Below are 57671 nucleotides of genomic sequence, written 5' to 3'. Positions count from 1 at the left end.
GGCTGCGGTCGCTAAGGTCCACAACATACCCGAGATCAATGAATCAAAATAGGTGCCGCCGCCATCTGGCGCTGCCTCCCAAAAGATATTCCAGTTCCAGTTATAGTTCATTTCTGTCCCTTCCAAAATGGCTAACCATTTAATGTTGTTAGGACTTACGCAAAATTGTCCTGAAAGGCGACATCAACGAAAGCTGTACAAAGTGTACGGCAAGGTGGCGCAACGGAGTCTAGGCAATTTTGCGTAAGTCTTAACTAAAACATGACGGTAGGCTTGATGCCTCCCGTCATGCAATGGCTCATTTCATATTTTTATAAAATTACTTTTTCTTTTTCAATACCGCTTGCTGCGCTTCAGGAACAGCAGCATAGGCTGATGGCTCGCCAGAATCCGTTGGCTTTGCAATTACTGCCTTGAATTGATCAGACATTGGCCAGTTCAAAGAAATACCTTTAGGCGGAATTGGCTGTAAGAACCATTTGTGATAAATGCGGTTGATGTCGCCGGAGGTCAAAATATTAGCAACCGCTTTATCAACGATAGCCTTGAATGGCGCGTCATCTTTGCGCATCATGATGCCGTACGGCTCGACTGACAGCGCTTCTTTGCTGATTTCATAATCGGCAGGTGCTTTGGAATTCGCTGCTAAAGACGCCAACAAAATATCATCCATGACAAAAGCGACAGCGCGACCAGTTTCTACCATCAGGAACGCTTCAGCATGATCTTTGGCTGGCAAAATGTTGATGCCCAGATTTTGATCTGCATTAAGTTGGGTCAATTGCTTGAGGTTAGACGTACCTGATGTTGACACAACAGATTTGCCACGTAAATCTGCCAAGGTTTTGATACCAGATGATTTTTTAGACAAAATACGATTTGCAGTAACGAAAGTCGTCGGTGCAAAGGCAACTTGCTTTTGACGTTCTACATTGTTAGTAGTGGAACCGCACTCCAGATCGACCGTGCCGTTTGCCATCAAAGGAATCCGTGTGGCAGAAGTTACTGGATTGAGTTTTACATTGAGTGCCGTCAAACCTAATTGTTTTTGAATTGCTGTGACCACTTTGAGGCACAGATCAACCGAATAACCTTGATATGACTGTTTGTCATCGAGGTAAGAAAAAGGAATGGAAGAGTCACGCACACCGAGGGTAATCGTGCCTGTTTCTTTAATTTTTTTCAGTGTTCCAGTTTCTTGCGCTTGTGCTACGCCCACAGATCCTACGATTACACCAGCAGTTACCAGAACAGAAAATAATGTCGATAATTTCATACAGTCTCCAAAAGTTACATCGAAAATATTGCACAACGAGTTTACCAAAACCACCTATACATAAAACGTTTTTCTACTCTAAAACGGTACGTAATATTACTCATCAGTTGCATGTAAAAGACAGGTCGCTGAACGAATTTTTTGATCTATTTCAGCAACACATCTTTTCTCATTTTTTATAACTTCACACTAATTTATAAGCTTAAATTATCAGCTCAATCTGGATGTCTAATCCGGCACTTTGTCGGATGGGAAACGAATGGTATCGCGCAATAACAGACCCATTGGCATGTTCAAATTTATCGACTTAGGTGGCACCGGTTGTTGAAACCACTTTGAATACAGTTTTGTAATTTCGCCGTCAGACATCAGATTACTAATTTGGCGGTCAACAAAAGCCTTAAATGCAGGATCATCTTTACGCAACATAATGCCATACGGCTCAGTGGAAAGTCCGTCGCCAACAATCACAAACATACTGGGATCTTTGGCATTCGCTCTTAAGCCATACAACAAGACGTCGTCCATAGGGAACGCTGCCACTTGTCCCGATTCAAGCATCGCAAAAGAGTTGTTATGGTCATTCGCCTCAAGCAACTTCAATCCTAGCGAACGAACTTTATCACGGTCGTTTAACAATTTAACTGAAGTAGTACCTTTGGTAGTCACAACCATTTTGTCTTTAAGATCAGTCCAGTTAGTTATTCCAGAATCTGCCCTGACCAACATACGGGAGGTAGCAAAAAAATGAGGAATGGAGAAGGCTACTTGCTTGCGACGCTCAGTATTATTGGTAGTAGAACCACATTCCAGATCAGCTTTACCTTCCACGATACTTGGAATACGTGTGCTACCTGTGACCAGCAAATAATTGACTTTTAATTGAGGAAGCTTAAGTTCTTTTTTTAGTGCATCGACAATCTTCAAACAGATATCAATCGAGTAGCCTATCGGTTTTTTATTTTCAGATAAATACGAAAAAGGCAAAGACGCCTCACGGTTTGCAATCGTAATTGTCTGCGACTCTTTAATATTAGAAAGTGTATCGGCAACACTTGAAAACGTAACGCCCCAACTTAAGAGACTAAAAACAATTATTTTGCTCATACTACAGTTGACTTTCATCTTGGCTCCCTTGGTGAGAAAGAAATTACTTCTGTGTAAAGCTCAGGATATGAGGATGTACTGACCTAACTGCGAAGATACTTTTAAACAGATAAAAAAAGCAAACCTCGCAAAACATTATTCCTGTCGCGATGCGGAACCAGTGAGAATTATCCACACAGCAAAAACAACAGCAAAATACGTGCCACAAACACGAGACGATCTAAAAAAATTAACTGCGCCATATATGAAAATACACCCATCAACGAATAAACGATTGATGGATGTTACTTTTCCACTATCGCTATTTTTTTAGCTGATAGTGGATTGATACTAACGAATTAATACGGACGACTTAATTCAAACAATTTACTAATGTTATGGATATAAACCACGTACTTCGCGTGCTTGCAAAACTCGAGAACAACCAATAATAAACGCTGCTGTGCGCAGAGAGACATCTTTTTCTTCAGTAATTTGCCATACTGCGTTAAAGGCTTCTTTCATGATCCTTGTCAGGCGTTGATTAATCTCATCTTCTTGCCAGAAATAGCTAGAGAAATCCTGTACCCATTCAAAATAACTTACCGTCACACCACCGGCATTAGCAATTACGTCAGGCACGACCAATACGCCTTTATCACGCAAAATATCATCGGCGACGGGCGTAGTTGGGCCATTTGCACCCTCCAGAATAATTTTGGCGCGAATCTTGTTGGCATTGGCTTCCGTGATTTGCTGTTCTAAGGCAGCCGGGATCAGGATGTCGCAATCAACGCCCCAGAAATCTTCATTCGGCAAAACTGCTTCTGCACCTTCAAAGCCCGCAACGCTGCCGACGGCTGCCACATGATCGAGCAATTTATGCACATCCAAGCCAAACGAGTGGAATACGGTGCCGCCGTGATCTTGTACAGCAACGATTTTTGCGCCAGCTTCTGCAAATAAACGACCGGCGATACCGCCAACGTTACCAAAACCTTGGACTGCGATTTTCGCACCGGCGATATTTAGATTACGTTTTGCCGCAGCTTCGCAACCGACTACGAATACACCACGTCCGGTTGCTTCACGGCGACCTAAACTACCACCGAGTGAAATTGGCTTGCCCGTTACTACACCGGTAGCTGTGCGACCTTCATTCATGGAATAGGTGTCCATCATCCACGCCATCGTTTGTTCGTTGGTATTGACGTCTGGCGCAGGAATATCTTTATCCGGTCCGATGATGATGCCGATCTCTGAGGTGTAACGACGCGTCATACGCATCAGTTCGCCACGCGAGAGTGTTTTTGGATCGACACGGATACCACCTTTAGCACCGCCGTATGGTACGTTGACAGCAGAATTCTTAATCGTCATCCAAGCAGACAACGCCATCACTTCTGACAGGGTCACATCTTGGTGAAAACGCACGCCACCTTTACCTGGGCCGCGGGACGTGTTGTGTTGTACGCGATAGCCCTCAAAGTGAGAAATACTACCGTCATCGCGTTCGATAGGCACATCGACGATGAGAATACGCTTAGGACGCTTGAGGGTTTCTACCCAACGCGATAAGTGTCCGAGATAAGGGGTGACGCGATCAATTTGCTCTAAATAAACGGACCAAGGACCTGTCTCATGAGGGGTAAGATAAGATGGTATTTGGTGTTGGCTGGACATGGTATGTCTCCTGACTTGTTTGACTGACTTGTTTAATTAAATGAGTTAACGATATTCGACGTTCAATACTAACGACCAGAACTTGTTGATCTCTAAAACACGAACTTAATGTGACAAATTGCGACCCATTGCGACCCATCATTTGTACTTTAAAACGTTTTTTAAAAGCGGCATTCCGATAACGTGATGCAGTGTAGGACAACTGATCTCGCTGTCGCCAATGCTTTGTTTGCATGTATGTATGCAGAAAATGCATAGATATATTTAAGCCAGTTTTTTTACCAAATAGTAGTGCTAAAACCTGACAAAAATCTTGCCAGACACATCGCAGGTCCGGCAATTATTTTTCATATTGACGCATTACAGTTCTTTTGATTCAGCTTATTTTTTGACTATTTTCTTAGCGAATTTCAGCTCCGCTCCGCTATGAGCGCCGTGCAATTGCGCCAGATAATCCCAAAGCCGTCCAACGATTAATTTACCGGGGCGCTGGGTAGAAGGTTTCTCGCGGTAGAGACGGATTTCCATCTCCACTTCCCACGCATTAGACCCACCATCAGCACGCGCTAATTGTTTTTGCTTTAGCTCACGACTGACTGCGGACTCGGGCAAAAAAGCCACACCTCGTCCTTCCAAAGCCATCATTTTTAAACCTTCGGCCATATCAGTTTCGTAGCATTTTTCAAAATGTAAAGGAATACGGGCGTCGTTTAAAATTAAGTCCACCATGCGTCCCAAATAAGCATTATTGGCGTACGCCAAAAAGGGTAAAGGCGAACGTTCTGTGCCGGGCAAGCTAAATTCTGGCAGACCAGCTTTAGTGCAACGAGCATAGGCGCGCAGTGCTTCAGAACCCATGCTAATCATCTCGTACTGACCAGAGTCCAGCAATAAAGGTTGGCGCGGATGGTGATAACACAGCAGCAAATCACAGCCACCCTCCACTAGACTCATCACGGCATCATGCACATTCAGTGCAAGCAAGCGACTATTGATTTCACCAAAAGCAGATTCCAGTCCGGTCAGCCATTTTGGTACATAGGTCAGGGATAAAGTGTGAGGTACAGCAAAATCAACTGTGGTCTGCGTAGTAGTACGCTTACCTCGCAATAGCGCGCGCGCATTGTTGATCTGCCCCAGCATAGCGATGGCTTGCTCATAAAAAATCTCACCCGCATGGGTTAATCTGGTGGGGTAAGAAGTGCGATCAATCAGATCGCTGCCCAGCCAGGCCTCCAGCGATTGTATGCGACGTGAAAAAGCCGGTTGCGTGACGTGTCGCAACTCGGCGGAGCGGCTGAAACTATTGGTTTCAGCCAAAGAGACGAAGTCTTCCAGCCATTTGGTTTCCATAGCAGTATCTTATGCTGATTGACGATCATCTGGCAAAAAAAACGCCACACGATGAGATTCAACTCAATGATGTGGCATCCTTATTTGTGCAACTTATTTCCTGCTATTTTAATGGTGTAGCTGATCAAGCTTATTAAAAGATGCTGCTCACTTCAGTGAGCTTGCCACCGACAGATTCATAAATGACGACCGTACCGTCTTTAATATCGCCCTTTGCATCAAACTCGATAGTGCCTTGGATTTTGCCGTCAAAAGAATCTTTCTTGAGCTCGGGGACAAATACCGCAGGATCAATCGAACCTGCTTTTTGCATAGCTTGTGCAAATACGTGGATACCATCATAAGAAATCGGCGACATGGCACCTGGCTCGCCATACTTGGCACGATATTTTTGAATGAAAGCAGCCCCGCCGGACAACCAAGACGGCGGCACACCCGCTACCGTGCAGAAGAAATTACGATCTGCGTTGCCAGCAGCAGCTTTGATTGTGGAACCTTCACATAAACCATCACCTACCAAAAATTTGGCGTTAGAGCCGTTGGTACGCAGTTCTTTCAACAAACCAAGACCCACCGGTTCGTCACCGCCATAAATAATTACCTCTGGATTCAGATCGGTAATTTTTTTCATTAAGCTACTGTAGTTGACTGTGGTTGGTGTAACAGACTCTTTGCCAGAATTGATTTTTTTTGCATCGAGCATCTTCAGCACCTCGGCCACCAAGCCGACGCCAAAGAGAGAACCATCGTCGACCACGAATACGGTTTTGGCTTTTAGCTTCTCGGTCGCAATACGCCCCAATGTCGCGCCTTGCTCGATATCATCTGCACCAATACGGAACACTGTAGACAATCCCATGCGGGTGAACTGGGGATTAGTCGATGCCGACATTTGTGGAATACCCGCCTTGGCATAAATCGGCGCGGCCGGAATCGTGACGCCCGAATTAAAATGTCCATACACTGCGACCACACCCGCATCAACTAGCCTTTGGGCCGCAGCTTTGCCTTCGTCGGCGGAAGCTTTATCGTCCTCAATCACCAGACTGAAGTGCGCTCGTTTGCCTTTAATAAAAACACCATCCTCGTTTAGCTCTTCCACCGCGATTTGCGCGCCATGGGCAATGTCCTGGCCGTTGTGCGCCAAGGAGCCTGTCATAGGTGCCACGACACCGATCTTGACTTCTACCTGGCGACTGCAGGCGCTTACGAGTAAGGCCAGCAGTAATGCGGGAAACATCAGCTTTTGTGTTGGTACTTTCATTATTTCTCCTGAGCCTGGGATAATTCCACCCCATAGTAGGGGGATTATTTACAAATTAAATCTTGAATTTGAGACGATTTAAAAACTTTTAGAACGGACCAGATAAGCTGTTGCGCTGCGCAATTTTGCCTCTGTGCCAGAATACCTTTAAGCCATGACCATTGTTTATTGCATCTGCCGACGCGAGCTGAGTCAGTTCTAAGCTACCTGTAGCAAACTCTGTGCCGACAATGCTTTGCGACAACTAGTTGATATCGGAACGGCAATAGCTTAGCTTAATATGACCTGAAGATGCAGTGATTTTAATATACTCCCTATTATTTTTATTAAAAACATCTTATAAAGCAGCAAAGTCATGGACAACTAAAATATACCCACTACGAGTATTATTTTTAAGCCAAGATTAAGTTAATCTAAGCAACATTAGCAATTTCATTTCTCAGCTCTCAGTTCGCAGGTACAGTTAAAAGTCTATCTAAAAAGTGCTGCTTTAAAGAGTGTTACTGTGCGCTTATCCAGATTTCCGTAGTGAGTTGCTTGCTTGGCTTAGCGACATCTTAAAAATAGGCGCCGGATCATGCTGGCGTGGTCTCGTTGCGGGTATTGAGACCCCTATTCAGCTGCTCGTTATTCAATCCATCACTTAGCTGATCATCAAGTTCGTCATCCTCGGACTCGTCCGGGCGATTTTGTTGTCTTTCCCACATTTGAGAATAAGCGCCGGCTTGCGCCAATAATTGCTGGTGAGTGCCGCGCTCGATGATGCGACCTTTGTCCATGACCAAAATTTGCTCTGCGTCGATGATGGTAGAGAGGCGATGTGCAATGACTAAACTGGTGCGTGTCTTGGCAATTTCTTTGAGCTGCATTTGTATCATTTGCTCCGATTTAGAATCTAATGCCGAGGTTGCTTCATCAAAAATCATGATGGAAGGATTTTTGAGTAGCGTGCGGGCGATGGCTACGCGTTGTTTTTCACCGCCAGATAATTTCAATCCACGCTCTCCGACTGGAGTGGCATAGCCGTCCGGCAGGCTTTCAATAAAATCATGAATATATGCGGCGCGTGCAACGGCAATCACCTCTTCACGACTAGCGCTTGGTTTACCATAGGCGATGTTGTATTCAATACTGTCATTAAATAAAACGGTATCTTGCGGCACGATGCCAATAGCGTTACGCAAAGAACTTTGGGTGATGCTGCGAATTTCTTGTCCATAGATGTGAATGCTGCCGCTCTGGATATCGTAAAAGCGGAACAACAAACGAGACAGCGTTGATTTGCCAGAGCCGCTATGACCCACTACCGCCGTAGTGGTGCCTGCGACAATTGTAAAATCGATATCAAACAAGATCTGGCGATTAGTCTCATAACTAAAATTGACCTGAGAAAATTGGATCGCACCGCCCTTGCCATGATCAATGTGGAGTGCCTTGGCATCATCCTGATCTGCCACTTCACGGTGTTGATCGAGTAGCGAAAATAGCTTTTCCATGTCGGCCAGACTTTGCTTGATTTCTCTGTATAAAACACCTAAAAAATTTAACGGTATATACAACTGAATCATAAAAGTATTCACCAGCACTAAGTCACCAAGACTCATTTTCCCGTCGATCACGCCTTGGGTTGCACGCCACAAAATCAGCGTTACGGCGCTGGCAATTATCAGCGATTGACCGGTGTTCAGTAAGGACAGGGTAGTCTGTGATTTGACGGCAGCAACTTCATAACTTTGCAAGCCCTCATCGTAGCGACGGGCTTCGTAATTCTCGTTACCGAAGTATTTAACGGTCTCATAATTGAGTAAAGAATCAATCGCTTTGGTGCTGGCTTTGGAATCAAGTTCATTCATGGTCCGACGGAAATGCGTGCGCCATTCAGTGACCAAAATCGTGAACGTAATGTAGCTGGCCAAGGCGTTGGCAGTAATCAGTGAGAACCAGATATCGTAATGGGTCGACAGGTAAATCAAGACCAGACTGATTTCTAACAAAGTCGGAAAAATGCTAAACAAAGCATACGACACCAGAGAAGAAATGCCGCGTGTGCCACGCTCTATATCTCGCGTCATACCGCCGGTTTGGCGATTCAAATGGAAGCGTAAAGACAAGGCATGCAGGTGCCTGAAAACTTTTAACGCGATCGTGCGCACGGCGCGCTGTGTGACTTTTGCAAAGACAAACTCACGTAACTCCGTAAATAAAGTTGTGGATAAACGCAATGCACCATACCCAACCAATAAACCTAGAGGCAAGACCAACATCGCCGCAGGATGTGCTGGTGTAATCGTCAGCCGATCAATCAGTTGTTTCAAAATTAATGGCACACCGACATTGGCAAGTTTGGCACCGACCAAAAAAATTAATGCCAATAAAACACGCCATTTATACGCCCACAGATAAGGCAATAATGTTTTAACAGTCGTCCAATCGCTGCGAGTGACTTTGGGCACATCCGCACTTGAACGATTAGCAGAAGATATTGGGGGAGAAGAATTGTTACGGCGCATTTTTTGCTTACGGATTGGTTTATTATCTGGACAATTGTATCGTTGAAAGGAAATAGCATGTCTGAATCAAATAAAACTACTCTCCCGCCTGGTATGCCGCAATTACGCGTCATGCCAATGCCTGCCGATGCCAATGTGCACGGTGACGTATTTGGTGGCTGGATAATGGCGCAGGTCGATATCGCTGGTGCCATCCCTGCCGCACGTCGCGCAAATGGCCGCGTGGCTACGATTGCGGTAAATTCTTTTCTATTTAAGCAACCGGTATTTGTCGGTGATCTGCTGTCAATTTATGCTGAAGTCGTTAAGGTGGGCAAGACCTCCATCACGATATCGGTTGAAGTATTTGCTGAACGCAATCGTCTGCAAGCTACGACGGTTAAGGTGACTGAGGCTCTTCTGACCTACGTAGCTACCGGTGAAGATAGAAAACCTCGCACGATTCCTCCGTTAGAATACATCGACGCACTGAGCCAATCTGCGCGCTAAATTAAATACAAATCTAACCATAAATCGGACAGCAAATTGAACGCGACATTAGATCTGAAACGTCGCAGATTCTTACATCAGACTGCAAGACTGAGCGCGTTTGCTGCGCTGTCGTCCAGCACATTAAGCAGTTTTGCTGCGGATAAAATTAGCGGATACCCGTTCAACCTTGGCGTTGCATCTGGCTCACCGCGCTCAGATAGCGTGGTGCTATGGACACGCCTGTTGCCAGATCCGCTCAATGCAGTCGCCTTGGCCCCTATCGCCTATAAAGTACGCTGGGAAATATCTGAAGATGAGAGCTTTCATCATGTCATTGGCAGAGGTGAGCACACCGCTTTGCCAGAGTTAGCGCATAGTGTACATGTTGATATTGTCGGCCTGCAGCCAGAACGTAATTATTGGTACCGGTTTATGCTGGGGGATGCGGTTAGCCCAGTCGGCCGCACCCGGACGGCACCGATTGCCGAGGCGATGCCATCGAGTTTGCGACTAGCAGTAGCGTCATGCCAGCATTGGGAATTTGGTGAGTACGCCGGGCATAAACATATCGCGGCAGCCTACCCTGACCTTGTGATTTTTTTAGGCGATTACATTTATGAATGGGGTCCTTACGATTTAACTCATCCACTTAAACCACGTCGGCGGGATATTGAGAGTATGACGCTGAGCGGTTATCGCAATAGGTATGCGCAGTACAAAACTGATCCCCATTTACAAGCTGCTCATCAGGTCGCACCGTGGATTGTGACTTGGGACGACCATGAGGTTAGTAACGATTATGGCAATGACAGAGACGAGCGTTTGTCGCCCGATTTTTTACTGCGACGCGCGGCTGCCTATCAAGCTTTTTATGAACACATGCCGGTCCGCCTGCCGAATTTAAACAGTCTGTTAAGTGAGGCTGGTCGCTTTGCTGCGATGCGCATTTATGAGCGCTACGATTGGGGAAAATTGGCACGCTTTCATGTACTGGATGATCGCCAATATCGCTCGCATCATGCTTGCCCCAAACCTGGCATGGGCGGCTCTAACGTCGTAAGCAATGCGGAATGTAAAGAATTGCTGGACCCGAATCGCAGCTTACTCGGGGCAGATCAAGAGAAATGGCTGGCGCAAGGTTTTGCTACTTCTGCCGTAAAATGGAACGTTCTGACACAACAAACTTTAATGGCGCAATCAAGCCAGATACCGGTAACAAAAGAAGGTGACGGCAAGTTCTGGACCGATGGTTGGGACGGCTATCCTGTCGCACGCCAGCGGCTATTTAGCGATTTGCAACGGTATCAAATAGCAAATCCTGTCGTGATTTCTGGCGACGTGCATACGTTTTATGCAGCCAATCTAAAGCGTGATTTTTACAGCAAAGCATCGGCTAGCAACCCTATTTTAGCGACCGAATTTTGTGGTACATCGATCACCTCCAGCTCACGCCCGCAAGAACGGACAGATCAGCTGGTAGCACAAAATCCGCATATCAAATTTGGACGCAGCGATAAGCGTGGTTATATGCTGCTTGAGTTAACACCCAAGCAAATGACCACACATTTTATGGCACTGGACGATGTTAGCCAGGTCGATTCTGGGATCACCAAGCTTGCTAGTTTTGTAGTGGAAGACGGACGAACTGGCGTGGTAGCTAGCTAGTAATAGCGAGGGACTTATGCGCGATGAATTTAACTGTGAAGAACGCTTGATTAGAAACTAGAATCAAGGTAAAAATTAAAGCCAAAATAACATACTCCCCGATTTTTTCTTTAAAATCCCTTGATTTTCCAGATAATCTTTGGACGATTAAAATATACAGGGAAGAGTATCTGCGTACGAAGTTGTATCATATTACGCAAAAATTCAATGTTGAGAAGCTGCACACCGTATTGAATTGAGCCATAGTCCAAGGTGCAACTATGCAAAAGAAAGTGCAGCCAGTGCTTGCATTGCAGAGAACATTAAACTTCGTCTACAGAGAACAAACGGCGGTGCTCCAGCATGGCATAACGATCGGTCATCCCAGCGATGTAATCAGCGATCTTGCGTGCCTGCCGCAGGTCGTCTTGCGGCTCGCCATTTTGCTGCGGATTTTTTTCAGCGAGTTTAATCTGGTAATCTGGTGGCAACAAAATCGGCTCATCCATCATGGCATTAAATAAATCTGTCACGACTCTGCGCGCCTTGCTTGCCATGCGGTTCACCATGTAATGGCGATATAGATTGTGATGCAAAAACTGCTTGAGCACCGTTGCCTGTTTTTGCATGGTATCGGAAAAAGAAATCAAGGGATCGGCATCACGCACGTCATCTACGGACTGCGGCGCACAATCCCGAATACGCTGCTCGGACGTAGTAATCAAATCGACGATCAAAGCATTAATCATCCGTCGTATGGTTTCTGAGATCGCACGACGTCCGCTAATGCCAGGATAAGTAACAGCAACTTCGGCACGAAATCTGCCATAAAAATCCAACTCTATCAGTTGCGATTCCAATAGCAAACCGGAGCGTAAACCATCGTCGATGTCATGATTGTTATAGGCTATTTCATCTGCTAAGTTAGTTAGTTGCGCCTCAAGATTCGCTTGTTTTTTTTCTAAAAACCGCTGTCCGACATCCCCTAATTTGCTGGCATTATTGAGTGAGCAATGCTTGAGGATGCCCTCACGAGTTTCGAATGTCAGGTTTAATCCGTCAAAAGCGCCATAGCGCTCTTCCAAGGTATCGACCACCCGCAGACTTTGCAGATTGTGCTCAAATCCGCCGAACTCTTTCATGCAGGCGTTGAGCGCATCCTGCCCGGCATGACCAAAGGGCGTATGACCCAGGTCGTGAGCAAGCGAAATCGCTTCGACCAAATCTTCGTTTAAACGTAAATTGCGCGCAATGGAGCGGGCAATTTGCGCCACTTCCAGACTGTGTGTCAGGCGAGTTCGGAACAAATCACCTTCGTGATTAACGAACACTTGAGTTTTATATTCTAGACGCCGGAATGCGGTGCAATGGATGATGCGATCACGGTCTCGCTGGTATTCAGAGCGTGAACTGGATGCAGCTTCGGTATGACGCCGCCCGCGGGAAGTCGCAGATTGTGCGGCGTAAGGGGCGAGTTGAGCGTCGGAGAACATCGTTAATTATTGAATACAGTGACGCAAGGTTTCTGATAACTTCTCTTTTGGTACTGTCGTAATCAAAGGCGACCCTAGTGGTTTAAGCAGAATAAATTTGATCTTACCGCCTTCATTTTTTTTATCTACTTCCATCAACTCTAACCAGCGCTCTTCGCCTAAATCAGGTGCAACAGTCGGCAAGCCTGCGGCTTCAATCAAATTAATAATCCTGACTTTGCTGACGTAATCGATCAATCCAAGCCGGCAAGATAAATCGGCTGCCATCACCATGCCACAACCAACGGCTTCACCATGCAACCAAGTACCAAAACCTAAGCCTGATTCAATCGCATGTCCAAAAGTGTGGCCGAAATTGAGAATGGCACGCAAACCGCCTTCGCGCTCGTCCTGCCGCACGACGTCTGCTTTGATCTCACATGAGCGCGAAATCGCGTAAGCAAGCGCGACCGGATCTTTAGCCCGCAGCTTTTCGATATTCGATTCTATCCAGGTAAAAAATTCTGCATCGATAATCGCGCCATGTTTGATCACTTCCGCCAAACCTGCCGACAATTCTTTATCCGGCAAGGTAGTTAAAGTAGATGTATCAGTAATTACGGCTTGTGGCTGATAAAAAGCGCCAATCATGTTTTTGCCAAGTGGATGATTAATCCCCGTCTTACCGCCGACAGAAGAATCGACCTGAGACAATAAGGTCGTCGGGATTTGAATAAACGGCACACCGCGCATATATGAGGATGCTGCAAACCCGGTCAGGTCACCGATCACACCACCGCCCAGAGCAATCATCGTTGTCTTGCGATCACACTTAGCCTCTAGCAAGGCGTCGTACACCAGCATTAAGCTGGCCCAGGTTTTGTGCTCTTCGCCATCCGGCAAAATAATACTGATAAATTGCTTACCCAAGTCACGTAAATGTTGCTCAATTTTTGCTAAATAAAGAGGCGCGACCACCGTGTTAGTCACGATCGCGACGCGATCACCGGGTATATGCTGAGACAAAATTGACCGGTCAGACAAAACCGATTGCCCGATCAATATGGGATAACTGCGTTCAGCCAAATTGACATTCAGCGTTTGGAATAGTTGTTGATGCTGCATAGAGAAGCTGGATTGATTTGATGAGGCGGCACTCTGCTCAAGCTGAGTCAGAATCGATTGCACCAAGAACTGTACATTAGGACGCCCGGTTTCTACCACCAGATGGGCGATCTCTTTGTATAAAGGCTCACGCTGAGCCTCAAGTTCTTCGAGTTTTTTACGAGGATCGAGCGTTCTCAACAAAGGTCGATTTTTGTCATGCCGGGTACGCTGCAAAATACTATTGATACCGGCGCGTAGGTAAATGACCGTCCCACGCTCTTGCAAATACTTACGGCTGGCAGGATCCAGTACAGCACCACCACCGGTAGCTAAGACAATGCCATCTTGCGCAGTCAGATCCCGAATAACATCCGCTTCACGTTGCCTAAAACTAATCTCACCTTCTATCTCAAAAATAACCGGAATCGAGACGCCGGTGCGCGCCTCGATTTCATGGTCAGAATCAATGAATACTTTGTTGAGCTTTTTTGCAAGGACTCGGCCAACTGTAGTTTTGCCCGAGCCCATTAGTCCTACTAGAAATATATTTTTTGACACATTACAACTTCATAAAAATAGGATACCTGCAATACATTAATTAACAACCGGCTCCACCGTTTTTATCTTTGATTGTCATATTGCTTGTTGCAGATTGACCTAGGCTATCTTTTACGACAATGGAAATTACCGTATCGGAGGACACACAACGAGTTCCCTGCGAGCCTATCGCTACACCTACCGTTGTTCCATCAAACGTTAACACATTTGATGCCTGAGGTAAGGTACCAGATACACTTGAGAGTATTGTGTTAGTTGTAAATACTTGGAATGGCCCGTTACCACCTTTAATAGCTAAATTGACGGTACTGTTATTTGTTTCACTAATCGACCAATCACTAGGACTAAGGAACATATTACTAATTGCTACGTTGACTGTAATGTTAATAGTCTGTGTTAATCCAGTGGCGTCTGCAACTACGATACTGACAGATCCTGGCTTAGCTAAGAACGCGGTAAACGTCCCGCCACTAGCAGAAACTGAATTATTGGGAATAGTTGCTATTGCCGAATTATTAGAGATAACACTATAAGGTGCTGAGCCGCCATCTATTCTAAAAGCTAATGTATCACCTGCGTAAGCAATTACTGTCGATGGAGAAACTGTTAGCGTAGTACTGGTTGTTGCAATTACCGTGACAACAATAGTGACTGTCGCACCAACGTTGTCAGTAACCACAATATTTGCTGTACCTGGTGCAACACCATTAATCACCAAAGAAGATCCCGCCAGAGTAACAGTCGCAACAGCCACATTACTACTACCAGCAGTGTAAGGCGCTGTGCCACCACCAATTGTGTAATTAGGCGACGCTCCCTGACCGATCGTTATGATACTTGGAGCGGATGTGAATAATGTAACTGGAACTCCTTTACCTACAGAAACGTTAATACTAATCGTCAAACCGCTAGAATCTCTGATAGAAACTTTTCCAGTTCCAGCTAGTAACCCATTAATTACTAAAGTAGATCCATTAACACTTGGCACAACAACAGATGTATTACTACTGCTAGCGAAGTAAGGAGCCAAACCGCCACTAATTGCATAAGTAGATGAACTATTAATTGCAACCACAATATCAGATGCGGCTGTAGTGACCAATGGTTGCGTAGTGCTGGTAACGGATACATTAATGGTGGCGACAGAGCCGTTTGCGTCTGTTACGACAACTTTGGATGTACCAGCAATCAATCCATTGATGGTCAATGCGCTGCCACTTACACTAGCACTAACCACAGACGGTGCGCTGCTACTCACTAAGTAAGGACCTAAACCACCACCAATAGTAAAGTTTGAAGTCCCATTAGCAGATATAACAATATCAGAAGCTGCAGTAGTGAATAAAGGCACCGTAGCTCCAGAACTTCCAACAGTCACCGTAATTGTTACAGTTGCACCAGCAGTATCACTCACAACAATTTTTGCAGTTCCTGAACTAAATCCGTTAATGGTTAAATTAGTTCCGCTTATTGCAGCGTTTGCAACGGCTACATTACTGCTGCTAACTAAATAAGGAGCGGTACCGCCACCAATAGTGAACGACGACGAACTGTTTGTTGCTAAAGAAATTGTGGACACTGCAGAAGTAAACAACGGTATTGAAGGGACTGAACTACCTACAGTTACCGCAATACTCACCGGAGTACCAGTAGCATCGGTTACTAAAACAGTTGCAGTACCCGCCAACAATCCTTTAAGGTTCAAGGTAGTTCCAGTCAGACTTGCACTTAAAACTGAACTATTACTGCTACTTGCAAGATAAGGAGGAGTACCGCCACCGACTGTAAAGGTCGACGTTGCACTGATTCCCACCACAATTGTAGAGGGCGCCGTTGTAAAAAGTGGAGTAATAGGACCGATATTCCCTACGGTTACTGTTATAGAAACAGAGGCTCCTACATTATCTGATACAACAATTTTTGCGGTACCTGCCAAAAGCCCGTTGATTGTTAAAGTTGTTCCATTCACGCTAGCGGTTGCAACTGATGCACTACTGCTACTTGCCAAATATGGACCAGTGCCACCACCAATTGTAAAAGCAGTAACCGCATTACTCGCAAGTGTTATAGCCGAAGGCGCGGTAGTAAATAGTGGCGGTACGACACCAACGTTACCAACAGTTACGGTTATTGTTACAGCATTACCAGCAGCATCGCTGACAACAATCTTGGCACTTCCTGCCGTCAGTCCATTCACAGTTAAAGTCGTACCACTAGCAGTAGCCGTTGCAATCGCTGAATTACTACTGCTCGCAAAATACGGTGCGGATCCGCCGCCAATCGTAAAAGTAGTGACTGCGTTGGTTGGTAGGTTTATGGCAGAAGGTGCGGTAGTAAAGAGTGCAGCTACTACTCCGCCATTGCCAACAGTAACACCTATTTTTACTTGCGTACCAACCGCATCACTGACTACAACGGTAGCACTGCCTGCGAGCAATCCGTTAATTGTCAAGGTATTGCCAGTAAGGTTTACCGCTGCAACTGCGGTATTACTGCTGCTAGCAAAATACGACGCTACGCCGCCACCCACGGTAAATGTAGATACGCTGTTAGTGGACACAACAATAGTAGACGCCGCGGTGGTAAAGAGTGGAGTTACCGTACTTGTTGTGCCAACAGTTACTGTTATTGCTACCGCAGTACCTGCAGCATCACTAACAACAATTTTGGCAACTCCTGCTGTAAGTCCGCTTATCGATAAAGTCGTACCGCTAACACTTGCAGTTGCAATCGCTGAATTACTACTGCTTGCGAGATATGGCGCGGAACCGCCACCAATAGTGAAAGTAATGACTGCGTTAGTTGATAGGTTTACCGCGGAAGGTGCAGTGGTAAAAAGTGCTGCTACCACCCCACCATTACCAACAGTGATCACTATTTTTACCTGGGTACCGGCTGTATCACTAACTACGACGGTAGCACTACCAGCAGCCAATCCATTAATTGTTAAGTTATTACCACTAATATTAATAGTTGCAACGGCCGTATTGCTACTACTAGCGAAATACGGGGCCGTACCACCACCGATAGTAAATGTGGACACACTGTTCGTTGGGATAACAATCGCGGACGCAGCGGTTGTAAATAATGGTGTCACGGTACTAGTAGTCCCAACAGTTACAGTAATAGTAACCGCTGCACCATGTGAGTCAACGACCGAAATAGTTGCAGTACCAGCCGACACTCCGATAATTACAAATTGGCTATTATTACGATTATTTACCGCAATTGCTGCTACACCTGTATTACTACTAGTTACTGCATAAACTAGGCTACCACCGCCAATTGAATATGAAGATGAAGTAGCACCTACTCCTACAGCCACAGCTGCTGGTGCCGTTGTAAACAGAGCTAATCCAGATCCGACGGTTACGTCAAACGAGACCGAAGCTCCTTTTGCGTCTTTCACTACAACCGTCGCTTTCCCTCCGCCAACGTTTCCTGTCACATTCAACGCAGTGCCGTTAACAGAAACACTCACCGCACCGGACGTTGTGGTTGCGGTGTAAGTGGGCACACCACCACCGATTGTGTATGTTTGGCTCTGTCCAGGGGAAATCAGAACAGTTGTTCCCGCGGACACAAATAATGCTGCGCCGCCACTAGTGTTACCAGCAGATCCCCCACCGCCTCCGCATGCGGATAAGATGGCCAATGACAGGAATATAAAAATTGTGCGAATTAACTTCGTCATGTAACACCCTTGTTTTTAATGACTTTAAACGAAAATCTGTGTGGAAAAGCTTACCGCAATGTTAGTTACTAGCTATTTGGTACTGGTACGTTCAGCAAGTACCTTTGGTGTAATAAAGACCAACAACTCGGTTTTATTATTAGTACGTCCTGTGGTTTTGAAGAGGTTTCCGAGTAACGGAATGTCACCCAAAAAAGGTATTTTAGTAATCGCATCACGCTCTTCTTGGGTGAAAATGCCTCCCAAAACAACGGTGCCGCCATTTTCTACCAGTACCATAGTCTTAACTTGTTTAGTGTTAATTACGATACCGTTTCTGGTTTCTGTTCCTGGACTATCTTTGTGGACATCAACGTTTAAAATAATATTCCCATCCGGAGTAATCTGAGGAGTGACATCCAGACTTAGCGTAGCCTTTCTGAAAAAAATCGAGGTCGCACCACTACTGGTTGCCACTTGATATGGGATTTCGGTACCTTGTTCGATATGAGCAGGTAATTGGTCTGCAGTAACAATGCGTGGGCTGGATATAATTTTGCCGTTACCATCTGCCTCTAAAGCAGATAATTCTAAGTTTAAGAAACGATTTGCGGCTGAAGAAAATAAGCTAATAGCTAAACTACCCGGATTCAAACCATTAATCCCTGCCGCTGGCAAACTAACGAATTGTGAATTAGGAACGAAACTTTGGTCGGTGACTTTAGCCTGACCTGTTTGCTCGCCAACACCCAAATAGTTACCAGTCAGTGCAACTCTTTGATTGCCGCTTAACTGGTAGCCTGCATCACCTCCGTTTAAACCTCGTAAATCGGTAAAGCCTAATTTGGCACCTAAATTCTTACTAAACGTGTCATCAGCTTCAACTATGCGTGCCTCAATTAGAACTTGCCTGGAGGCAATATCTGTTTTTTGGATTAATTTGCGAACTTCCTCAATTTTACTAGCAGTATCAGTCACAAATAATTGGTTCGTGCGAGGCTCTATAACCGCACTTCCTCGTTTTGATAAAAGTCGGTTGGTACTAGAACCGTCCACGCCAAAGACTAATTTAAAGGCTTCTGCTTTTTGATAATTGAGTTGAAAAGATTCCGTTTTCAATGGCTCTAATTCTGCAATTTGAGCTTTTTGCTCCAATTCCAACTTTTCCTTAGTGAGTAGTTCGTCTTTTGGTGCAATCCACATCACTGAACCATTTTTACGCATATCCAGACCTTTAGATTGCATGATAATATCCAAAGCCTGATCCCAAGGAACATCTTTCAATCTCAAAGTTGCGCTACCGTTTACAGTGTCGCTCGCAATAATATTTAAACCACTAAATTCGGCAATAATTTGTAATAACGCTCGAACTTCAATGTTTTGAAAATTGAACGATAGCCGCTCACCACGATAACCTTGCGTTCCTTGAGTTAGTTTATTTGGATCCTCTTTAATTGGCTTGACCTCGACTACCAATTGCGTATCACTTTGATAAGCACTCTGCTCCCAAAGACCTTTCGGCTCAATAGTGATACGGACGTTCTCTCCCTCAGTTGCAGCGGTGACTGTTTGAACAGGGGAACCAAAATCACCAACGTCTAGGCGTCTACGCAATATCTCAGGCAATCCTACTTTATACAAATCTACAACAATTTTCTGCCCCTGCTGACGCGTGTCTACTGCGACTTGATTACTTGGCAAATCAATTACGATTCTTCCCTCACCGTTACTACCCCGACGAAAATCAATATCTCGAATATTTTGTCTAGCCACAACTGAAGGAGCGGATGTAACAGGAAGCCCACTAGAATTTACTGCTGTCGCAATTCCACCAGAGCCATCTATTGTTACTATAACAATATTTCCTTCAACTGTAGTTGCGTAGTTAAGCGGCTTATTCATGTTAAAAACCAACCGCGAACGCCCCCCCACTTCAACAATATTAATATTACGAAGCTCACCCAGGTTTACATCAACTATAGACTTGCCAGTTGTATTAGTTGTATCCGCAAAATCGAGCGCAATACGCGCTGGGTTTGTGACAGAAAATCCCAAAGGAGATTTGATCAATGGATTCTTTAGCCCAATTTTGACGATAGTATTAATTCCTTGCCGATTAGCAGAAACGGATTCAATGCTATTTGATTGAGCGAAAACTACCTGACTAATTGACAGTAGGCTTATTAGAAACAATTTGACAAGCATACGACTCCTTTTACTTGCATTTATAACGTCCACTAAGGCGTTCATTTTTTTGCCTCCTGCAACTCTAGCTTGGCTTGGCGTTCTGTCCACTCACCTGCAGCATCTTGAACAATTTCCTTAATTTCAATCTCCGTTTCAGTCACTTTAGTGATCATGCCAAAATCCTGACCGATATAATTACCAATCTTTGCCTGGAAAACAGTTTTATCAACTTGAATTAAGGCGTATCGCAAGTTAGGTTTTTCTATGAACCCGACCATTTTTAGAGTGTCTAGAGGGTATGATTCCAATGCCTCTCTGCGCCTTTCCATGTCTGGTTTTAATCCGCTACTAGATTCTGCTTTTAATCTGGCTAATACCACCAGTAGTTTTGCAGGGTTAAATGGATCAATGTTGCTTTTTCCAGTATAAGAGAATGGTACGTAAACCTTGGGAGGAGCAATCTTAGAAACGCCACTACGAGTTTCTTTCTTAATCTGCTCCATCCAATCTTGTGTTTCGGCAATCCCTCCGTTCCCACACCCAGTTAAAGTAAATACTGGCAACAAAAGGAGAATAAATTTTGAAGACACGTTCATCATTTCTTCGCACCTTTTTTCAAAGCTGCTTGGTTGGAGACTTCCTCCGGGTCCAAATAACGAAAAGTTTTTGCAACGACATCCAACACTAGGACGTTATCTTTGCCAGTAGAAATTGCTAGATTGTTTAAAGTAATAATCCTAGGCAACTTAGCTATATCACTCACAAACTCTCCCATCTCATGATAATTCCCGAGCAGCTTTATATCGATTGGGAGTTCCGCGTAATAATCTTTAACGGTTGGCTGACCTGGCTTGAACACATCAATTTGCAAACCTTTACCAATTGCGGCCTGATTTATATCAGATACCAAGGCATCCATTTCAGCCTTACTTGGCAATTGCTTTTCCATAGCAGCAACATATTGCAACACTAATTTTCTCTGTTCTTTAAGCGCTTCTAAGCTGATAGATTGCTGTATTTTTTGCTTATATGCATCTTTAAGTTTTTGCTCTTCTTGCTGCCCTTTGTCTAAGTCTTCGAGCTGACCATCCCAGTAGCCAAACCAACCAACAAATATTAAAAAAATAACTAGCCCTAGTGCTAATAGTACTCGAGGTATAAATGGCCACAATCCAGGATGAAGACCATTTAAGTCACGGAATTGTGAATTAGCCAACTCGCTTAATTCATTAAAATTTGCCATATTAATTCTATTCGCTTGTTATCGAGGCTTCTTAGTGTCTGGATTCGAGACTTCTGCACCTGAAGCTGCAACGGAATCGATCTCTCGAGCTCTTTTAATTCCAACAGTAATGGTGAAATCAAACACTCTTTTTGCATCTCGTCCCTGCCCTAACGCTGCCGATTTAATTTCTATCAAATCCGGCTTGTCCATCCAAGGCGAATTATTACCAAGGCTCCGAAGAAATTCAGATACGCGCTGATTCGATTGAGCATAACCATTTAACAAAATACGCTGTCCCTCTTGCTTTAAAGCTTTCAAATAGACACCCTCGGGCGTCAATTTCACCAACTCATCAAACATGAATACGGGTTGGTTCCTATCGCTTTGCAGATCTTCAACTGCTTGCTGGCGTGCCTTTAAACCATCAATTTCTTGTTTTAGGCTAGCAACTTCTTTAATTTTTTCATCCAACTTGCCATTTTCCGTTTTGATGAAATTATTTTTATCAGTCTGCTGTGAAATTCTCATGGAAAAAAAAGCACCTACCGACATTACAATTAAGGCCGCAACAATGCCGGCCAACAACAATAAAGTATAAAAATCATGTTTTAACTGTTTACGTTTTGCTTCACGATGAGGTAAAAGATTAATTTTTATCATCAGCCGAATCTCCGCATAGCAAGACCGCATGCGACCAAATAAGATGGGGCATCACTACGCAACGCCTTCTCGTTGACATTAGAAGACATTTCCATGCCTTTGAACGGACTAATAACCGTTGTGGAAATTTTTGTTCGCTCGGCGATCATATCGACCAAGCCAGGAATCACAGCGCAGCCACCGGCTAGAAATATTTGATCAACTCTTGTGTAAGGAGTCGATGTGAAGAAAAATTGAATAGAGCGAGTAACTTCTAAAGCGGCACTTTCTAAGAAGGGCTCCAACAGCTCCATCTCATAACTATCTGGCAAATCTGATTGCTTCTTCTTGATCTCTGCCTCTTCAAAAGCCAATCCATAATTTCTGACGATATCCTGAGTTAGCTGATTCCCGCCAAATTGCTGATCGCGCTCGTAAATAACCTCGCCATTCAACAAAATGGAAATATAGGTTACTTTGGCACCAATTTGAAACAACGCATAAATTTGGTCTTGTCCAGCGTTCGGCTGCTGCCCGATTAATCGTGCAATTGCTGCTCTCGCAGCATAGGACTCAATGTCCATTACCTTTGCCTGCAAACCCGCTGCTTCAGCTACAGCAACTCTATCCTCAATTTTTTCCTTACGCGACGCTGCCAACATGACTTCTATGTCATCTTCGGGGTTGCTTGAGGATGAACCAATCACACAAAAATCGAGACTGACTTCATCCATTGCAAAAGGGATATATTGATTTGCTTCGGTTTCGACCTGCAACTCCAAGGCCTGCTCACTGAGATTTCCCGAGAGCATAATTTTTTTGGTGATTACCGCTGATGCAGGCATTGCCAACGCAACATTCTTGACACTAGCACCACTTTTTTTAATTACTCGGCGAATGGCTTCTGACACCTGTTCAATGTTTTCGATATTACCAGCCACCACGGCACCCTTAGGCAACAGCTCTGAGCCATAACGTTCTAGTTTGAACGCTTTATTACTTCCCTCAGAAATCTCCACTAGCTTGACGTCAGACGTGCTGATGTCTAAGCCGATTAAAGGCGGATTTTTTCTACCGAGCAATGATGCTAGATCTAAAGCCAAGGATATCCCCTAAAAAATTACTATTTACATTGCTCTTAGCACAAGGCTATTGCTACATTTTAAGGCAGATGTCGCACGCACTAAACGCAAATTTTCTTTTAAAAACCGCTATTTAGAAGACAATCATCCAAGCTTACATGAAATCCTAGCAATAAGCCCTTCATTGTGTAAAGCATTTTCCGCATAGCATCACTGTTATACGTTGCCAAATTCCCACTACTGACAAGAAACTCGCTTCCTTTCCCAACTTATGGGTACTGAGCGCCAGAGTAATGGAGGCTGAGGATATAATAGTTGCTACGATTTCTATTGAAGATTCATTCCATGTCTGAGACACCAGTGCCTGCCAGCAGTACACCAAATACACAAGAACAGAGTTCCAACAAACCGCGTCATTGGGCGTTGCGTATTTTGCTGGGGACTGGTGGAATTTTAATTGGACTGGTTCTAGCCGGAGTGCTTATTCTTGGCTTTGCGCTAACGATGGCTTACCCCAATTTGCCAGAACTGGATTCGATTACCAGCTACCGGCCGAAGATGCCATTGCGGGTATTTTCGGCGGACAACATGTTAATCGCTGAGTTTGGAGAAGAACGGCGCAATGTCGTGCATTTCAATGAAATCCCCGAAATCATGAAAAAAGCCGTGCTGGCGATCGAAGATGATCGGTTCTATGAGCACGGTGGCGTCGATTATCTGGGCATTACCCGTGCGGCTTTACATAATTTGACTGGCGGCGCTAAACAAGGTGCTTCTACGATTACACAACAAGTGGCGCGTAACTTCTTTTTATCCAGTGAGCAAACCTTTAAACGTAAGATTTATGAAATTTTACTCGCATGGAAAATTGAGCAAAACCTCACCAAAGATCAAATCTTAGAGGTGTATATGAACCAGATTTATCTGGGACAACGTGCCTACGGTTTTTCATCAGCGGCACAGATTTACTTCGGTAAAAGTCTTAAAGAACTCACCATTGCAGAAGCCGCGATGCTGGCAGGTTTGCCAAAAGCGCCCTCCGCCTACAATCCGGTTGCCAACCCAAAACGCGCCACCGTTCGCCAGCAATATATTTTGCAAAGGATGAAGCAACTTGGCTACATTACAGAGGCACAGTTCGAGCAAGCAAAAACCGAGGTCTTCCACACCAAAACAGATAGCAGCGAATTTGGCATTCATGCCGAATATGTCGCAGAAATGGCGCGTCAGTTGGTCTACGAGCAATTTAAGGACGAAACTTATACCCGCGGTCTAAATGTCTACACCACCATTACGAAGTCAGATCAGGATGCCGCTTATCTGGCCTTGCGCCGTGGTGTGATGGATTATGAAAAACGCCATGGCTATCGCGGTCCAGAGGCGATCATTGAGATCCCGACAAATAAAGATGCCGCTGACGATGCGATCGAAAAAGAATTAGCGGAACATGCGGTCAGCGACGACCTGGTGGTAGCGATGGTGCTTGAAGCTAGCCCTAAGCTGGTCAAAGCGGTGTTGGTATCGGGTGAGGAAATCCAGATCACAGGCCCGGGACTGAGCTTTGCTGCCAGCGGCCTGAGCGCAACAGCGCCAGCCAACAAACGCGTCCAGCGCGGTGCTGTTATCCGCGTTGTGCAAGAGGGTACCAACTGGACAATTACGCAGATACCTGAAGTACAGTCGGCTTTTGTCGCGGCCAGCACCACTGATGGCGCGATCCATGCTCTGGTTGGCGGCTTTGATTACAACATCAACAAGTTTAACCACGTCACCCAAGCCTGGCGCCAGCCTGGCTCTAGCTTTAAGCCTTTCATTTATTCATCGTCACTGGAGAAAGGACTCTCCCCGGCTACGATCATCAATGATTCCCCGATCAGTTTTGACGCCGGGCAAACGGGTGGACAAGCATGGGAACCCAAGAACTACGACGGCAAATACGAAGGTCCTATGACCATGCGTAAAGGCTTGACGAAATCGAAAAATATGATTTCTATCCGCATTTTACATAAAGTCGGTGCCAAGTACGGTCAGGAATACACAACACGTTTTGGCTTTCTGCCAGAGAAAAATCCGCCCTACCTGACTCTTGCTTTAGGCGCTGGCGCAGTCACACCTTTGCAAATGGCCGGTGCCTATGCGGTGTTTGCTAACGGTGGCTACAAAATCAATCCTTATCTGATCTCCAAAATCACCGACAGTACCGGCAAAGTATTGTCACAGGCCAATCCTGACAAGGCAGGCGATGAAAACAATCGCGTGATTGATGAACGCAATGCATTTTTGATGGATAGCATGTTGAAGGATGTAGTTCGCTACGGCACCGCGACTAAAGCTTTATCTCTCAAGCGTCCTGACATTGCAGGTAAAACCGGTACGACGAATGACTCATTCGACGCGTGGTTCGCTGGCTATCAGGCAAAATTGGTGGGGATTGCATGGATCGGTTTTGATCAGCCCAAGAACTTGGGTAATCGGGAGACCGGTGGCGGTCTGGCGCTACCGATCTGGATTGGCTATATGCAAAGAGCCTTAAAAGATATCCCGATTGAAGAGCGCGCTGTACCAAACGGGATTATTGCTGCGAATGGGGACTATTACTATGTCGAAAATCCACCTGGCGCTGGCATTCAAAGTTTAGAAACAGAACCACCACCGATGATAGAAGAATAGCCGTCTATAAAAGCGCATCACCCAATCGGTTACTGCGCGCTTTGTGCCTGAGCTAATGCCGCTAACGTTGCGAAAAACTCAGCGCCATCGCGTGTATTGCGCCAAAGTTGGCCGTCGTATTTATAGTGGTAGCCACCCGCTTTGGCAGCGAGCCACATTTCTTGCATAGGCGCCTGACTGTTAATGATGATCTTACTGCCGTTATTGACGAATTCAACTTCCAACACGTTGCCGCTGCGACTGCACTCAACATCCATTTCATCATTCTCAAAGGCTTGCTCAAACACCTGCTCGACTTGTTTGATGCAAGTGTCGGCCAAGGTCAAAAATTCCGTTTCGGTCATGCTACACTCCAGCGAATTCATAAACCGCCATTTTATACGCTAATGCAACTTCCAATTGAAACGGAAACAAAGCAGGCTGATGGCGGATTTTTGCAAACGCCTCATTAGTTTTAAATTAGTTTTAATTTGGATAGGAATCACGATGTTTAAGACACGCATTTTATTATTGGCAAGTGTAGGTTTAGTCGTTTTGCTTACAGCTTGCGGACAAAAAGGCCCTTTATTCATGCCGAACAAGTCTGCGCAATTGATACCAACAACTCAGACAGTGCCCGGTGTTCTGACAGTAAATAAATCAGCAGCAAGCTAAGCTTGGCTGCAAAGCCCTGAAGAGGTCAAAAGATGTCAAATATTGACTTAATATACTGGAATAGAGTATTTTTAATCGTCCAATGATCCTATGGACAATAAGCATGTTTTTGGCTGATACTCCCCTTTTTCCCTATAAAAAAACGCGCTCACAGCGCGTTTTTGTTTATCTGACTGCGGTAGGAGTAAGTGCCGTCCTGCTCTGCCAGCGCCAAACCACTCGCATCAACAATAAGAGCGCAACGATCGTGCCAAAAATGATGGGTTGAAAAAAATCATGCTTGCCGGCCTTCATCCAGAAATAATGCAATATTCCTAGCGGCACAATCACATACACCAGGCGATGCAACCATTGCCAGCGCTTGCCGCCCAGGCGTTTGATCATGCTATTAGTGCTGGTCAGGGCCAAAGGCAATAACAAAACAAATGCGATAAAGCCGACTGTGATAAACGGACGCTTAATTACATCAGCCCACATTTCAGTCAGATCAAAAAAGTGATCGAACCACAAGAACGTGGTGAAATGCAGTAAGGCATAAAAGAAGGCGAACAAACCCGTCATGCGCCGCAAGCGAATTAACCAATTCCATTTTGTCAATTTGCGTAGCGGCGTGACAGACAAGGTAATACAAAGCAGGTACAGCGTCCAGTCACCAGTATTGCGAGTAATAAACTCCACCGGATTCGCACCCAGCTTATCGAGAAAGGTGAATGCGACCAAACGGACAAATGGCAGCAAACCGATCACAAATAATACCGCTTTGATCAGACTTAACTGTTTTGGTGAGGGCTGAAATGAAGGCAATTTCATACCTCAGTAAAACTTCTTCAAGTCCATGCCAGCGTACAAAGAAGCCACTTCGCTGTAGCCGTTAAACATCAGCGTTTTGCGCTTTCTGGACAGAATCCCGTCCTCACCGATACGACGCTCAGACGCCTGCGACCAGCGCGGGTGATCGACCTCTGGATTCACGTTGGAATAGAAACCATACTCGCTAGGTGCCGCAATATTCCAAGCAGTTTTTGGCTGCTCTTTGGTGAAGCGAATTTTGACGATGGATTTGGCCGATTTAAAACCATATTTCCAAGGCAACACCATCCGCACTGGCGCACCGTTCTGGTTTGGCAATACTTCGCCATACATACCCAGACTTAGCAGAGCTAGCGGATGCATCGCCTCATCCATACGCAGACCTTCCACATACGGCCACTCCAATACCGGGCGACGTAGTCCAGGCATTTGTTTTTTATCATCCAACGTCGTGAATTCCACAAACTTGGCATTACCCGTCGGCTCCACCTTTTTGATCAGATTCGACAAAGAATAACCAGTCCAAGGGATCACCATAGACCAACCTTCAACACAGCGCATACGATAGATGCGCTCTTCCAGTGGAGCCAGTTTAAGCAAAGAGTCCAAGTCCAGTGTCATTGGTTTTTTCACTTCGCCCTCAATCGTCACAGTCCAGGGGCGTGGCTTGAGCGAACCAGCGTTCATCGCCGGCTCTGATTTATCGGTGCCGAACTCGTAAAAATTGTTATAGGTCGTCGCGTCTTTATAGCTGGTCTTTTTTTCCACCAGCGCATAAGCGGGATTGAGGGTTGCGGCCAGCTTTTGTGCTGTAGCCGATTGCGCAAATGCTTCGCGCTGTGCCATTTCAAACAAGGCAGTGCCAGCGACCGAACCCACCGCCATTTGACGAATAAAATCACGGCGCGATTCAAAAATAGAGCGAGGTGTGATTTCGGATGAAAATGGCAAGTCGATGCCGTTTGGACTACGTTTGATCAACATGGTGACTCCCTATGCGACGAGATGAAAATGCAAGAACAACAATTTTTTATTACTGGTTTGAGTCTTTAGATTGCGAATAGTTTCTCATGAGTCGCCAGAGTCTGCTGAACCTTACATTTTTTACATAAACAAAGAAAAAAAGCCTCGCAAAATCAGTTTGCGAGGCTTTGAATTTGTGTAAGAGCTTTAGAAGCGAATTGTGCTCGTGGATTTATAAAGTTCCGTAAGAATGCAAGCCAGACAAAAACATATTCACACCGAGGAAAGCAAACGTCGTTACCAGCAAGCCAATCAAAGCCCACCATGCGGCAATCTGGCCACGCAAGCCTTTCATCAGGCGCATATGCAACCAGGCGGCATAGTTCAGCCATACAATCAGCGCCCAAGTTTCTTTCGGGTCCCAAGACCAGTAACCACCCCATGCTTCTGCTGCCCACAACGCGCCTAAAATCGTCGCAATTGTGAAGAAAGCAAAACCAACCGTAATAGCTTTATACATCACGTCGTCCAGCACTTCGAAAGAGGGCAAGCGGTCTTGCAAATAACCTTTAGATTTCAACAAATACGCCACCCCAACCATCGCTGCCAGCGAGAATGTACCGTAGCCGATAAAGTTGGCGGGTACGTGGATTTTCATCCACCAGCTTTGTAGCGCCGGAACCAGCGGCTGAATCTCTGCGGCGTCACGCTTAACCGTGTACCACAACAAAAATCCGACTGCCGCCGAAATCACGATCAATACAAACGGCCCCAACTGACGGGTTTTATATTGCTGCTCGTAATACAGGTAAAACAAAGCTGTGATCATCGAAAATAAAATGAACACTTCATACAAATTGGATACGGGAATATGGCCAATATCTGCACCGATCAGATACGACTCATACCAGCGCACCAGCATACCAGTAAACCCCATAATCACGGCAGCCCAACACAAACTCGAGCCAATGGAAGATCCAAAATCAGAGCGGGCAATCAAACCACCCCAATAAAATAGTGTCGATAAGAAGAACAAAGTGCTCATCCACAAAATCGCGGATTGACTAGAAAACAGATATTTGAGGAAAAACTTTTGATTCGCCATCTCCAGCGAACCTGCGTACAGGTGAATAGCAAACAGAGAAATCGCCGTCAGCACAACGAGCAGCCAGCGCACGGGCTTCCAATGCCAGCCTAGCCATGCAAATGCGGGCACGGCAAAGAGTAAAATCCCTTTTTCATAGCCATCCATATACATGCCAAAACGACTTAATGCGAATAAAGCACCTACGCTAAGAGCCAGGGCATAGAACCAGTCGATTGCACTTAGCCGCTTAAAGAAGCCTTGGTAGGGCGTATAGTTTTGTGTCATTTCCATCATATTTCCGATATCTAAACAATCTGCTGCTAAAGCACTTCAAAGAACAGTGTAGTCGATTACAACTGCGAAGGTTGATCGTTTGCTGGTTTAGTTACTTTTGGCAATTCTGCCTTCAACTGATCAAACTCTTTCTCAAAATCGAGGGTTTTGCGCTGAGAACTGAGGGCAATTAATATTTTGGTTGCTGGCTTGCCCCCAGGATCAGCACCAACATCGGCATCTTTCAACCAAATCCAAAGACGGCGTTCACGAATATAAAACATCGAAAACACACCAATCACTAAAAACAGGCAGCCCAGATAGACGATGTTTTTTCCGGGTGAGCGAGTCACTTGTAAGATAGAAGCTTTTACCTCGTCAAAACCGCTCAATTGTAAATAAAATGGAGCGCCATAGAAAAACGAATCCGACAAAGCACTGGTCGCCAATTGCAAAAACTTTACATGCTTTTCATTTAGCTCAATATCTGGCTGTCCCGCTTTTTCGCGCGCAACTTGCCACAGATCCCACATGCTGCCATTTAAAATTTTCATAAATACATCGGCAGCCTTGGCTTGCTCAGCCGCAGGAATTTGTTCCAAAAATTGAGAAATAGCGACAAACCCCGACGGTTGATTTGATTTCTGATTTACTTTACCAGCGTCACCAGGTTGGCCTGCAAAAATCGATAAGCCTTTGAAGGCAGACATACCTAGTTGCTCTTGTAACTTTGCGTCATTATTGGGCAAAGCGCGTTTAGCATAGCGCTGTGCCGCTATTTGGCGCCATTCAGGATTGGCCAATGCTGCCCGCAAACGCATCCACTCAATGACGGTGTCATCATCATCCGCTGGAATCCGCAGGTAGCGAAAAGCATCATCAGGATTATCACGCATGCCTGCTAAAAAAATCGACGCGCCATCCAACTCTACCGGTTGCATATAGTTGGAGAACTCTTTAGCCTGACCATTTTTATCGCGCAATTTGTATTGCACACTAGGACCAACATTTTTCAGATTTTTGCTGTTGGCACTTTTTCCTGCTGATCCAGTATGTTTATCCAGATCGGAGGCCAGTTGCTGATTAAAACTCTGATTCAAATTGACGGCACGGACGTCCTGCGCGTTGTTAGCCATATTCTCTACATTAGCCACGCGAAAACCAGTCCACTCTACTGTGTAGTCATTACCGCTGGCAGATGGCAAAGGTGTCGTGCCATTGACATCACCAGATATGGCAATACTCGTCATTGCATCACCGGACATGGGATATGCGGCCAGCGACAAATGACTACCGCCGTCCTCAATACCGGACTGGTAAACCGCAACGCCTTTATAAATCAGCGGCTCATTCACTTTGATGGTGGCTGAAAAAGTTTTACCTGTCTCATGATCTTTTACCATCACTTCGCTGGCAAAAAGTTTGGGCATGCCCGTTGAGTAGTAGTCGATGATGAATTTATTCAGTTTGATCGTAAGTGGCAAATCCTGAATCAGTACACCTGTTTGTTGCTGAATAATTGCAGTACTGCTTGTAGCGCCTTCTGGAATAGTGGTATTACCGCGGAAGGTGGGAGTGCCTAGCGCCAGTCGGTGTTGTGCCGGAATTTTGGCAATGATGCCACTGCCATCAAAAGGAACTTTGCCCATAAACCATTGCTGATAACGGATAGATAAATCAGAATCAAGTAAGCCACCCACCATGATGATCACGATTGCACTGTGCGCAAAAATATATCCCCACTTATTTGCTGCACCTTGTTTAGCTGCGATCAAAGTCGCATGATCTTTTTCTACTACTTTGAACTTGTAGCCAAGGCGAGTGATATGCGCCGTTACTTGTTGCACAGTTAAAGGTCGCGTATTGGTCGCTTGCCATTCTGCCTTGTGATGAAAATTACGCAGAGATTGCTCGCGTACATTCTCGCGCCAGCTACGCATGTCTTTTAGCATCTTCGGCGCATTACGAATTAAGCATAAGCTGGTGGACAGTACCAAAAACGCCATAATCAATAAAAACCACCAAGCGGAATATAGCGAATACATGCCCATTTTATGAAACACGTCAAACCAGAACGGTCCGAATTGATTCACATAATTCGGCATAGGCTCGTTTTGCTTTAATACCGTACCGATAATAGAAGTGACTGCAATCAATACCAACAAACTAATGGCAAATCGCATAGATGAGAGCAATTCTATGCTATCGGCTAACCAGCGGCGCTCGGTCTGGAGTTGCAATCCGGCGGTATCAGTTTCCACAATTATTTCCATAATTAATTTGTTCTAAAAATAAAAAAGGGGATGGCTTTTGCCACCCCCTCCGTTTATTTTTTAATTTGTTTCTTTTGTTGTATCTCTGTATTTATTTCAGGCCAGCGATGTAATCAGAAACTGCTTTCATTTCATCATCTGACATACGTTTGGCGATGGTTGTCATTTGTATGCCGTTTTTACGTGTACCAGTACGGAAATTAGTCAACTGGGCAACCGTGTAGTCCTGATGCTGACCCGCAATACGTGGGAATTGCGCAGGTATACCAGCGCCGTTAGGGCTATGGCAACCAGCACAGGCGGGTACGTTTTTCTCAGCGATACCGCCACGATAAATTTGTTTACCGAGCTCGACGATGTCTTTATTTTTGGCCGCGCCTGGTTTTGGTTTCTGTGCGCTTAAGTAGGCCGCGACGTTTTTCATATCGTCTTCTGTCATTGCTTTTGCAAATGTGGTCATGACTGGATTATTGCGGTCTGGACCAGTGAAATTTGACAACTGCTTAGCGATGTAAGCCTCATGTTGTCCAGCTAACTTTGGATTGACCGAAATAGTCGAATTACCCGCTGCGCCGTGGCAAGATACGCAAGCGACAATCCCACGTGCTTCATCACCGTTCGTAAAAAGCGCCTCACCTTTGGCTGCGTCCGCTTTTGCAGGCGCCTTCGCTTCTTGGTTGGCATATGCCACAGAGGTGATTGCAGACATCGCTAACATGGCGACGCAGATGGACTTTAAAAAAGGTAAAAAAGCACGGTTCATTCAAACACCTTGAGACTAATTTATGGAATCTGCCCTATTGGCAACGCACGTTTGCTACGCCTAAAACCCAGATCAAACCTAAGTCAAGCGCACAAGCAAAACACAGGTAAAACAATAAGCACAAAATACAGGATTGGAAACATGCAGCCCAATACCTAACCCCTTATTGTACAATAGCTTTAAGCGATTCTCTTTCTTCTGTTGCATTTTTCCATGCAATTTCCATGTACCGAGCACGTAGGCATGTAAGCACCTAAGCAATAATTAAGCACTTATTTAGTACTTATCAAGCACTCACTCACCTTTACAAGCAACTTCTATGTCTATCCTTTGGCAAGCCCGTTTTTTTACAACGGTCAATCATTTACGCGATTTGCCCAATTCATCCGTGCCGGAAATCGCCTTTGCAGGCCGTTCCAACGCAGGCAAATCAACTGCCATTAACATTCTGTGTAATCAGAAAAAATTATGCTTTGCTTCTAAAACACCAGGGCGTACACAGCATATTAATTACTTCTCCATCGGTGGTGCGCATGTCGGCCAACACCGTAAGGATGAAACCCGTGCCGATGAAATCCGCGCCATGATGGTCGATCTGCCGGGTTACGGCTATGCCGAGGTACCTGGCGCAGCCAAGCATCACTGGAACCAGCTGTTGGGATCCTATGTGCAAAACCGCGACCAGTTATCTGCACTAGTTTTGATTATGGATGCGCGCCGCCCTTTTACTGATCTGGATACGCAAATGCTGCAATGGTTCGCACCGACCGGCCGTCCTGTGCATTGCCTGCTGACGAAAGCCGATAAACTCAATCGCAACGATTCCACCAACGCCTTGCGTCTGACACAAACCGTGCTGGCTAGCTACACCGATGCGGAAGGTAAGCCCTTCCCGTTTACTGCACAACTATTCTCGTCGTTAAAACGCACTGGCATTGAAGAAGCGGACGCAAAACTGCAATCTTTATTAGGTTTGGATTTGCCTTATACGCCACCATCGCGTCTTGCTAATGACAACGATAATAATGAGGGTGACGATGGTAGCGTCTCGGCTCAGCAACATCAGTCACAACAGTCATAATAAGTACACGAATAAAAAAGCCCCGGCAGAACTAAATCATGCCGAGGCAATAACGCCCGTCATATAGGACAACAGGCGCCCGCTCAGGGATGAGAAGCGGTAAGCTGAAGATGAGTTTGACGCTGGGATTTACAATTTTAATTACACTTTCAAATTAAAATTGAACATCCCAGAGCAGAACACAATTTACAACCTGCTTGTCTGAGCCTGCATCTGGCGAAAAGTTTCACTAACCTGAATATAAATTTTGGTGACCATCATGCCTAATTCAATCAAACCGTTCCAATTTCCCGCTGTTCGTATGCGTCGCATGCGTAAAGATGTGTTCTCCCGCGCACTGATGCGCGAAAACAGTGTGACGGTATCCGATTTAATTTATCCCGTGTTTGTGATTGAAGGCACTAATCAATCAGAAAAAGTTGCATCGATGCCCGGTGTCGAACGCGTTACAGTCGATGTATTACTTGGTGTAGCAGAGGATTGCGTAGCGCTTGGCATCCCCGTATTAGCATTGTTTCCAGCGATCAGCCCAAGTTTAAAAACCGCTGACGGCATTGAAGCGACTAATCCCAAAGGTTTAATTCCGCGCGCTATCCGCGAATTAAAAAGCCGCTTTCCTGAATTGGGCATTTTGACCGACGTCGCGCTCGATCCCTATACCAGCCATGGTCAAGATGGTTTGCTGGATGCGAATGGTTATGTACTCAATGATGAAACCACCACGATGCTTGTACGCCAGGCCTTGACTCAGGCGGAGGCCGGAGCCGATATCGTCGCACCAAGCGACATGATGGATGGCCGTATTGGCGCCATCCGTCAGGCGCTGGAATCGAATGGCTACATCCATACCCGCATCATGGCCTACTCAGCCAAATATGCGTCAGCATTTTATGGCCCTTTCCGCGACGCGGTTGGCTCAGCCAGCAATCTGGGGAAAAGTGATAAAGCCAATTATCAGATGGACCCCGCAAATAGCGACGAAGCCTTACGTGAAGTCGCTCTCGATTTAGCCGAAGGTGCCGACATGGTGATGGTCAAACCCGGCATGCCTTACCTGGACATCGTCCGTCGTGTCAAAGATGAATTTAAAGTCCCTACTTTCGCCTATCAGGTCAGCGGTGAGTACGCGATGATCAAAGCTGCCGCACAAAATGGCTGGCTCGATCACAACAAAACCATGATGGAAACCATGCTGTCTTTCAAGCGCGCTGGTGCTGATGGGATTCTCACTTACTTTGCCCGTGACGTTGCCCGTCTGCTCAAGCACAATGCATAAAGTCTTATGCTGAAGCTGTCTCTCATCGTCCTTGCCGCAGCGCTAGCCATATTTGGCGCTGCGGAACAAATTACAGGCCAAACAGACCATCTGATCTGGCTGCACTATGCGTTTAAACCGCTCACCACTTTACTGATTTTTTGGGTCGCTTTTGGTGTCCGGCATTTTAATGTCAGATACCGCAAAGCGATTTTGATCGGCATCCTCTTTTCACTCATGGGTGATGTTTTTCTGATGCTGCCACTGACGCTGTTCAAGTCTGGATTTTTACTCGGTCTGGCCAGCTTCTTATTAGCGCATCTATGTTTTTTACGGGCGTTTATCAGCGACACACGGCTGGTATCACGGCCCTGGATTTTTTTAGTCATCGGCATGATCGGTGTAATTAATCTCATTATTTTATGGCCAGGTATTCCGGGTGAGTTACGCGTCCCCGTGGTCGTCTATGTTGTCTGCTTGCTCTGCATGACATCGCAAGCACTGGCGCGGCATTTGGTCTTAAAAACCAAGGCCAGTAAGCTTGCTATGGCTGGCGGTCTGGCATTTATGTTGTCTGACACGCTGTTGGCATACAATAAGTTTAATGCCCCGTTGCCGCATGCCGCCCTACTGATACTGGCGACCTATTATCTGGCGCTTTACCTGATCGCACGCTCGGTTAAAACTTACTAAATCCTGCATCAAACTAAAACTACCTGCAAACTACCTACCATCATGCAAGAAAAAATCATTACCTTTGCGAGTCCTGTTTTTTTCTTGCTAATCGCAATTGAATTTATCGTCGCACGACGCCGGCAACGACACCTGTACCGTATTAATGATGCGATCAATAGTCTGAGTCTGGGCGTGATGAGCCAAATCATCGGTGTGTTTTTAAAAGTCCTGGCAATCGGCATTTATGCCTGGGTAGCGCAACATTTTGCACTTTTTGACTTATCCGATAACAGTATATGGGTGTGGGTTTCTGGCCTGCTACTGTATGACTTTTTGTACTACTGGCTACACAGAATGGGACACGAAACCAATCTACTCTGGGCCGCACATGTGGTACACCATCAAAGCGAATCCTACAATCTGACGACCGCGCTGCGGCAAACCAGTAGTGGCGCTTTATTTGGCTGGATTTTTTATTTGCCGATGGCTGTACTCGGTTTTCCTGTTCATGTATTTATCATCATTGCGCTGATCGATTTGTTATACCAATTTTGGATACATACCGAGCAAATCGATAAGATGGGCTGGTTTGATCGAGTGTTCGTGTCACCATCCAATCACCGCGCACATCACGGTGTGAACGATCTGTATCTGGATAAAAACTATGGTGGTATTTTAATTTTATGGGATCGCTTGTTCGGTACATTTATTGAAGAACAAGATGCACATCCTGTCGTCTTTGGTACCCGTAGCCCGCTGCGTAGCTGGAATCCTTTATGGGCAAATGTAGAGGTGTACAAAGCCGTCGCCTCAGATGCGTGGCATACACAAAATTGGTGGGATAAATGTCGCATCTGGTTTATGCCACCCGGCTGGCGTCCCGCCGATATTGTCGCAACATCACCTGCCAAATCATTCGACCTGCAACGCCCTGAATTTAACCCGCCGTTGACTGGCACAAAGATGTGGTATTGCCTGGTGCAGTTTGTTATTACGCTGCAAGCAGGTACACATTTTTTGACGATTGCTCCCAACACAGCATTTAGTAGCTTGCTACCGTATGCGATCTGGCTGGTCGCTGGATTATGGATCGTTGGTGGTTTAATGGAGCAGCAAAAACTCTATATCAAACTGGAAGCGGTTCGCCTTCTGGCGACGCTGCTGATGGTACTCATTGGCGGTACTTGGTTTGCGCTTGTCAGCTTAACTTTCATTGCGCAAATAGCGATAGCATCGACCTGTATTATTTCTCTTGCCGCGCTGTGGCTGATTTTTAAAAAGTAATCATTCGTATGGATATTTTTCACATCAATGACACGCAAGTTTTACTTAATCCTGATGCCTCCATTAAGCCGGCAGGATTTGTCTGGCTAGATGCGACGCATGATGAAGTGAACCTTGATCCCGAAGCCTGGCGCGAAGAAGTCACTCGCATCACCGGCACGCAAATTTATGATTTGCATTTAAAAGACGCTGTCAACCTGACGCATCCGTCCTACTTCGATGCGACACAAGATTATGAGATGGTGGTATTCCGCAAACTTGCACTGAATGGTGAAGCAGCAGCAATCCCTAACGCAGAAACAAACGAGATTCAAAAGCGAAAAATCCCTGCTGTACTCAACAAGCTATTGACGGTGCCAGTATCGTTTTTTTTGATGGGAAATGCCTTGGTCACCGTGCGCTCAGTCAAAAGTCGCACCATCGACAATGCCCGTAGCCGTTTGCTTAATTACAAACATAAGGCAGAAGGTAATGGTCACTCCAGCCGCCTGCCTTGCTCGCCAGAAGATTTAATGCTGCGCATACTCAATGCGATGGTTGATCAATATCTGGAACTGCGTCAACCGCTGACCCAACAGCTTGACCGCTGGCAGCATGCCTTGCTCGATCCGCGCCGGCCTTTTAAGAATTGGTTTGCCTTGTTGGATTCACGCATTGAATTGCGCAAGCTCGACAGCCTGTGCGAGGAGCAGCGTGACGCCCTGCAAGAGCTGCGCGATCACATTGTAGATACGCATGACGGCAGCGATAGTGGCGACGGTCGTGCCAAAGATTTGCTACTGGTGCGCACCAACGACGTGATGGAACACATCAGCCGTGTTCTGAACCATGCGCGGCGGCTGGAGGCATCTTTAGAGTCAGCAGTGCAAATCCACTTCTCGGCAATGGCCCACCGCACCAGCGAAATCATGCGCACGCTGACCGTCATCACCGCCTTGTTTATGCCGTTGACCTTAATCACCGGCATTTTTGGGATGAACTTTGTTGAGATGCCTTTGCTGAAACATGCTGCAGGATTCTGGATCACCATGGGTATGATGCTAGCGATTGTGATTATTTTATTGCTGTATTTCCGTAGCCAGCGCTACCTGGAAGACAAAGCCAGCAAACGGCGAGATTAATCCAATTGGCGTACTATAGCCATATACTGGGTAGGTGTACATCGATAATATGCTCTATTGTCCAGACTTTCTCTGGACAATAAAATATACTCCCCTTATTTTTAATTTTTGTTTACATTTTTTGTACAGATAAAAACGACCAATGCAAGAAACCACCTTCCTCTGGCACGATTACGAAACCTTTGGCGCGCAAGCAAGGCGTGATCGTCCTGCCCAATTTGCCGCAATCCGCACCGATGCTGAGTTGAACGAAATTGGTCAGCCCATGATGTGGTACTGCCAGCCAGCGAATGATTTTTTACCCGACCCGCAGTCCTGCCTGATCACTCATATCACCCCGCAAACCAGTCTGGAACGCGGCATCCCTGAATACGAGTTTGCAGCAAAAATAGAGGCAGAACTCGCGCACACTGGCACCATCGGTGTTGGCTATAACACGATCCGTTTTGATGACGAGATCACGCGCTTTATGTTCTGGCGCAATCTGATCGATCCTTATGCGCGGGAATGGCAAAACCAGTGCGGGCGCTGGGACATTATGGATATGCTGCGCACGACCTATGCGCTGCGACCAGAGGGCATACATTGGCCGACGAATGACGATGGCAAGCCGAGTTTCCGCTTAGAACACCTGACCGCTGCGAATGGCATTGCGCATGAATCAGCGCATGATGCCTTATCCGATGTGCGTGCAACCATTGCCCTCGCCCGCCTGGTGCGCCAGCATCAGCCTAAGTTATTTGAGTTTTGTCTGGCGCTGCATAAAAAAGAAAAAGCGGCGAATGAGATCGGCGTACCGCTGCTAGGCAAACCTTTTCTGCACGTATCCGGCATGTTTCCTACCGAGCGCGGTTGCCTTGCTGTGATGTGGCCGTTAACGATCCATCCCAAAAATAAAAATGAAGTGATCGCCTGGGATCTGGCGCATGATCCGTCTGAATTGGCGACGCTCGATGCAGCCAGCATACAACTACGCATGTTCAGCAAAACTGACGATCTGCCTGAGGGCGTCACACGCTTGCCAGTCAAGACAATTCACCTGAACAAATCCCCCATCGTGATCGGCAACTTAAAAACTTTATCCGCGCCAATGGCAGAGCGCTGGCAAATCGATCTGACGCAAGTCCACCAGCATGCACAAAAAGCGGCTACGTTAATGGCAGATCAAGCTGATGCCATGCGTACGCTGTGGGAGCAAGTCTATGCACGCCCACAGCACGAGGCGGCGGATGTTGATGAGGATCTTTATGGCGGATTTATAGGCGCGGGTGACAGGCGCCTGCTGAATGAACTACGTAATATGAGTCCTGCACAACTCGCTAAGACACATCCTGATTTTCAAGATAGTCGTTTAGCAGAATTAGTATTTCGTTATCGCGCCCGCAATTTCCCGGATAGCTTAAGCGAAGCTGAACAAGCACAGTGGGAAGAACACCGCATCGCCCGTATGTTAGACGGTGCTGGCAAAGCACGGACGGTGGATGATTTTTTCAATCAGATTGATCAGTTGTCCGACACTGCTAGTGAAAGTGATGAAGAAATTCTAGGTGCCTTATACGATTACGCGGAGATGGTTGTGCCAGTAAGATAGTAGCGCTATCAGCGCAAACCACTATAAAAAATGCCCCGCAATAACGGGGCATTTTCGTTGAGAGTATCGACACAATTACTTATTCGGCTGCGGCGTAATCCGTAAATACGGCACTGGCGATGTGTATCCTTTTGGATATTTTTGCTTAATCACTTCTTCATCTTTAATCGATAAAGGGATGATGACATCATCGCCGTCACGCCAATTACCAGGCGTTGCTACGGTATAGCCATCAGTCAATTGCAAGGCATCAATCACACGCAAAACTTCGTCAAAGTTGCGACCCGTCGTCAGCGGATAGGTGATGATCAGACGAACTTTTTTCTTAGGATCGATGACGAACAATGAGCGCACAGTGACCGTTTCAGATTGATTCGGATGAATCATGTCGTATAGCGCCGCAACTTTGCGATCCGCATCGGCAACGATAGGAAAGCCGACGACCGTCTTTTGCGTCTCTTCAATATCCTTGATCCATTTCAAATGAGATTCTGCGCCATCTACTGATAAGGCAATCGCTTTTACGTTGCGCTTATCAAACTCAGGCTTCAGCTTGGCGGTTAGTCCTAGTTCGGTAGTGCAGACAGGGGTGAAATCGGCAGGGTGTGAAAAAAGTACCACCCAAGAATCACCTGCCCAGGCATGGAAATTCAATTTCCCTATCGAAGAATCTTGCTCAAAATCGGGAGCGGTATCACCTAAACGTAAAGTCATTTCATTCTCCATTCAACTGTTAAGTTAAAGACTATAGAACTTGTACGCTCCCGTTTCAAGGACAGAGTAGTTGCTTGCTTATATCTTAGCTGTTATATCGACGTTATATCGCCGTTATTCAAAGGCATTACCTTGCTCTAAAGACTTAACGCGATGCTTCAAAAGCAGTAATCGATTTTAGAAATTTCTCAGCATTCTGGTAACCAATCACACGTCCACCAGTAATTTCTTCTCCGCGCTGATTAAAGAAAATAATCCCAGGCGGACCAAACAAACCAAAGCGTTTCAGTAATACTTTGTCATCTGCATTATTGGCGGTGACGTCGACTTGCAGCAATAACATCTGGTCCATTTTTGCCTTCACTTTATCATCGGTGAAAGTCAATTTTTCCATCTCTTTACAAGAGACGCACCAGTCAGCATAAAAATCTAATAGCGCCGCTTTACCTTTTGATTGCGCCAGGGCAGCATCTAATTCTGCGACAGAGCGCACACGGGTGAAAGTCACGCCATGCTTTTCGCTACCGGTCAAATGCGACAATGGCGCAAACACGTCACGACCACCTGTGAGCACACCAACCAACTGAATTAGCCCCAGAACAGCAAAGATCACAGCGAATCCTTTGGAATACAAATTACCTTTGTGCAAGAACAATAGGAAAATTGCATAGCCAAGCACCAGCACCGCCCACGCAATCATCTGCACCCATACTGGGATCACAGGCGAAACCATCCACAATGCCATCGCCAGCATCAGCACGCCGAAGAAACGCTTGATGCTTTCCATCCACGCACCCGCGCGTGGCAATAAACTACCTGCGGATAAGCCAACAAGCAATAGTGGGACACTCATACCAATTGCCATTGCAAACAGAGCAAAACCGCCCACCACGACGTCGCGGGTCTGGCTAATATAAACCAAGGCACCTGCCAGCGGCGCAGCCACACAAGGGCCAACGATCAATGCAGAAATTGCCCCCATGACGAATACACCAAATAACTTACCGTTACGCTGACCCTCAGAAGCAACGGTGAGCTTGGTTTGTAAAGCCGCCGGTACTTGCAATTGATAAACCCCAAACATCGACAAAGACAAAACTACCATCAGCAATGCAAACGTACCTAGCACCCAAGGATTCTGCAGTGTTGCCGCAAGACCTTCGCCTACCAAACCAGCACCAATACCTAATGCGGTGTAAACCAGAGCCATCCCCAATGAATACACTAAGGATAGCAAAAAGCCACGGCTGCGGCGGACTGAGGTACCCTCGCCGACAATAATGAACGACAAAATTGGCACCATAGGCAATACGCAAGGCGTAAATGAGAGACCAAGCCCAAGTAATAAAAATAAAGGAAGGATAACGATCAGCTTGCCACTTTTTAATGCTGCACTAATGCTGTGGATTTCAGTATCAGCGCTATGATCATCTGCGGTATTTGCGACGTCCGATTTGGCTGGAGCATCGGCGATCGACAACTTAATTAAAGCATCTTGCGGTGGATAACACAGACCTTGGTCAGCACAACCTTGGCTAGTGACTTTGAGTGTGAAGTCACCTGAAGCTTGTACGGGAACTTTGACGACTAAGCTATGACGATAAGTTTCAACCTCTTTTTGAAAGGTCTCATCAAACTTAACTTTACCTTTAGGTATCACGACATCGCCCAGCTTTGCATTATCCGACGCAAACTTGAAGCGTTCGCGGTACAGGTAATATCCATCAGCAATGTTGAAGTTGATTTCTGCTACGCCAGGCTCGATCATCTTACCGCTGACTTTGAAGGCGACTTCGGGATCTAAAAAATCATCCGCAACCGCAACAGATGAAAAACCAAAGCAAAGCAATATCATCGCCGCAACACAAGCAAATTGAATACGTAACTGATTAAGATAGCGATTGAACGTGTTTTTCTCGTTGGAATATTGAATCTTCATGCAAGTCCTATTTCTTGGATGATCCGTCGCACACAAACAGGTGTTTCGTGCGCAATTGAAGGTGGTGATAATTTGCGGTATTTCCTGCTGATGCGATCTTTAAATAATCGCTAATAACTCATCGCAATCTGCATTGGTTAATTTGATCAAAAATCCAAACACAATGGATAATTGTTGTGCCAAATACTGACGATGTCCAAATAGTATTTTTGATATGAGGTTCACAGATACTACCTTCATATTTATAAACACAAAATATTTGGTGTTACCGCTCTCTCATCAAAAACTGGGTAATCACCAGCAAGACGATCGTTTCTATTTCTCAAAATAAAAATTAGTCTTGCATTTTAACAAGCAATGAGAATATCTGCCCAAATCGATAGAGACAATAAAAAAGCCAGGCTTAGCCTGGCTTTCTATATTTTGATGCAAACAACAAATTATTCTGCTGTTGGAGCTGCATCTACGTCCGTGACTTCTGGACGATCTAACAATTCTACGTAGGCCATAGGCGCGTTGTCGCCAACACGGAAACCCATTTTCAAAATACGCAGATAGCCACCATTACGATTTGCATAACGTGGGCCTAATTCAGCAAACAATTTCAAGACCATTTCGCGATCGCGCAAACGAGAAAACGCCAGACGCTTGTTCGCTAATGTATCTGTTTTACCCAAAGTCAGAATCGGCTCGATAACGCGGCGCAGTTCTTTTGCTTTTGGCAAAGTTGTTTTGATGGCTTCGTGGCGCAGCAACGATACTGTCATGTTGCGCAACATAGCCAAACGGTGGGAAGAAGTACGATTCAGCTTACGTAAGCCGTGACGATGACGCATGATATTTCCTTTCAGATTTTTAAAAAAATTCCAGCTCTTCTATCACTGCATTGTGCAGCGCGGGCCGGTAATTGCTTGGCACTTCAAATTACAAAAACTATCTATTACAGTTAGTCTACTAATACGACTGCGCGGCAAAATATTAATTAAACATTTGCCACACAGCCGTTACAACCAATTATTTTTCCAAGCCAGCAGGTGGCCAGTTTTCCAGCTTCATTCCTAAAGACAAGCCACGAGACGCCAATACTTCTTTGATTTCGTTCAAAGATTTGCGACCCAGATTTGGCGTCTTCAACAGTTCGTTTTCGCTACGTTGGATCAAATCGCCAATGTAGTAAATATTTTCTGCTTTAAGGCAATTTGCTGAACGAACCGTCAATTCCAAATCATCAACTGGGCGCAACAATACTGGATCAACAGCCGGCGCACGGGATGGCGCTTCAGCAGCAGCTTCGGTACCTTCCAGAGCTGCGAATACATTCAATTGGTCAACCAGAACACGTGCAGACTGACGAATCGCTTCTTCAGGTGTAATGACACCGTTGGTCTCAATGTTAATGACCAGTTTATCCAAATCGGTACGCTGCTCAACACGAGCTGACTCTACTGCGTAAGAAACGCGGCGCACTGGCGAAAACGATGCGTCCAGAATCATACGACCAATTGTTTTATTCGCATCTTCGGACAAACGGCGAACGTTACCTGGCACATAACCACGGCCTTTTTCAACTTTGATTTGCATCTCTAACTTGCCACCGGCAGTCAGGTTCGCAATAACGTGATCTGGATTAATCAGCTCTACATCATGTGGCAAATCGATATCCGAAGCCAATACAGCGCCTTCAGTATCCTTCTTTAATGTCAGCGTAACTTCATCACGATTATGCAATTTGAAGACGATACCCTTCAAATTCAACAACATATCAACTACGTCTTCTTGAACGCCATCCAAAGATGAATATTCATGAACTACGCCAGCGATAGTTACTTCAGTTGGGGCATAACCAACCATAGAAGATAACAAAACACGACGCAATGAATTACCCAATGTATGACCATAACCACGTTCAAACGGCTCCATAGTCACTTTTGCATGACCAGCGCCCAACATTTCCACATCAATAATACGTGGCTTCAACAGATTGTTTTGCATTGCAATGTCCTTGTCAATACCCTCGGCTCGTTACACCGATAAGGCTGATGGCATTAAAGAAAAAAGCCTGCCTATCAAAAATAGGCAGGCAGTGAAACTTGAATATTAGCGTGAATACAATTCAACGATCAAAGATTCATTAACGTCGTGAGCGATGTCGCTACGATCTGGCATGGACTTGAAAGTGCCTTCCATTTTCTTGGAATCAACCGCAACCCAAGAAGGCATAGTATTTTGTTCTGCTAAAGACAAAGCTTCGGCAATACGCACTTGCTTTTTCGCTTTTTCACGAACAGCAACAACGTCACCAGCTTTAACTTGATAAGAAGCAATGTTAACGACGATATTATTAACAGTGAATGCTTTATGGCTGACCAATTGACGCGCTTCAGCACGGGTAGAACCAAAACCCATACGATAAGCGACGTTATCCAAGCGAGACTCCAGCAACTTAAGCAGAGTTTCACCAGTGTTACCTTTTTGACGGTCAGCTTCAGCGAAGTAACGGCGGAACTGACGTTCCAAAATACCGTACATACGTTTAACTTTTTGCTTTTCACGCAATTGATTACCGTAGTCAGAGGTACGAGCACCAGAAGTGCGACCATGTTGACCTGGTTTTGCGTCTAACTTACATTTTGAATCCAAAGAGCGACGAGCGCTTTTAAGAAACAAATCCGTACCTTCACGGCGGGATAATTTTGCTTTTGGTCCGATGTAACGTGCCACGGTAATTTCCTTTGTTTAATGACGCAGAGCAGAGACATTACTCCGCTGCGCTAGTCTGATCTGCTGACAACCAGACGGTGGTCTTAAAATAATAATCGATACAACACAAAACCCACCAATTTCATTGGCGGGCTGTATTTTAACGGCTAAACCGATAAAAAGCTAGCAGCGATATCTTTCGATATCTTAGCTATTAGATGCGACGACGTTTAGGAGGACGGCAACCATTGTGTGGGACTGGTGTAACGTCTTGAATCAAGGAAATTTTAATTCCAAGGTTATTCAAAGCGCGTACTGAAGATTCACGTCCTGGACCAGGGCCCTTGATACGAACTTCCAGATTTTTGATACCGCATTCAACAGCGACTTTACCAGCTGCTTCCGCTGCAACCTGAGCTGCAAACGGTGTAGATTTACGCGAACCTTTAAAACCCGCACCACCAGCAGTTGCCCAAGAAAGCGCATTGCCTTGACGATCAGTGATCGTGATGATTGTATTATTAAAAGAGGCGTGCACGTGAGCTATACCCTCTGCAACGTTCTTTTTAACTTTTTTACGAGCGCGGGCTGCGGCTGCGTTATTTTGTGCTTTTGCCATAATATTTCCTTGAATCTAGTTTCCTAGATTATTTCTTCAAAGATTGCGCTGCTTTACGTGGACCCTTACGTGTACGAGCATTCGTACGTGTACGTTGACCACGGCAAGGCAAGCCCTTACGATGACGCAGGCCGCGGTAGCAACCTAAGTCCATCAAACGCTTGATATTCATCGAGAGTTCACGACGTAAGTCACCCTCTACGACGAATTTTGCAATTTCGTCACGGAGTTTCTCTAGTTCGTTGTCGTCCAGATCTTTAACCTTTTTACTGGTCAAAACACCGGTAGCCACACAAATATTTTGTGCGCGCGGGCGGCCAATACCATAGATAGCAGTTAAGCCAATTACGGTATGTTGATGATTTGGGATATTAACCCCTGCGATACGTGCCATTCGTTATTCCTCGTCAAATAACGTCAATTAACCTTGACGCTGTTTATGGCGTGGTTCTGTGCAAATCACACGAACTACACCTTTGCGCTTGATGATCTTGCAGTTGCGGCAAATCCGCTTTACTGATGCGAGAACTTTCATTTTTGCCCTCTTTCCTTCTAGTTACTTGTTTACTTAGTACGGAACACTATTCGCGCCCGGCTCAAATCATAAGGCGTCAATTCTACTGTCACCTTATCGCCAGGCAAGATGCGAATATAATTCATACGCATTTTTCCTGAGATATGGCCAAGTACAACATGCCCGTTTTCCAACTTAACTCGAAATGTTGCATTTGGAAGATTCTCTAAAATCTCACCCTGCATTTGTATAACGTCGTCTTTTGCCATTCGATCTGCTGTTCCTCTGGGCGTTACCTAGAAGGAATTCCGCCCTTGAAATTTGCTTTACGAAGAAGCGATTCGTATTGCTGTGACATCACATAGTTTTGTACTTGAGCCATAAAATCCATCGTAACTACTACGATAATTAATAAGGATGTACCACCAAACGAAAATGGTACTTTCCAACGCGCTATTAAAAATTCTGGTAACAAGCATACTAAAGTAATGTAAACCGCCCCAGCTAAAGTCAAGCGCATCAAAATCTTATCGATATAACGAGCAGTCTGATCACCTGGACGTATACCCGGCACAAACGCACCACTCTTTTTCAGGTTATCTGCTGTTTCTTTACTGTTGAAAACTAGAGCAGTATAGAAAAAACAAAAGAAGATAATAGCTACTGCGTACAACAATGCATGAATAGGTTCGCCAGGTGCCATTGAAGCTGACAAATCTTTCAAAAAGCGTATGAAACCACTCTCTGAAGAATCCATACCCTTAGTGAACCAGCTAGTAATCGTTGCCGGGAATAAGATGATGGAAGAAGCAAATATTGGAGGAATAACCCCTGCCATATTCAACTTCAAAGGCAGATGACTACTCTGCCCACCGTAAACTTTATTTCCAACCTGACGCTTAGCATAATTGACTAATATCTTACGTTGACCACGCTCGATAAAAACAACAAGAAAAGTAACAGCGCCTGCGATTAAGCATATCAGCATAGCGGATACATAATGCATTGATCCAGTACGAACTAATTCAAATAGACTAGCCACCGCATTTGGCAATCCAGAGGCAATACCAGCAAAAATAATAATTGATATACCGTTGCCGAGTCCACGTTCAGTAATCTGCTCACCCAACCACATCAAAAACATGGTTCCAGTAACCAAAGTCACTGTAGTAGTGAATCGAAATGCCATTCCAGGATCAATTACCAACCCAGGTTGTGCCTCTAATCCAAAAGCGATGAAGTATGCCTGTATCGTTGCTAACAACAAAGTACCATAACGTGTATATTGTGTAATCTTCCGACGTCCAGATTCGCCTTCTTTTTTCAAGGCCTCTAGCTGTGGTGAAACTATTGACATTAACTGCATAATGATCGATGCAGAAATATACGGCATGATGCCTAAGGCAAATATCGTAAAACGTGATAAAGCCCCACCGGAGAACATATTAAACATTCCAAGAATACCACCTTGGTTTTGTTTAAACAATTCAGCCAGAGACGTTGGATCTATACCAGGGACTGGTATGTGAGCGCCAACCCTATATACGACAAGTGCACCTAGTAAAAACCATAGTCTTCCCCAAGGAAAACCGCTAGCTGCACTTTTAGCCTGCTGTGGAGATGTTGCCAATTATTGCTCCAGTGTCCGCACTGATTAAGCGACTGTGCCGCCAGCAGCTTCGATTGCGGCTCTTGCGCCTTTAGTGGCGATCAAACCGTTCAAAGTTACTTTTTTAGTGATTGTTCCCGCCATAATCACGCGAACTACGCGTGCGAGCTCAGAAACTACACCGGCTTGTTTCAAAGCTAGGATATCGATCTCAGAAACTGGTAAATTCTCCAGATCTGTCAATCTAACTTCCGCCTTATATGGAGTAGCCAAGGATTTAAAACCACGCTTAGGCAATCGACGTTGCAAAGGCATTTGACCGCCTTCGAAGCCAACTTTGTGAAAACCGCCTGAACGAGATTTTTGACCTTTATGACCACGGCCTGCTGTCTTACCCAAACCAGAACCGATACCACGACCCACACGACGTTTGTAGTGTTTAGCGCCATCAGCCGGCTGTATTGTATTTAATTCCATAATTTGCTCCGATCATAAGCCTGAGAGCTTACGATACAACCTTCACAAGATACGAGACTTTGTTGATCATGCCGCGTACTGATGGTGTATCTTGTAATTCAGAAACTGAATTCACACGACGCAAGCCCAAACCGCGAACTGTAGCACGATGGGACTCACGAGTCCCGATCAGACCTTTGACTAAAGTTATTTTTACTGTATTTGTCATTTCAATCACCTTAGCCCAGAATTTCTTCTAGGGTCTTGCCACGTTTAGCAGCAATTTCTGATGGCGTGCTCATCTTGGACAAACCATCCAAAGTTGCACGAACCATATTATAGGGATTAGTAGAGCCGTTGGATTTAGCAACAACATTTACTACACCTAACACTTCAAAAATCGCGCGCATTGGACCACCAGCAATCACGCCAGTACCCTCTTTAGCAGGCATGATCATCACTTTCGACGCACCATGCTGTCCAATGACAGCGTGCTGCAATGTGCCATTTTTGAGAGTGACTTTTATCATTTTACGGCGAGCTTCTTCCATCGCTTTTTGTACGGCTACAGGAACTTCTTTCGATTTTCCTTTACCCATACCGATACGGCCATCACCATCGCCAACTACTGTCAGTGCAGCGAAACCCATGATACGACCACCTTTAACCACTTTGGTTACTCGGTTAATCGCGATCATTTTTTCGCGCATGCCATCATCGGGCTTATCAGCCGCCATCTTCGCTTGCATTTTTGCCATGACGAATTTTCCTTAGAACTTCAAGCCAGCTTCACGCGCAGCTTCCGCCAACGCCTTGATGCGACCATGGTAACGGAAACCGGAGCGATCAAACGCGACTTCGGTAACCCCTGCTTTTAACGCTTTTTCTGCAACACGCTTACCAACCAAAGTTGCAGCTGCTGCGTTACCGCCATTGCCAGATACTGCTGCCAACTCTGCGCGCACTTCAGCCTCTAAAGTAGATGCCGATGCTAACACCTTGGCATCAGGGCCAATGATGTTCGCATAGATATGCAGATTTGTGCGATGCACTGCAAGGCGAATAACCTTGAGCTCTGCGATCTTGGCACGGGTTTGAGTCGCGCGGCGCAGACGTGATTGTTTCTTATCCATCGTCAACCCCTATTACTTCTTCTTGGTTTCTTTAATCACAACCACTTCGTCCGCGTAGCGGACACCCTTGCCTTTGTACGGCTCTGGGCTGCGGTATGCACGGACTTCAGCTGCCACTTGACCTACCTGTTGCTTATTAACCCCTTTAATCAGGATTTCGGTAGGCGTTGGTGTAGCACACGTTACGCCTTCTGGCATTTGGTGCACAACTGGATGAGAAAACCCCAAGGACAAATTTAATTTATCGCCTTGTGCTTGGGCTTTATAACCAACTCCAACCAGGTTGAGTTTTCTTTCAAATCCTTTAGTAACGCCGCTGACCATGTTGTTGACTAGAGCACGCAAAGTACCCGTCATTGCATTGGCTTCACGACCGTCATTAGCGGGTGAAAAACTCAAAGTTCCGTTGTCATTAACTACTTTCACCAAACCGTTTAAGTTCTGTGTAAGCGCACCCATCGGGCCTTTTACTATAATCTGCTCTGCTGAAATCTTAACTTCAGATCCTGCTGGCAAAGCGATTGGCATTTTACCTACTCGAGACATCTTGCACTCCTTAGGCGACGTAGCAAATAACTTCGCCACCGACACCGGTTGCGCGTGCTTTGCGGTCAGTCATAACGCCTTTTGGTGTCGAAACAATCGCCACCCCCAAACCGTTCATAACACTTGGAATCTCGTCTTTACCCTTGTAAATACGAAGACCAGGGCGAGAAACACGCTCCAAGCGCTCAATAACAGGACGTCCTGCGTAATATTTCAAACCGATTTTTAATTCGGACTTACCCGCAGCTTCAATAACTGCGAAATCCTCAATGTAACCTTCATCTTTAAGTACGCTTGCTATTGCAATCTTTACTTTGGAAGATGGCATAGCAACTGCAGTTTTTTTTACAACTTGCGCGTTACGGATGCGGGTCAGCATATCGGCGATAGGATCGCTCATACTCATTGCATATTCTCCTATTACCAGCTGGCTTTAGTCATACCCGGAATTTCGCCACGCATAGCGAACTCACGGATCTTAATACGGCCCAAACCGAATTTACGGAATGTGCCACGTGGGCGACCTGTCAAGGCGCAGCGATTGCGCTGACGAGTCGGATTAGAGTTACGTGGCAATGCCTGCAATTTAAGGCGAGCTTCATACCGCTCTTCCTCAGATTTTGATTGGTCATCAATGATGGCCTTCAATTCGGCGCGTTTACCAGCAAATTTCTTCACAAGGTCTGCACGCTTTTGCTCACGATTAATCAGTGCCAATTTTGCCATGGCGACCTCAGTTTCTGAACGGAAATTTAAATGCGGCGAGAAGAGCTTTCGCTTCTTCGTCGGTCTTTGCTGTCGTCGTGATACTAATATTCATACCACGCAGCACGTCGATCTTGTCGTACTCAATCTCAGGGAAAATAATTTGCTCCTTGACACCGATATTATAATTACCACGACCATCAAACGCACGACCAGACACACCACGGAAATCACGTACACGCGGCAAAGCCACAGTTACGAAACGATCTAGGAATTCATACATTTGAGCGCCACGCAAGGTCACCATACAACCGATTGGATAACCTTCGCGAATTTTAAAACCAGCTATCGCTTTACGCGCCTTAGTTACCACTGGCTTTTGACCAGCAATCTTAGTCAAATCACCAACAGCGTGCTCAATAATCTTTTTATCAGCAATTGCTTCTGATAAACCCATATTTAGGGTGATTTTTAATATCCGAGGCACTTCCATTGGAGACTTGTAAGAAAACTTCTCTGTCAAATCTGCAACAACTTTTTCTTTATAAAATGCTTGTAGACGAGCCATGATGTTACGCCTTCACAACTTCACCGGTAGACTTATAGATACGGATTTTTATACCATCCACTACCTTGAAGCCTACACGATCTGCTTTACCAGATGCCGCATTAAATACTGCAACATTGGAAACATGAATCGGCATCAATTTATCAACGATGCCACCAACTGCCCCAGTCATTGGATTATGCTTAGTCGCTTTTTTTGCAACATTGACACCTGCCACAACTATGTAATTCGCGTCTACGCATTGCTGCACTTGACCGCGCTTACCTTTGTCTTTACCTGTCAAGACAATGACTTCATCGTTTTTACGAATTTTGTTCATCACAACCCCTTACAGCACTTCTGGAGCTAGCGAAACGATTTTCATAAAGCGCTCAGTACGCAATTCACGTGTCACTGGGCCGAAAATACGAGTTCCTATAGGCTCTAACTTTGCATTTAACAAAACTGCAGCATTGCTATCGAACTTAACCAAGGAACCATCTTGACGACGAACACCCTTAGCAGTTCTCACAACAACAGCATTGTAAATTTCACCTTTTTTTACACGACCACGAGGCGCAGCAGATTTAACAGTGACTTTAATTACATCACCTATACCCGCATAACGACGCTTAGAGCCACCCAATACCTTAATGCACAAAACTTCGCGCGCACCAGTATTATCAGCCACTTCAAGCCGGCTTTCTGTTTGAATCATAATGTTCTCTTTCCCAACTTAATCCACACAATCCGCACGATGCAAATCTGTAGTCAGTTTTGGTCCTGCCAGCCAACCCAATACACAACAAACAATGCACGAGCCAACTGATTAGGTGGACGAATTTTTAATTACTCTCACAAACGTTTTTCATTCTGCGAAAGGCATTTAGGCTGCCACATACATAATTTGCAAATGACAGCCAACTATTATTACATCAAAAAACAAATTGTGCAATAACTTTATAAAACTTGTGCGACTTGAACCACACGCGTCACAGTCCAAGCTTTAGTCTTGGAAATAGGACGACCCTCTTGAATTTCAACGGTATCCCCAGCCTTAGCTTGGTTTGCTTCATCATGAGCGTGGTACTTGTTAGTACGAACGATGATTTTACCGTACAAAGGATGTTTGACATGACGCTCAACGACTACTGTTACAGTCTTGTCCATCTTGTCAGAAACAACCTTACCAATCAATGTGCGCTTCAATGCCACTTTTGTTTGAACACTAACTTGATCGTTCATTATTTGGCATCCTTCTGATTCATGACAGTTTTTACGCGTGCGATATCGCGGCGAACCTTTTTGAGCTGAGAAGTATTGTTCAATTGCTGCGTTGCAATTTGCATACGCAGACTAAATTGAGCTTTCAACAGTTCATTCAGTTCTTTTGCCAACGCCGCCGGATCTTTACCTTGGAGTTCAGATACTTTCATTTACAACCCCTATTATTGGCCGACTTGACGCACGACGAACGTAGTCAATAACGGCAGTTTAGCTGCAGCTAAGCGGAACGCTTCGCGTGCGAGCGCTTCATCAACGCCATCCATTTCGTACAACATTTTACCTGGTTGAATCTCGGCAACATAGTACTCAGGATTACCCTTACCATTACCCATACGAACTTCTGCAGGCTTCTGAGAGATTGGCTTATCTGGGAAAATACGGATCCAGATACGGCCACCACGTTTAATGTGACGAGTCATAGCACGACGTGCTGCTTCGATTTGTCGAGCAGTAATACGACCACGACCTATTGCCTTAAGACCAAACTCACCAAAAGAAACAGCAGTACCACGGGAATGAGAAATCCCCTTGTTACGACCTTTTTGTTCTTTACGGTACTTTCTACGTGCTGGTTGCAGCATGATTATTCTCCTGCTTTCTCAGCCGGTGCCGCAACTGTTGCGCCATCTACTTTCGTGCGAGCACGCTTGGCTGCAGGTGCTGCTGCGATACCGGTTGTTTGACCTTCTGGACGCTTAGTGCGAGGACGGCTACTTGGCTTGCCATCGTCACGGCGAGGACCACGACGCTTCTTATCGTCTTCTGGAGTAGATTCTATAACTGGCGCATCACCATTAGCTAAGCGATCACCTTTATAAACCCAAACCTTAACACCGATGATTCCGTAAGTAGTAGATGCTTCGCTAAAACCGTAATCGATGTCGGCACGCAATGTGTGCAGCGGCACGCGGCCTTCACGATACCATTCCTTACGAGCAATTTCGATACCGTTCAAGCGACCACTAGACATAATCTTAATGCCTTTAGCGCCTAAACGCATCGCATTTTGCATAGCACGTTTCATCGCGCGACGAAACATAATACGTTTTTCAAGTTGCTGAGCAATAGAATCGGAAATTAATTGCGCGTCAATCTCTGGCTTACGAATTTCCTCGATATTGACATGAACTGGCACGCCCATCAACTTGGCCAAATCCGCCTTCAACAGTTCAATATCTTCACCTTTTTTACCGATTACAACACCCGGACGGGAGCTATAAATGGTAATACGGGCATTTTTTGCTGGACGCTCAATAGTAATACGACCTACTGATGCATTCTTCAGTTTTTTCTTCAGATACGCACGTACTTTAAGATCTTCCCCAAGCATAGAAGCAAAATTACCATTGCCTGCATACCAACGAGATGACCAGTTACGCGTTACCGCAAGACGAAAACCGGTTGGATGTATCTTCTGTCCCATCGCGACTCCTTAATTACCGACAGTCACGTATATGTGACAGGATTGTTTAGAGATACGATCGCCACGACCTTTTGCACGCGCTGTAAAACGCTTCAAAATCGTGCCTTTTTCAACATAGATAGTCTTTACTTTCAACTCATCGATATCAGCGCCATCATTATGCTCAGCATTTGCAATTGCAGATTCCAAGACTTTTTTAATGATTGTTGCACCTTTTTTCGGGCTGAAAGCCAAGATATTCAATGCCTGATCTACTTTTTTACCGCGAATCAGATCTGCCACTAGGCGACCTTTTTGCTCAGACAGACGCACACCGCGCAGAATTGCTTTAGTTTCCATCATTGCACCTATCTCTTAGCCTTTTTATCGGCGGCGTGACCTTTGAACGTACGAGTCAACGCAAATTCGCCAAGTTTATGACCGACCATATTTTCGGACACATAAACTGGTACGTGCTGCTTACCGTTATGCACCGCGATTGTCAGGCCAATAAAGTCCGGCATAATTGTCGAACGACGTGACCATGTTTTAATTGGCTTTTTGTCTTTAATTGCTTGCGCAGTTTCAACTTTTTTCACCAAGTGGGCGTCGCAAAACGGCCCTTTTTTCGCTGAACGTGTCATGTATTACCCCTTATTTCTTGCCGCGGCGTGAGACGATCATCGAGGTCGTGCGCTTGTTGCGACGAGTCTTTTTACCCTTGGTTTGCTGACCCCATGGAGATACTGGATGACGACCTGCTGCTGTTTTACCCTCACCACCACCATGCGGGTGATCAACAGGATTCATAACAACACCGCGAACGGTAGGTCGAACACCACGCCAACGCATAGCACCAGCCTTACCAATCTTACGCAGATTGTGCTCTCCATTACCAACTTCACCGATTGTTGCACGACATTCAATATGGATACGGCGAACTTCACCTGAACGCAAACGAACCTGCGCATAAGTACCATCACGCGCCATCAGAACGACACCAGCACCAGCAGTACGAGCGATTTGAGCGCCCTTACCAGGCAACATTTCGACGCAATGCATTGTCGTACCTACCGGAATATTGCGAATAGGCAAACAATTACCGGATTTAATCGGCGCTTGGGAACCATTCATTAACTGATCACCAACGGCCATTCCCTTAGTAGCAATAATATATTGACGCTCACCATCTGCATAACACAACAACGCGATGTGTGCAGTACGATTAGGATCGTATTCAATACGCTCTACTTTTGCAGGAATACCGTCTTTATTACGCTTGAAATCAACTAAACGATAATGCTGTTTGTGACCACCACCGATGTGACGAGTAGTGATATGGCCATTATTATTACGGCCAGCAGTTTTAGATTTCTTTTCCAACAATGCGGCAAACGGACGACCTTTATAAAGACCCTCTGTTACCACTTTTACCATACCACGACGACCTGGCGAGGTTGGCTTCATCTTAACGAGTGCCATGCTTATGCCCCTTCAGTGAAGTTGATTTCTTGGCCTGGCTTTAAACACACAAAAGCTCGTTTTGTATGATTTCTGCGACCATTAAATCTACCAGTACGTTTTTGTTTACCTAGACGATTTGCTACTTGAACAGATTCAACCTGAACCTTAAACAGCAATTCTACGGCAGCTTTAATTTCTGGCTTTGTAGCATCTGGCATAACCAAAAATACTACCTGCTCATTTTTCTCAGCAACCATAGTCGCCTTTTCCGAAATCACAGGAGCCAGCAACACCTTCATCAGGCGCTCTTCGCTATGTTTAACTAATGCGTTCATGCCAGCATCTCCTCAATCTTGATCAATGCAGACTTGGTAATCAATACTTTCTTGTAGAAAACCAAAGAAACTGGATCAGCATAACGAGGCTCTACAACCAAAACATTTACCAAGTTGCGAGCAGCAAGCATCAAGTTTTCATTGAATTCTTCAGTAATAATTAACACTGAATCCAAACATCCCATTGTCTTCAACTTTTCAGACAGCAATTTCGTTTTCGGCGCATCAACAGCAATACTATCTACAATACTCAGGCGACCCTCACGAGCCAACTGAGACAATATCGAGCAAATACCAGCGCGATACATCTTTTTGTTAACCTTGTGTGAAAAATTTTCATCCGGTGAGTTTGGAAATATACGACCACCACCACGCCAGAGTGGCGAAGATGACATACCAGCACGAGCACGGCCAGTACCTTTTTGACGCCAAGGCTTCTTCGTAGTGTGATGAACTTCTTCACGATCTTTTTGCTTGCGATTACCGCTACGCGCATTTGCCTGAAAAGCAACGACGACTTGGTGAATCAAAGCCTCGTTATAGTCACGAGCAAAAATAGTATCCGGAGCAACAACATTAGAAGCAGATTGACCATCTGCATTTAGGAGCTTCAGTTCCATAATTAAGCTCCGTTCTTCGTTTTAACTTTAATAGCCGGCAATACAATTACCTGACCATTTTTTGCGCCTGGCACGGCACCCTTAACAATCAATAATTGACGATCAGCATCTACACGTGCGATCACCAAATTTTGCACCGTACGATTATCATCACCAAGATGACCCGTCATACGTTTACCAGGAAACACACGACCTGGATCTTGCGCCATACCGATTGAACCAGGAACATTATGGGAACGCGAGTTACCATGTGTTGCACGACCGGAAGAGAAATGATAGCGCTTGATAACGCCGGCATAACCCTTACCAATTGTCACACCCTGAACGTCGACCTTCTGACCAACCTCAAACAATCCAACAGGCACAACATCGCCCGCCTTCATCTCAGAAGCTTTAACAGCATCAACACGGAATTCTTTTAATACAGTACCAGCTTCAACACCCGCTTTTGCAAGATGACCGGCAGCCGCCTTAGTTACACGGGATGCGCGGCGCTGGCCGAAAGTTACCTGAACAGCGGAATAACCATCTGTTTCAGGAGTTTTAATTTGTGTCACGCGGTTGTTGGATACGTCTAGCACAGTAACTGGAATTGAATCACCATCATCTGTAAAAATACGCATCATGCCAACCTTGCGACCTACAAGGCCCAAGCTCATTTTTTTCTCCATTCTCACCTACGATTGGGTGAGGCTGACTATTAAAAAACTTAAACAAATAGATCGACACATGTCGATCTACAGCTAAGCCTTCGATTATAGCTTGCTAAATTTTATTTCACAAGACTATTTATTTGAAAATGCTAAAAATTATGGTATGTAGCATTTTCTATTTGCGACTATAAAATTTATTGCAACTTGATTTCTACATCCACACCAGCTGGCAAGTCTAACTTCATCAAGGCATCAACCGTTTTATCAGTTGGATCAACGATGTCCATCAGGCGTTGATGAGTACGGATTTCAAATTGATCGCGAGAAGTTTTGTTCACGTGTGGCGAGCGCAAAACGTCAAAACGCTGAATCCGTGTTGGCAAAGGCACTGGCCCTTTAACAACAGCGCCAGTACGTTTAGCTGTTTCCACGATTTCAAGAGCAGACTGATCGATCAATTTGTAATCGAAAGCCTTTAGACGAATACGGATTTTTTGATTAGTAGACATAACATTTCCTAAAAAGAACGAGCCACGGATATTAAATTCATATCCGTAGCATTTTTTCAAACAAAGAACAAAATTACGATTAGGTCAAAACAAGTTCATGCTTAATGAAGTCACGAACTCTGACTGAATTAATCGGCCAAGATTTTAGCAACAACACCCGCACCAACTGTACGACCGCCTTCGCGAATC

At 45.4% G+C, this 57671-nt stretch carries 63 protein-coding genes (1 of these 63 running past the window's edge); 11 read left to right on the top strand and 52 right to left on the bottom strand.

Features of this window, described 5'->3' with window-relative positions; all coding sequences use genetic code 11:
* The 5 genes from QN395_RS06960 to QN395_RS06940 all read right to left on the bottom strand — a co-directional run.
* Window positions 1–111 carry the beginning of an amino acid ABC transporter permease gene (locus tag QN395_RS06960; RefSeq protein WP_322120193.1) on the bottom strand. Its footprint begins 642 nt before the window's first position, so 111 of the gene's 753 nt are visible here — the first part of the coding sequence; its start codon is at window positions 109–111; the stop codon falls past the left edge of the window.
* A gap of 208 nt (window positions 112–319) precedes the next feature.
* Entirely contained in the window at window positions 320–1276 is a 957-nt protein-coding gene (locus tag QN395_RS06955; RefSeq protein WP_323492291.1) for a transporter substrate-binding domain-containing protein, read from the bottom strand.
* A 228-nt stretch (window positions 1277–1504) separates the two neighbouring features.
* A complete protein-coding gene (locus QN395_RS06950; RefSeq protein ID WP_322120194.1) occupies window positions 1505–2401 on the bottom strand; it encodes an amino acid ABC transporter substrate-binding protein in 897 nt (298 codons plus the stop codon).
* A 357-nt stretch (window positions 2402–2758) separates the two neighbouring features.
* Entirely contained in the window at window positions 2759–4045 is a 1287-nt protein-coding gene (locus QN395_RS06945; protein WP_322120195.1) for a Glu/Leu/Phe/Val dehydrogenase, read from the bottom strand.
* 381 nt (window positions 4046–4426) lie between these two features.
* On the bottom strand, window positions 4427–5398 hold the full coding sequence (locus tag QN395_RS06940) for a LysR family transcriptional regulator (protein ID WP_322120196.1): 972 nt from the start codon (window positions 5396–5398) through the stop codon (window positions 4427–4429).
* Between the two features lie 11 nt (window positions 5399–5409).
* Between QN395_RS06940 and QN395_RS06935 the strand changes: the two genes are divergently transcribed.
* Window positions 5410–5535 (top strand): hypothetical protein, encoded by a 126-nt coding sequence (locus QN395_RS06935; protein ID WP_323492292.1) that lies wholly within the window; start codon window positions 5410–5412, stop codon window positions 5533–5535.
* Here QN395_RS06935 and QN395_RS06930 read toward each other — a convergent pair.
* Window positions 5532–6662 (bottom strand): branched-chain amino acid ABC transporter substrate-binding protein, encoded by a 1131-nt coding sequence (locus QN395_RS06930; RefSeq protein ID WP_322120197.1) that lies wholly within the window; start codon window positions 6660–6662, stop codon window positions 5532–5534. The genes QN395_RS06935 and QN395_RS06930 overlap by 4 nt on opposite strands.
* 575 nt (window positions 6663–7237) lie before the next feature.
* Complete coding sequence (locus tag QN395_RS06925) at window positions 7238–9172, bottom strand: ABC transporter ATP-binding protein/permease (protein WP_323492293.1); 1935 nt, start codon at window positions 9170–9172, stop codon at window positions 7238–7240.
* A gap of 57 nt (window positions 9173–9229) precedes the next feature.
* On the opposite strand from QN395_RS06925, the gene QN395_RS06920 reads away from it, so the two are divergent.
* Window positions 9230–9661, top strand: coding sequence for an acyl-CoA thioesterase (locus QN395_RS06920; protein WP_322120199.1), 432 nt, complete (start codon window positions 9230–9232; stop codon window positions 9659–9661).
* Between the two features lie 36 nt (window positions 9662–9697).
* On the top strand, window positions 9698–11308 hold the full coding sequence (locus QN395_RS06915) for an alkaline phosphatase D family protein (RefSeq protein WP_323492294.1): 1611 nt from the start codon (window positions 9698–9700) through the stop codon (window positions 11306–11308).
* A 302-nt stretch (window positions 11309–11610) separates the two neighbouring features.
* Here the strand turns inward: QN395_RS06915 and QN395_RS06910 are convergent, their stop codons facing one another.
* From QN395_RS06910 to QN395_RS06875, 8 genes are all read right to left on the bottom strand, one after another.
* The gene (locus tag QN395_RS06910) at window positions 11611–12780 is read right to left on the bottom strand and encodes a deoxyguanosinetriphosphate triphosphohydrolase (protein ID WP_322120201.1); all 1170 of its coding nucleotides are present in this window, start codon (window positions 12778–12780) and stop codon (window positions 11611–11613) included.
* 6 nt (window positions 12781–12786) lie between these two features.
* The gene (aroKB, locus tag QN395_RS06905; RefSeq protein ID WP_322121638.1) at window positions 12787–14394 is read right to left on the bottom strand and encodes a bifunctional shikimate kinase/3-dehydroquinate synthase AroKB; all 1608 of its coding nucleotides are present in this window, start codon (window positions 14392–14394) and stop codon (window positions 12787–12789) included.
* A gap of 70 nt (window positions 14395–14464) precedes the next feature.
* Window positions 14465–18118: a hypothetical protein gene (locus QN395_RS06900; RefSeq protein WP_323492295.1), complete on the bottom strand. Its 3654-nt coding sequence runs from the start codon at window positions 18116–18118 to the stop codon at window positions 14465–14467.
* Between the two features lie 72 nt (window positions 18119–18190).
* Window positions 18191–20302 (bottom strand): type IV pilus secretin PilQ family protein, encoded by a 2112-nt coding sequence (locus QN395_RS06895; protein WP_322121639.1) that lies wholly within the window; start codon window positions 20300–20302, stop codon window positions 18191–18193.
* A 41-nt stretch (window positions 20303–20343) separates the two neighbouring features.
* Window positions 20344–20883 (bottom strand): pilus assembly protein PilP, encoded by a 540-nt coding sequence (locus QN395_RS06890; RefSeq protein WP_322120203.1) that lies wholly within the window; start codon window positions 20881–20883, stop codon window positions 20344–20346.
* Complete coding sequence (locus QN395_RS06885) at window positions 20880–21527, bottom strand: type 4a pilus biogenesis protein PilO (RefSeq protein ID WP_322120204.1); 648 nt, start codon at window positions 21525–21527, stop codon at window positions 20880–20882. The genes QN395_RS06890 and QN395_RS06885 overlap by 4 nt, the downstream gene beginning before the upstream one ends.
* A gap of 18 nt (window positions 21528–21545) precedes the next feature.
* Window positions 21546–22169 (bottom strand): PilN domain-containing protein, encoded by a 624-nt coding sequence (locus tag QN395_RS06880; RefSeq protein WP_322120205.1) that lies wholly within the window; start codon window positions 22167–22169, stop codon window positions 21546–21548.
* Window positions 22169–23251, bottom strand: a complete 1083-nt coding sequence (locus QN395_RS06875; protein ID WP_323492296.1) for a pilus assembly protein PilM — start codon at window positions 23249–23251, stop codon at window positions 22169–22171. Before QN395_RS06875 ends, QN395_RS06880 begins: the two co-directional genes overlap by 1 nt.
* Window positions 23252–23575: 324 nt before the next feature.
* Here QN395_RS06875 and QN395_RS06870 point away from each other — a divergent pair, with 324 nt between their 5' ends.
* Window positions 23576–25900 (top strand): penicillin-binding protein 1A, encoded by a 2325-nt coding sequence (locus QN395_RS06870; RefSeq protein ID WP_322120207.1) that lies wholly within the window; start codon window positions 23576–23578, stop codon window positions 25898–25900.
* Between the two features lie 29 nt (window positions 25901–25929).
* On the opposite strand, the gene cyaY is transcribed toward QN395_RS06870, so the two are convergent.
* Window positions 25930–26244: an iron donor protein CyaY gene (gene cyaY / locus QN395_RS06865; RefSeq protein ID WP_322120208.1), complete on the bottom strand. Its 315-nt coding sequence runs from the start codon at window positions 26242–26244 to the stop codon at window positions 25930–25932.
* Window positions 26245–26386: 142 nt separating this feature from the next.
* Here cyaY and lptM point away from each other — a divergent pair, with 142 nt between their 5' ends.
* Window positions 26387–26554 (top strand): LPS translocon maturation chaperone LptM, encoded by a 168-nt coding sequence (lptM, locus tag QN395_RS06860; protein ID WP_322120209.1) that lies wholly within the window; start codon window positions 26387–26389, stop codon window positions 26552–26554.
* 165 nt (window positions 26555–26719) lie between these two features.
* On the opposite strand, the gene QN395_RS06855 is transcribed toward lptM, so the two are convergent.
* The 5 genes from QN395_RS06855 to QN395_RS06835 form a co-directional block, all read right to left on the bottom strand.
* Complete coding sequence (locus tag QN395_RS06855; protein ID WP_323492297.1) at window positions 26720–27364, bottom strand: protein-methionine-sulfoxide reductase heme-binding subunit MsrQ; 645 nt, start codon at window positions 27362–27364, stop codon at window positions 26720–26722.
* 3 nt (window positions 27365–27367) lie between these two features.
* Window positions 27368–28348 (bottom strand): protein-methionine-sulfoxide reductase catalytic subunit MsrP, encoded by a 981-nt coding sequence (gene msrP, locus QN395_RS06850; protein WP_322120211.1) that lies wholly within the window; start codon window positions 28346–28348, stop codon window positions 27368–27370.
* A 211-nt stretch (window positions 28349–28559) separates the two neighbouring features.
* Entirely contained in the window at window positions 28560–29699 is a 1140-nt protein-coding gene (gene ccsB, locus QN395_RS06845) for a c-type cytochrome biogenesis protein CcsB (RefSeq protein WP_416352047.1), read from the bottom strand.
* Window positions 29700–29764: 65 nt separating this feature from the next.
* Entirely contained in the window at window positions 29765–31948 is a 2184-nt protein-coding gene (locus tag QN395_RS06840) for a cytochrome c biogenesis protein ResB (protein WP_322120213.1), read from the bottom strand.
* 103 nt (window positions 31949–32051) lie between these two features.
* A complete protein-coding gene (locus QN395_RS06835) occupies window positions 32052–32723 on the bottom strand; it encodes a c-type cytochrome (RefSeq protein ID WP_323492299.1) in 672 nt (223 codons plus the stop codon).
* A gap of 319 nt (window positions 32724–33042) precedes the next feature.
* Here QN395_RS06835 and yihA point away from each other — a divergent pair, with 319 nt between their 5' ends.
* The 6 genes from yihA to sbcB all read left to right on the top strand — a co-directional run bounded on the left by yihA (window position 33043) and on the right by sbcB (window position 39730).
* Entirely contained in the window at window positions 33043–33804 is a 762-nt protein-coding gene (gene yihA, locus QN395_RS06830; protein WP_322120215.1) for a ribosome biogenesis GTP-binding protein YihA/YsxC, read from the top strand.
* A gap of 259 nt (window positions 33805–34063) precedes the next feature.
* A complete protein-coding gene (gene hemB, locus QN395_RS06825) occupies window positions 34064–35080 on the top strand; it encodes a porphobilinogen synthase (protein WP_322120216.1) in 1017 nt (338 codons plus the stop codon).
* Window positions 35081–35086: 6 nt separating this feature from the next.
* Window positions 35087–35752 (top strand): lysoplasmalogenase, encoded by a 666-nt coding sequence (locus tag QN395_RS06820; RefSeq protein ID WP_322120217.1) that lies wholly within the window; start codon window positions 35087–35089, stop codon window positions 35750–35752.
* A 42-nt stretch (window positions 35753–35794) separates the two neighbouring features.
* Complete coding sequence (locus QN395_RS06815) at window positions 35795–37018, top strand: sterol desaturase family protein (protein ID WP_323492300.1); 1224 nt, start codon at window positions 35795–35797, stop codon at window positions 37016–37018.
* Between the two features lie 8 nt (window positions 37019–37026).
* Window positions 37027–38139 (top strand): magnesium transporter CorA family protein, encoded by a 1113-nt coding sequence (locus QN395_RS06810; RefSeq protein ID WP_323492301.1) that lies wholly within the window; start codon window positions 37027–37029, stop codon window positions 38137–38139.
* A gap of 142 nt (window positions 38140–38281) precedes the next feature.
* A complete protein-coding gene (gene sbcB, locus QN395_RS06805) occupies window positions 38282–39730 on the top strand; it encodes an exodeoxyribonuclease I (protein ID WP_323492302.1) in 1449 nt (482 codons plus the stop codon).
* Between the two features lie 75 nt (window positions 39731–39805).
* Here the strand turns inward: sbcB and QN395_RS06800 are convergent, their stop codons facing one another.
* The 31 genes from QN395_RS06800 to rpsJ all read right to left on the bottom strand — a co-directional run bounded on the left by QN395_RS06800 (window position 39806) and on the right by rpsJ (window position 57482).
* Window positions 39806–40444, bottom strand: a complete 639-nt coding sequence (locus tag QN395_RS06800) for a peroxiredoxin (RefSeq protein WP_322120221.1) — start codon at window positions 40442–40444, stop codon at window positions 39806–39808.
* Between the two features lie 145 nt (window positions 40445–40589).
* Window positions 40590–42383 carry a protein-disulfide reductase DsbD gene (gene dsbD / locus QN395_RS06795; RefSeq protein ID WP_416352046.1) on the bottom strand — a complete coding sequence of 598 codons (1794 nt, stop codon included), beginning with the start codon at window positions 42381–42383 and terminating at the stop codon, window positions 40590–40592.
* Window positions 42384–42823: 440 nt separating this feature from the next.
* Window positions 42824–43219: a 50S ribosomal protein L17 gene (rplQ, locus tag QN395_RS06790; RefSeq protein WP_262835016.1), complete on the bottom strand. Its 396-nt coding sequence runs from the start codon at window positions 43217–43219 to the stop codon at window positions 42824–42826.
* 178 nt (window positions 43220–43397) lie between these two features.
* The gene (locus QN395_RS06785) at window positions 43398–44375 is read right to left on the bottom strand and encodes a DNA-directed RNA polymerase subunit alpha (RefSeq protein ID WP_322120223.1); all 978 of its coding nucleotides are present in this window, start codon (window positions 44373–44375) and stop codon (window positions 43398–43400) included.
* Between the two features lie 105 nt (window positions 44376–44480).
* Window positions 44481–45104, bottom strand: coding sequence for a 30S ribosomal protein S4 (gene rpsD, locus QN395_RS06780; protein ID WP_322120224.1), 624 nt, complete (start codon window positions 45102–45104; stop codon window positions 44481–44483).
* A 193-nt stretch (window positions 45105–45297) separates the two neighbouring features.
* A complete protein-coding gene (rpsK, locus tag QN395_RS06775; RefSeq protein ID WP_110255932.1) occupies window positions 45298–45702 on the bottom strand; it encodes a 30S ribosomal protein S11 in 405 nt (134 codons plus the stop codon).
* Between the two features lie 28 nt (window positions 45703–45730).
* The gene (rpsM, locus tag QN395_RS06770; RefSeq protein WP_323492303.1) at window positions 45731–46096 is read right to left on the bottom strand and encodes a 30S ribosomal protein S13; all 366 of its coding nucleotides are present in this window, start codon (window positions 46094–46096) and stop codon (window positions 45731–45733) included.
* A gap of 27 nt (window positions 46097–46123) precedes the next feature.
* Window positions 46124–46237: a 50S ribosomal protein L36 gene (gene rpmJ / locus QN395_RS06765; protein WP_014004415.1), complete on the bottom strand. Its 114-nt coding sequence runs from the start codon at window positions 46235–46237 to the stop codon at window positions 46124–46126.
* 29 nt (window positions 46238–46266) lie between these two features.
* Window positions 46267–46485: a translation initiation factor IF-1 gene (gene infA, locus QN395_RS06760; protein WP_005663428.1), complete on the bottom strand. Its 219-nt coding sequence runs from the start codon at window positions 46483–46485 to the stop codon at window positions 46267–46269.
* A 23-nt stretch (window positions 46486–46508) separates the two neighbouring features.
* Entirely contained in the window at window positions 46509–47846 is a 1338-nt protein-coding gene (gene secY / locus QN395_RS06755; protein ID WP_322120226.1) for a preprotein translocase subunit SecY, read from the bottom strand.
* A 24-nt stretch (window positions 47847–47870) separates the two neighbouring features.
* Window positions 47871–48302 carry a 50S ribosomal protein L15 gene (gene rplO / locus QN395_RS06750; RefSeq protein WP_322120227.1) on the bottom strand — a complete coding sequence of 144 codons (432 nt, stop codon included), beginning with the start codon at window positions 48300–48302 and terminating at the stop codon, window positions 47871–47873.
* Window positions 48303–48330: 28 nt separating this feature from the next.
* Window positions 48331–48510 (bottom strand): 50S ribosomal protein L30, encoded by a 180-nt coding sequence (gene rpmD, locus QN395_RS06745; RefSeq protein WP_322120228.1) that lies wholly within the window; start codon window positions 48508–48510, stop codon window positions 48331–48333.
* 10 nt (window positions 48511–48520) lie between these two features.
* Window positions 48521–49039, bottom strand: a complete 519-nt coding sequence (rpsE, locus tag QN395_RS06740; RefSeq protein ID WP_323492304.1) for a 30S ribosomal protein S5 — start codon at window positions 49037–49039, stop codon at window positions 48521–48523.
* Between the two features lie 12 nt (window positions 49040–49051).
* The gene (rplR, locus tag QN395_RS06735) at window positions 49052–49414 is read right to left on the bottom strand and encodes a 50S ribosomal protein L18 (RefSeq protein WP_322120230.1); all 363 of its coding nucleotides are present in this window, start codon (window positions 49412–49414) and stop codon (window positions 49052–49054) included.
* Between the two features lie 12 nt (window positions 49415–49426).
* Complete coding sequence (gene rplF, locus QN395_RS06730) at window positions 49427–49960, bottom strand: 50S ribosomal protein L6 (protein WP_322120231.1); 534 nt, start codon at window positions 49958–49960, stop codon at window positions 49427–49429.
* A gap of 10 nt (window positions 49961–49970) precedes the next feature.
* Window positions 49971–50366: a 30S ribosomal protein S8 gene (gene rpsH, locus QN395_RS06725; protein WP_323492305.1), complete on the bottom strand. Its 396-nt coding sequence runs from the start codon at window positions 50364–50366 to the stop codon at window positions 49971–49973.
* Between the two features lie 14 nt (window positions 50367–50380).
* Window positions 50381–50686 (bottom strand): 30S ribosomal protein S14, encoded by a 306-nt coding sequence (rpsN, locus tag QN395_RS06720; protein WP_322120233.1) that lies wholly within the window; start codon window positions 50684–50686, stop codon window positions 50381–50383.
* Window positions 50687–50693: 7 nt separating this feature from the next.
* The gene (gene rplE, locus QN395_RS06715; RefSeq protein WP_322120234.1) at window positions 50694–51233 is read right to left on the bottom strand and encodes a 50S ribosomal protein L5; all 540 of its coding nucleotides are present in this window, start codon (window positions 51231–51233) and stop codon (window positions 50694–50696) included.
* A 4-nt stretch (window positions 51234–51237) separates the two neighbouring features.
* Window positions 51238–51552 (bottom strand): 50S ribosomal protein L24, encoded by a 315-nt coding sequence (gene rplX / locus QN395_RS06710; protein WP_323492306.1) that lies wholly within the window; start codon window positions 51550–51552, stop codon window positions 51238–51240.
* 9 nt (window positions 51553–51561) lie between these two features.
* Window positions 51562–51930 carry a 50S ribosomal protein L14 gene (gene rplN / locus QN395_RS06705; protein ID WP_016836029.1) on the bottom strand — a complete coding sequence of 123 codons (369 nt, stop codon included), beginning with the start codon at window positions 51928–51930 and terminating at the stop codon, window positions 51562–51564.
* Window positions 51931–52172: 242 nt separating this feature from the next.
* Window positions 52173–52457: a 30S ribosomal protein S17 gene (gene rpsQ, locus QN395_RS06700; protein WP_322120236.1), complete on the bottom strand. Its 285-nt coding sequence runs from the start codon at window positions 52455–52457 to the stop codon at window positions 52173–52175.
* Window positions 52457–52648 carry a 50S ribosomal protein L29 gene (rpmC, locus tag QN395_RS06695; protein WP_322120237.1) on the bottom strand — a complete coding sequence of 64 codons (192 nt, stop codon included), beginning with the start codon at window positions 52646–52648 and terminating at the stop codon, window positions 52457–52459. Before rpmC ends, rpsQ begins: the two co-directional genes overlap by 1 nt.
* 12 nt (window positions 52649–52660) lie before the next feature.
* On the bottom strand, window positions 52661–53080 hold the full coding sequence (gene rplP / locus QN395_RS06690) for a 50S ribosomal protein L16 (protein ID WP_133330579.1): 420 nt from the start codon (window positions 53078–53080) through the stop codon (window positions 52661–52663).
* Window positions 53081–53082: 2 nt separating this feature from the next.
* Window positions 53083–53922, bottom strand: a complete 840-nt coding sequence (rpsC, locus tag QN395_RS06685) for a 30S ribosomal protein S3 (protein WP_323492307.1) — start codon at window positions 53920–53922, stop codon at window positions 53083–53085.
* 9 nt (window positions 53923–53931) lie between these two features.
* The gene (gene rplV / locus QN395_RS06680; RefSeq protein ID WP_262834995.1) at window positions 53932–54264 is read right to left on the bottom strand and encodes a 50S ribosomal protein L22; all 333 of its coding nucleotides are present in this window, start codon (window positions 54262–54264) and stop codon (window positions 53932–53934) included.
* 5 nt (window positions 54265–54269) lie between these two features.
* The gene (rpsS, locus tag QN395_RS06675) at window positions 54270–54545 is read right to left on the bottom strand and encodes a 30S ribosomal protein S19 (RefSeq protein WP_322120239.1); all 276 of its coding nucleotides are present in this window, start codon (window positions 54543–54545) and stop codon (window positions 54270–54272) included.
* A 10-nt stretch (window positions 54546–54555) separates the two neighbouring features.
* Window positions 54556–55383 (bottom strand): 50S ribosomal protein L2, encoded by an 828-nt coding sequence (rplB, locus tag QN395_RS06670; protein WP_322120240.1) that lies wholly within the window; start codon window positions 55381–55383, stop codon window positions 54556–54558.
* A gap of 2 nt (window positions 55384–55385) precedes the next feature.
* A complete protein-coding gene (gene rplW / locus QN395_RS06665) occupies window positions 55386–55700 on the bottom strand; it encodes a 50S ribosomal protein L23 (protein ID WP_322120241.1) in 315 nt (104 codons plus the stop codon).
* Window positions 55697–56320: a 50S ribosomal protein L4 gene (gene rplD, locus QN395_RS06660; RefSeq protein WP_322120242.1), complete on the bottom strand. Its 624-nt coding sequence runs from the start codon at window positions 56318–56320 to the stop codon at window positions 55697–55699. Before rplD ends, rplW begins: the two co-directional genes overlap by 4 nt.
* A 2-nt stretch (window positions 56321–56322) precedes the next feature.
* On the bottom strand, window positions 56323–56979 hold the full coding sequence (gene rplC / locus QN395_RS06655) for a 50S ribosomal protein L3 (protein WP_322120243.1): 657 nt from the start codon (window positions 56977–56979) through the stop codon (window positions 56323–56325).
* A 188-nt stretch (window positions 56980–57167) separates the two neighbouring features.
* Window positions 57168–57482, bottom strand: a complete 315-nt coding sequence (gene rpsJ / locus QN395_RS06650; RefSeq protein ID WP_262834989.1) for a 30S ribosomal protein S10 — start codon at window positions 57480–57482, stop codon at window positions 57168–57170.
* Window positions 57483–57671 lie beyond the last annotated feature (189 nt).

Source organism: Undibacterium sp. RTI2.2 (assembly GCF_035018705.1).
In the GTDB taxonomy this organism is placed as follows: domain Bacteria; phylum Pseudomonadota; class Gammaproteobacteria; order Burkholderiales; family Burkholderiaceae_D; genus Undibacterium.
The sequence above is the reverse complement of the archived record's forward strand: the minus strand, read 5'-3'. Positions and strand labels throughout refer to the sequence as shown.

Coding starts and splice junctions, on each gene's coding strand:
- aroKB (WP_322121638.1), bottom strand. CDS start 14,394: ATGGGCTCGGGCAAAACTACAGTTGGCCGAGTCCTTGCAAAAAAGCTC.
- rpmD (WP_322120228.1), bottom strand. CDS start 48,510: ATGACAAATACAGTAAAAATAACTTTAGTCAAAGGTCTGATCGGGACT.
- rplE (WP_322120234.1), bottom strand. CDS start 51,233: ATGGCTCGTCTACAAGCATTTTATAAAGAAAAAGTTGTTGCAGATTTG.
- QN395_RS06950 (WP_322120194.1), bottom strand. CDS start 2,401: ATGAAAGTCAACTGTAGTATGAGCAAAATAATTGTTTTTAGTCTCTTA.
- QN395_RS06810 (WP_323492301.1), top strand. CDS start 37,027: ATGGATATTTTTCACATCAATGACACGCAAGTTTTACTTAATCCTGAT.
- rplB (WP_322120240.1), bottom strand. CDS start 55,383: ATGGCACTCGTTAAGATGAAGCCAACCTCGCCAGGTCGTCGTGGTATG.
- QN395_RS06900 (WP_323492295.1), bottom strand. CDS start 18,118: ATGACGAAGTTAATTCGCACAATTTTTATATTCCTGTCATTGGCCATC.
- msrP (WP_322120211.1), bottom strand. CDS start 28,348: ATGTTGATCAAACGTAGTCCAAACGGCATCGACTTGCCATTTTCATCC.
- infA (WP_005663428.1), bottom strand. CDS start 46,485: ATGGCAAAAGACGACGTTATACAAATGCAGGGTGAGATTTTAGAGAAT.
- rplN (WP_016836029.1), bottom strand. CDS start 51,930: ATGATTCAAACAGAAAGCCGGCTTGAAGTGGCTGATAATACTGGTGCG.
- QN395_RS06955 (WP_323492291.1), bottom strand. CDS start 1,276: ATGAAATTATCGACATTATTTTCTGTTCTGGTAACTGCTGGTGTAATC.
- QN395_RS06800 (WP_322120221.1), bottom strand. CDS start 40,444: ATGACTTTACGTTTAGGTGATACCGCTCCCGATTTTGAGCAAGATTCT.
- rpsH (WP_323492305.1), bottom strand. CDS start 50,366: ATGAGTATGAGCGATCCTATCGCCGATATGCTGACCCGCATCCGTAAC.
- QN395_RS06815 (WP_323492300.1), top strand. CDS start 35,795: ATGCAAGAAAAAATCATTACCTTTGCGAGTCCTGTTTTTTTCTTGCTA.
- QN395_RS06835 (WP_323492299.1), bottom strand. CDS start 32,723: ATGAACCGTGCTTTTTTACCTTTTTTAAAGTCCATCTGCGTCGCCATG.
- QN395_RS06820 (WP_322120217.1), top strand. CDS start 35,087: ATGCTGAAGCTGTCTCTCATCGTCCTTGCCGCAGCGCTAGCCATATTT.
- rpsN (WP_322120233.1), bottom strand. CDS start 50,686: ATGGCAAAATTGGCACTGATTAATCGTGAGCAAAAGCGTGCAGACCTT.
- rpsQ (WP_322120236.1), bottom strand. CDS start 52,457: ATGAACGATCAAGTTAGTGTTCAAACAAAAGTGGCATTGAAGCGCACA.
- rplF (WP_322120231.1), bottom strand. CDS start 49,960: ATGTCTCGAGTAGGTAAAATGCCAATCGCTTTGCCAGCAGGATCTGAA.
- rpmC (WP_322120237.1), bottom strand. CDS start 52,648: ATGAAAGTATCTGAACTCCAAGGTAAAGATCCGGCGGCGTTGGCAAAA.
- yihA (WP_322120215.1), top strand. CDS start 33,043: ATGTCTATCCTTTGGCAAGCCCGTTTTTTTACAACGGTCAATCATTTA.
- rplX (WP_323492306.1), bottom strand. CDS start 51,552: ATGAACAAAATTCGTAAAAACGATGAAGTCATTGTCTTGACAGGTAAA.
- rpsC (WP_323492307.1), bottom strand. CDS start 53,922: ATGGGACAGAAGATACATCCAACCGGTTTTCGTCTTGCGGTAACGCGT.
- rpsJ (WP_262834989.1), bottom strand. CDS start 57,482: ATGTCTACTAATCAAAAAATCCGTATTCGTCTAAAGGCTTTCGATTAC.
- ccsB (WP_416352047.1), bottom strand. CDS start 29,699: ATGACACAAAACTATACGCCCTACCAAGGCTTCTTTAAGCGGCTAAGT.
- rplQ (WP_262835016.1), bottom strand. CDS start 43,219: ATGCGTCATCGTCACGGCTTACGTAAGCTGAATCGTACTTCTTCCCAC.
- rpsK (WP_110255932.1), bottom strand. CDS start 45,702: ATGGCAAAAGCACAAAATAACGCAGCCGCAGCCCGCGCTCGTAAAAAA.
- QN395_RS06870 (WP_322120207.1), top strand. CDS start 23,576: ATGTCTGAGACACCAGTGCCTGCCAGCAGTACACCAAATACACAAGAA.
- QN395_RS06940 (WP_322120196.1), bottom strand. CDS start 5,398: ATGGAAACCAAATGGCTGGAAGACTTCGTCTCTTTGGCTGAAACCAAT.
- cyaY (WP_322120208.1), bottom strand. CDS start 26,244: ATGACCGAAACGGAATTTTTGACCTTGGCCGACACTTGCATCAAACAA.
- rpsS (WP_322120239.1), bottom strand. CDS start 54,545: ATGACACGTTCAGCGAAAAAAGGGCCGTTTTGCGACGCCCACTTGGTG.
- lptM (WP_322120209.1), top strand. CDS start 26,387: ATGTTTAAGACACGCATTTTATTATTGGCAAGTGTAGGTTTAGTCGTT.
- QN395_RS06890 (WP_322120203.1), bottom strand. CDS start 20,883: ATGATGAACGTGTCTTCAAAATTTATTCTCCTTTTGTTGCCAGTATTT.
- rplR (WP_322120230.1), bottom strand. CDS start 49,414: ATGGATAAGAAACAATCACGTCTGCGCCGCGCGACTCAAACCCGTGCC.
- rplC (WP_322120243.1), bottom strand. CDS start 56,979: ATGAGCTTGGGCCTTGTAGGTCGCAAGGTTGGCATGATGCGTATTTTT.
- rplO (WP_322120227.1), bottom strand. CDS start 48,302: ATGGAATTAAATACAATACAGCCGGCTGATGGCGCTAAACACTACAAA.
- QN395_RS06785 (WP_322120223.1), bottom strand. CDS start 44,375: ATGCAAAACAATCTGTTGAAGCCACGTATTATTGATGTGGAAATGTTG.
- QN395_RS06910 (WP_322120201.1), bottom strand. CDS start 12,780: ATGTTCTCCGACGCTCAACTCGCCCCTTACGCCGCACAATCTGCGACT.
- rplW (WP_322120241.1), bottom strand. CDS start 55,700: ATGAACGCATTAGTTAAACATAGCGAAGAGCGCCTGATGAAGGTGTTG.
- QN395_RS06895 (WP_322121639.1), bottom strand. CDS start 20,302: ATGCTTGTCAAATTGTTTCTAATAAGCCTACTGTCAATTAGTCAGGTA.
- sbcB (WP_323492302.1), top strand. CDS start 38,282: ATGCAAGAAACCACCTTCCTCTGGCACGATTACGAAACCTTTGGCGCG.
- QN395_RS06925 (WP_323492293.1), bottom strand. CDS start 9,172: ATGCGCCGTAACAATTCTTCTCCCCCAATATCTTCTGCTAATCGTTCA.
- QN395_RS06920 (WP_322120199.1), top strand. CDS start 9,230: ATGTCTGAATCAAATAAAACTACTCTCCCGCCTGGTATGCCGCAATTA.
- hemB (WP_322120216.1), top strand. CDS start 34,064: ATGCCTAATTCAATCAAACCGTTCCAATTTCCCGCTGTTCGTATGCGT.
- rplV (WP_262834995.1), bottom strand. CDS start 54,264: ATGATGGAAACTAAAGCAATTCTGCGCGGTGTGCGTCTGTCTGAGCAA.
- QN395_RS06885 (WP_322120204.1), bottom strand. CDS start 21,527: ATGGCAAATTTTAATGAATTAAGCGAGTTGGCTAATTCACAATTCCGT.
- dsbD (WP_416352046.1), bottom strand. CDS start 42,383: ATGAAGATTCAATATTCCAACGAGAAAAACACGTTCAATCGCTATCTT.
- QN395_RS06855 (WP_323492297.1), bottom strand. CDS start 27,364: ATGAAATTGCCTTCATTTCAGCCCTCACCAAAACAGTTAAGTCTGATC.
- QN395_RS06945 (WP_322120195.1), bottom strand. CDS start 4,045: ATGTCCAGCCAACACCAAATACCATCTTATCTTACCCCTCATGAGACA.
- rpsE (WP_323492304.1), bottom strand. CDS start 49,039: ATGGCAAAAATGCAAGCGAAGATGGCGGCTGATAAGCCCGATGATGGC.
- QN395_RS06935 (WP_323492292.1), top strand. CDS start 5,410: ATGCTGATTGACGATCATCTGGCAAAAAAAACGCCACACGATGAGATT.
- rplD (WP_322120242.1), bottom strand. CDS start 56,320: ATGGAACTGAAGCTCCTAAATGCAGATGGTCAATCTGCTTCTAATGTT.
- QN395_RS06880 (WP_322120205.1), bottom strand. CDS start 22,169: ATGATAAAAATTAATCTTTTACCTCATCGTGAAGCAAAACGTAAACAG.
- rplP (WP_133330579.1), bottom strand. CDS start 53,080: ATGCTGCAACCAGCACGTAGAAAGTACCGTAAAGAACAAAAAGGTCGT.
- rpmJ (WP_014004415.1), bottom strand. CDS start 46,237: ATGAAAGTTCTCGCATCAGTAAAGCGGATTTGCCGCAACTGCAAGATC.
- rpsM (WP_323492303.1), bottom strand. CDS start 46,096: ATGGCACGTATCGCAGGGGTTAATATCCCAAATCATCAACATACCGTA.
- QN395_RS06930 (WP_322120197.1), bottom strand. CDS start 6,662: ATGAAAGTACCAACACAAAAGCTGATGTTTCCCGCATTACTGCTGGCC.